This is a genomic window from Bacteroides sp. DH3716P (genome assembly GCF_025914115.1).
In the GTDB taxonomy this organism is placed as follows: domain Bacteria; phylum Bacteroidota; class Bacteroidia; order Bacteroidales; family Bacteroidaceae; genus Bacteroides; species Bacteroides ovatus.
Genome location: NZ_CP083673.1, coordinates 4,328,758 through 4,386,428 on the forward strand (window position 1 = coordinate 4,328,758; position 57,671 = coordinate 4,386,428).

The 57,671-nt window shown below is 41.7% G+C and carries 37 protein-coding genes, 3 pseudogenes and 1 riboswitch (1 of these 41 running past the window's edge); of the genes and pseudogenes, 14 read left to right on the forward strand and 26 right to left on the reverse strand.

Annotated features, from left to right (window positions below):
• Together KQP79_RS16215 and KQP79_RS16220 are read left to right on the forward strand one after the other, a co-directional pair.
• On the forward strand, positions 1 to 847 hold an 847-nt coding region (locus KQP79_RS16215; RefSeq protein ID WP_264386541.1), incomplete at its 5' end, for a tyrosine-type recombinase/integrase.
• Between the two features lie 19 nt (positions 848 to 866).
• Positions 867 to 2,078, forward strand: a complete 1,212-nt coding sequence (locus tag KQP79_RS16220) for a site-specific integrase (protein WP_004311260.1) — start codon at positions 867 to 869, stop codon at positions 2,076 to 2,078.
• A gap of 64 nt (positions 2,079 to 2,142) precedes the next feature.
• Here KQP79_RS16220 and KQP79_RS16225 read toward each other — a convergent pair whose 3' ends face one another.
• Both KQP79_RS16225 and KQP79_RS16230 read right to left on the reverse strand, forming a co-directional pair.
• Positions 2,143 to 2,436 (reverse strand): helix-turn-helix domain-containing protein, encoded by a 294-nt coding sequence (locus KQP79_RS16225; RefSeq protein WP_005811301.1) that lies wholly within the window; start codon positions 2,434 to 2,436, stop codon positions 2,143 to 2,145.
• Between the two features lie 12 nt (positions 2,437 to 2,448).
• A complete protein-coding gene (locus KQP79_RS16230) occupies positions 2,449 to 2,652 on the reverse strand; it encodes a helix-turn-helix domain-containing protein (RefSeq protein WP_032849094.1) in 204 nt (67 codons plus the stop codon).
• Between the two features lie 298 nt (positions 2,653 to 2,950).
• On the opposite strand from KQP79_RS16230, the gene KQP79_RS16235 reads away from it, so the two are divergent.
• Both KQP79_RS16235 and KQP79_RS16240 read left to right on the forward strand, forming a co-directional pair.
• A complete protein-coding gene (locus tag KQP79_RS16235) occupies positions 2,951 to 3,118 on the forward strand; it encodes a hypothetical protein (RefSeq protein WP_004311262.1) in 168 nt (55 codons plus the stop codon).
• A gap of 195 nt (positions 3,119 to 3,313) precedes the next feature.
• The gene (locus KQP79_RS16240; protein WP_004311263.1) at positions 3,314 to 6,862 is read left to right on the forward strand and encodes an Eco57I restriction-modification methylase domain-containing protein; all 3,549 of its coding nucleotides are present in this window, start codon (positions 3,314 to 3,316) and stop codon (positions 6,860 to 6,862) included.
• Here the strand turns inward: KQP79_RS16240 and KQP79_RS16245 are convergent.
• Positions 6,834 to 7,520 (reverse strand): annotated as a pseudogene (locus tag KQP79_RS16245) (transposase); the annotation flags it as partial. The gene KQP79_RS16240 and the pseudogene KQP79_RS16245 overlap by 29 nt on opposite strands.
• A 232-nt stretch (positions 7,521 to 7,752) precedes the next feature.
• On the opposite strand from KQP79_RS16245, the pseudogene KQP79_RS16250 reads away from it, so the two are divergent.
• Positions 7,753 to 7,926 (forward strand): annotated as a pseudogene (locus KQP79_RS16250) (transposase); the annotation flags it as partial.
• 3 nt (positions 7,927 to 7,929) lie between these two features.
• Here KQP79_RS16250 and KQP79_RS16255 read toward each other — a convergent pair.
• The 10 genes and pseudogenes from KQP79_RS16255 to KQP79_RS16300 form a co-directional block, all read right to left on the reverse strand.
• Positions 7,930 to 10,122, reverse strand: coding sequence for a HEAT repeat domain-containing protein (locus tag KQP79_RS16255; protein ID WP_234120845.1), 2,193 nt, complete (start codon positions 10,120 to 10,122; stop codon positions 7,930 to 7,932).
• Positions 10,123 to 10,124: 2 nt separating this feature from the next.
• The gene (locus KQP79_RS16260) at positions 10,125 to 12,326 is read right to left on the reverse strand and encodes a HEAT repeat domain-containing protein (RefSeq protein ID WP_004311266.1); all 2,202 of its coding nucleotides are present in this window, start codon (positions 12,324 to 12,326) and stop codon (positions 10,125 to 10,127) included.
• Between the two features lie 6 nt (positions 12,327 to 12,332).
• Positions 12,333 to 14,507: a hypothetical protein gene (locus tag KQP79_RS16265; RefSeq protein ID WP_061447498.1), complete on the reverse strand. Its 2,175-nt coding sequence runs from the start codon at positions 14,505 to 14,507 to the stop codon at positions 12,333 to 12,335.
• A 30-nt stretch (positions 14,508 to 14,537) separates the two neighbouring features.
• The gene (locus KQP79_RS16270; RefSeq protein ID WP_004327091.1) at positions 14,538 to 16,100 is read right to left on the reverse strand and encodes a DUF6850 family outer membrane beta-barrel protein; all 1,563 of its coding nucleotides are present in this window, start codon (positions 16,098 to 16,100) and stop codon (positions 14,538 to 14,540) included.
• Between the two features lie 23 nt (positions 16,101 to 16,123).
• Positions 16,124 to 17,395, reverse strand: coding sequence for a DUF4876 domain-containing protein (locus KQP79_RS16275; protein ID WP_004312956.1), 1,272 nt, complete (start codon positions 17,393 to 17,395; stop codon positions 16,124 to 16,126).
• Positions 17,396 to 17,408: 13 nt separating this feature from the next.
• On the reverse strand, positions 17,409 to 20,279 hold the full coding sequence (locus KQP79_RS16280) for a TonB-dependent receptor (RefSeq protein WP_234120854.1): 2,871 nt from the start codon (positions 20,277 to 20,279) through the stop codon (positions 17,409 to 17,411).
• A gap of 910 nt (positions 20,280 to 21,189) precedes the next feature.
• A pseudogene (locus tag KQP79_RS16285) lies at positions 21,190 to 23,069 on the reverse strand (carboxypeptidase-like regulatory domain-containing protein).
• A 1,257-nt stretch (positions 23,070 to 24,326) separates the two neighbouring features.
• Entirely contained in the window at positions 24,327 to 25,115 is a 789-nt protein-coding gene (locus tag KQP79_RS16290; RefSeq protein ID WP_004311277.1) for a ParA family protein, read from the reverse strand.
• 75 nt (positions 25,116 to 25,190) lie between these two features.
• The gene (locus tag KQP79_RS16295; RefSeq protein ID WP_004315818.1) at positions 25,191 to 25,595 is read right to left on the reverse strand and encodes a DUF3408 domain-containing protein; all 405 of its coding nucleotides are present in this window, start codon (positions 25,593 to 25,595) and stop codon (positions 25,191 to 25,193) included.
• Positions 25,596 to 25,624: 29 nt separating this feature from the next.
• Positions 25,625 to 26,041 (reverse strand): DUF3408 domain-containing protein, encoded by a 417-nt coding sequence (locus tag KQP79_RS16300; RefSeq protein WP_004327094.1) that lies wholly within the window; start codon positions 26,039 to 26,041, stop codon positions 25,625 to 25,627.
• 76 nt (positions 26,042 to 26,117) lie between these two features.
• Here KQP79_RS16300 and KQP79_RS16305 point away from each other — a divergent pair, with 76 nt between their 5' ends.
• Positions 26,118 to 26,372 (forward strand): hypothetical protein, encoded by a 255-nt coding sequence (locus KQP79_RS16305; protein ID WP_008650625.1) that lies wholly within the window; start codon positions 26,118 to 26,120, stop codon positions 26,370 to 26,372.
• A 583-nt stretch (positions 26,373 to 26,955) separates the two neighbouring features.
• Here the strand turns inward: KQP79_RS16305 and KQP79_RS16310 are convergent.
• The 13 genes from KQP79_RS16310 to guaA all read right to left on the reverse strand — a co-directional run bounded on the left by KQP79_RS16310 (position 26,956) and on the right by guaA (position 43,751).
• A complete protein-coding gene (locus tag KQP79_RS16310; RefSeq protein ID WP_004289236.1) occupies positions 26,956 to 27,522 on the reverse strand; it encodes a DUF2284 domain-containing protein in 567 nt (188 codons plus the stop codon).
• Positions 27,519 to 28,277, reverse strand: coding sequence for an ABC transporter ATP-binding protein (locus tag KQP79_RS16315; protein ID WP_004289235.1), 759 nt, complete (start codon positions 28,275 to 28,277; stop codon positions 27,519 to 27,521). Before KQP79_RS16315 ends, KQP79_RS16310 begins: the two co-directional genes overlap by 4 nt.
• Positions 28,274 to 29,254 (reverse strand): FecCD family ABC transporter permease, encoded by a 981-nt coding sequence (locus KQP79_RS16320; protein ID WP_004311292.1) that lies wholly within the window; start codon positions 29,252 to 29,254, stop codon positions 28,274 to 28,276. Before KQP79_RS16320 ends, KQP79_RS16315 begins: the two co-directional genes overlap by 4 nt.
• Positions 29,255 to 30,394, reverse strand: a complete 1,140-nt coding sequence (locus KQP79_RS16325; protein ID WP_004289233.1) for an ABC transporter substrate-binding protein — start codon at positions 30,392 to 30,394, stop codon at positions 29,255 to 29,257.
• A gap of 11 nt (positions 30,395 to 30,405) precedes the next feature.
• Positions 30,406 to 32,484 (reverse strand): TonB-dependent receptor plug domain-containing protein, encoded by a 2,079-nt coding sequence (locus KQP79_RS16330; protein WP_004311295.1) that lies wholly within the window; start codon positions 32,482 to 32,484, stop codon positions 30,406 to 30,408.
• Positions 32,485 to 32,502: 18 nt separating this feature from the next.
• Positions 32,503 to 33,603, reverse strand: coding sequence for a YncE family protein (locus KQP79_RS16335; RefSeq protein ID WP_004293828.1), 1,101 nt, complete (start codon positions 33,601 to 33,603; stop codon positions 32,503 to 32,505).
• A 28-nt stretch (positions 33,604 to 33,631) separates the two neighbouring features.
• Entirely contained in the window at positions 33,632 to 35,722 is a 2,091-nt protein-coding gene (locus KQP79_RS16340; RefSeq protein WP_004311297.1) for a lipoprotein, read from the reverse strand.
• A gap of 14 nt (positions 35,723 to 35,736) precedes the next feature.
• Complete coding sequence (locus KQP79_RS16345) at positions 35,737 to 37,518, reverse strand: PKD-like domain-containing protein (protein ID WP_004293827.1); 1,782 nt, start codon at positions 37,516 to 37,518, stop codon at positions 35,737 to 35,739.
• A gap of 64 nt (positions 37,519 to 37,582) precedes the next feature.
• The gene (locus KQP79_RS16350) at positions 37,583 to 38,500 is read right to left on the reverse strand and encodes a DUF4465 domain-containing protein (protein ID WP_004289228.1); all 918 of its coding nucleotides are present in this window, start codon (positions 38,498 to 38,500) and stop codon (positions 37,583 to 37,585) included.
• Between the two features lie 154 nt (positions 38,501 to 38,654).
• Positions 38,655 to 38,847, reverse strand: a riboswitch (cobalamin riboswitch).
• Between the two features lie 386 nt (positions 38,848 to 39,233).
• The gene (locus tag KQP79_RS25915) at positions 39,234 to 39,563 is read right to left on the reverse strand and encodes a hypothetical protein (RefSeq protein WP_004289226.1); all 330 of its coding nucleotides are present in this window, start codon (positions 39,561 to 39,563) and stop codon (positions 39,234 to 39,236) included.
• A 46-nt stretch (positions 39,564 to 39,609) separates the two neighbouring features.
• Positions 39,610 to 40,503 (reverse strand): phage integrase SAM-like domain-containing protein, encoded by an 894-nt coding sequence (locus KQP79_RS16355; protein ID WP_004289225.1) that lies wholly within the window; start codon positions 40,501 to 40,503, stop codon positions 39,610 to 39,612.
• 429 nt (positions 40,504 to 40,932) lie between these two features.
• Positions 40,933 to 42,033, reverse strand: a complete 1,101-nt coding sequence (locus KQP79_RS16360) for a site-specific integrase (protein ID WP_225483725.1) — start codon at positions 42,031 to 42,033, stop codon at positions 40,933 to 40,935.
• A 410-nt stretch (positions 42,034 to 42,443) separates the two neighbouring features.
• A complete protein-coding gene (guaA, locus tag KQP79_RS16365; RefSeq protein ID WP_117684970.1) occupies positions 42,444 to 43,751 on the reverse strand; it encodes a glutamine-hydrolyzing GMP synthase in 1,308 nt (435 codons plus the stop codon).
• A gap of 284 nt (positions 43,752 to 44,035) precedes the next feature.
• Between guaA and KQP79_RS16370 the strand changes: the two genes are divergently transcribed.
• The 8 genes from KQP79_RS16370 to KQP79_RS16405 form a co-directional block, all read left to right on the forward strand.
• Entirely contained in the window at positions 44,036 to 44,617 is a 582-nt protein-coding gene (locus KQP79_RS16370) for an RNA polymerase sigma-70 factor (protein WP_004314577.1), read from the forward strand.
• Positions 44,618 to 44,699: 82 nt separating this feature from the next.
• Complete coding sequence (locus tag KQP79_RS16375) at positions 44,700 to 45,890, forward strand: FecR family protein (protein WP_118220124.1); 1,191 nt, start codon at positions 44,700 to 44,702, stop codon at positions 45,888 to 45,890.
• Positions 45,891 to 45,914: 24 nt separating this feature from the next.
• Positions 45,915 to 49,244: a SusC/RagA family TonB-linked outer membrane protein gene (locus tag KQP79_RS16380; RefSeq protein WP_004314579.1), complete on the forward strand. Its 3,330-nt coding sequence runs from the start codon at positions 45,915 to 45,917 to the stop codon at positions 49,242 to 49,244.
• A gap of 11 nt (positions 49,245 to 49,255) precedes the next feature.
• The gene (locus tag KQP79_RS16385) at positions 49,256 to 50,758 is read left to right on the forward strand and encodes a RagB/SusD family nutrient uptake outer membrane protein (protein ID WP_008771507.1); all 1,503 of its coding nucleotides are present in this window, start codon (positions 49,256 to 49,258) and stop codon (positions 50,756 to 50,758) included.
• A gap of 11 nt (positions 50,759 to 50,769) precedes the next feature.
• A complete protein-coding gene (locus KQP79_RS16390) occupies positions 50,770 to 51,630 on the forward strand; it encodes a DUF4843 domain-containing protein (protein ID WP_004314581.1) in 861 nt (286 codons plus the stop codon).
• A 21-nt stretch (positions 51,631 to 51,651) separates the two neighbouring features.
• Positions 51,652 to 53,331 (forward strand): PKD-like family lipoprotein, encoded by a 1,680-nt coding sequence (locus tag KQP79_RS16395; protein WP_004314582.1) that lies wholly within the window; start codon positions 51,652 to 51,654, stop codon positions 53,329 to 53,331.
• A 33-nt stretch (positions 53,332 to 53,364) separates the two neighbouring features.
• Entirely contained in the window at positions 53,365 to 55,950 is a 2,586-nt protein-coding gene (locus KQP79_RS16400) for a zinc-dependent metalloprotease (RefSeq protein ID WP_009040618.1), read from the forward strand.
• Between the two features lie 14 nt (positions 55,951 to 55,964).
• A protein-coding gene (locus KQP79_RS16405; RefSeq protein ID WP_234120847.1) for a zinc-dependent metalloprotease crosses the window boundary here: on the forward strand, positions 55,965 to 57,671 show its 5' portion. The gene runs 837 nt beyond the window's last position; 1,707 of the gene's 2,544 nt are visible here — the first part of the coding sequence; the start codon lies at positions 55,965 to 55,967; the stop codon falls past the right edge of the window.

A 57,671-nucleotide genomic window follows, 5' to 3' on the forward strand; every position in this document is an offset into this window, starting at 1 on the left:
CCGTGCGCCCACCACACTCTCGACCTACCTCTTCACCTACCGCACGCTTTCCGAATTCATCAAGGCGAAATTCAAGGTTCCGGACCTTGTCTTCGGGCAGCTCAACGAGCAGTTCATCCGCGACTATCAGGATTTCATCCTTCTGGAAAAGGGATATGCCGTGGACACGCTTCGCGGCTACCTGGCCATCTTGAAAAAGATCTGCCGCATCGCCTACAAGGAGGGCCACTCGGAGAAATACCATTTCTGCCACTTCAAGCTGCCCAAGCAGAAGGAGACAACACCGAAAGCACTCAGCCGTGAGAATTTCGAGAAGCTGCGTGATCTGGAGATACCGGAAAAACGCAGGTCACATGTCATCACCCGGGACCTCTTCCTCTTCGCCTGTTACACCGGCACCGCCTATGCCGATGCGGTAAGCATCACCCGGAAGAACCTCTTCCGGGATGACGAGGGCAGCCTCTGGCTGAAATACCAGCGAAAGAAAACCGACTACCTCGGACGTGTCAAGCTGCTTCCGGAAGCCGTCGCGTTGATTGAGAAATACCGGGACGATACCCGCGAGACTCTTTTCCCGCCGCAGGACTACCACACGCTCAGGGCCAATATGAAATCCCTGCGCCTGATGGCAGGGCTGAGCCAGGACCTTGTCTACCACATGGGACGGCATTCTTTCGCCTCGCTGGTCACGCTCGAGGAGGGAGTGCCGATAGAGACCATCTGCAAAATGCTGGGACACTCCAACATAAAGACCACCCAGATATACGCGCGCGTAACCCCGAAGAAGCTGTTCGAGGACATGGACAGGTTCGTCGAGGCAACCCGCGATTTGAAACTTATCCTTTAATCCCTAAACAATCATTATCATGCGCAGTACATTCAAGCTCTTATTCTACATCAACCGTAACAAGGTGAAATCGGACGGCACGACCGCCGTCCTCTGCCGGATCAGCATCGACGGAAAGAAATCGGCAGTCACGACAGGCGTCTATTGCAAACCCGGGGACTGGGACAGCAAGAAGTGTGAAATCAAAACAGCTAGGGAGAACAACCGCCTTGCCGCCTTCCGCAGCCGGTTGGAAGAGGCGTACGGGAACCTGCTGAGGAACCAGGGAGTGGTCACGGCCGAACTGCTCAAGACCACCGTGTCAGGCGCCAATTCCGTACCGGAATACCTCCTGCAGGCCGGAGAGGTGGAACGCGAACGGCTCAGGGTCCGCTCCAAGGAGATCAACTCCACTTCCACCTACCGCCAGTCGAAGACCACCCAGCTCAACCTCAGGCAGTTCATCGAATCCCGCGGGATGAAGGACATCGCCTTTTCGGACATCACCGAGGAGTTCGCCGAATCGTTCAAGGTCTTTCTCAAGAAGGAGCTGGGACACAGGAACGGACACGTGAACCACTGCCTGTGCTGGCTCAACCGGCTCATCTACATCGCCGTGGACCGGGAAATACTAAGAGCCAATCCGATAGAGGACGTGGCATACGAGAGGAAAGAAACACCTAAACTAAGGCATATCAGCCGCAGTGAACTGAAGCGGATGATGGAAACCCCGCTGCCCGACCCGATGATGGAGCTGGCACGCAGGACGTTCATCTTCTCCTCGCTGACCGGTCTGGCCTACGCGGATACGAGGGCTCTCCATCCCCGTCACATCGGAACGACTTCGGAAGGAAGAAGGTATATCCGCATCCGCCGCGCCAAAACGGACGTGGAGGCGTTCATCCCGCTGCATCCCATAGCCGGACAGATACTGGAGCTTTACAACACCACGGATGACGACAGGCCGGTATTCCCGCTGCCGGTCCGCGACGTCCTCTGGTATGAGGTACATGGAATGGGCGTGGCATTAGGCATGAAAGAGAACCTGTCCTACCACATGGCCCGGCATTCGTTCGGGACCCTGACACTGACCGCAGGTATTCCGATAGAGAGCATCGCCAGGATGATGGGCCACACGAACATCGACAGCACGCAGGTCTACGCCCAGGTCACCGACCGGAAGATATCCTCGGACATGAACCGGCTGATGGAAAGAAGAAAGCCCGCGGCCGGCAAGGAAGCCGCAGGCTAAATAAAAACTGCCGCCGGAATCGTAAATGCAATTCCGGCGACAATCCTTAAACTTAAATACGATATTATACCAATGCAGGGTGATAGTTCTCCTCCAGCAGCCTCTCGATGTCCGACTGCCAGTACAGGATCTTCCCGCCAAGCTGGATATAGGGAATCCGTCCTTGGTCCCTGTAATCCTGCAGGCACCTGCGGCTGATCTTCAACATCCCGGAAAGCTCCCTGTCGGTCAGGAACCGTTCCCCGTTGAAGGGAGGACGGTTGTCACGGGCAAGACGTTCCACTTTTTTCTCCATGTCGTCCAGCAGGGCAAAGAACCTGCGGACACGTTCGTTCTCCTTGTCGATAATGCCTTCCATCTCTTCCGCTCTTTAAAGGTTTCCGTTCTTCCTTCTTTCTCTCACCTCCTTCTCCTTGCGTCTGATGCCGACGTAGACCATCAACTTCTCCACATCCCCGGGCTTGTAATAGAACTTGCGCTGGAGGCGGGTGAACGCCAGCCGTCCGGTATCGCGGAGAGTCTGCAGGGTACGCGGCGAGATGTCAAGGCGCAGGCAGACATCCTGGCCGTCCAGTCACTCTCCGGGTTCCTTACAGCGGTTTCTCTCATACAATCTGTCCACACGTGCGGACAGGTTCTCGGCGCGCGCCAGCATCCTCTCAAGGACACCGGCCTCGATGTAGCATATTTCCATATTTTCAACTCGTTTAAATATCAGTGCGAATATAAGGGAAGAAACCATGAGAGGCAAGCACGACCGGCACACTGGCAGGAATAGTCATGGATAGTCGGTTTTTGTCATATGGGAAGGAAAAAGAAAGCCGAAGCAGGTCTGGATCCACTACCCCCTTTGGGTATGTGAAAGGAACGTTGTGGTGAAAGAAAAAACTCCTTTTCACACATGGATGAGGCAATGCCGGAAGTCCGGCAATAAAAAATGTGGCTTCTCTATCCGGGTAAATGCCATGATTACAGACTTCTTCCTGTTCCTATACCATCAGGTCGGTTACCTTCAGGTTAACAACTTATCCAACCTGTGATAGATCCGGATGTGAAAAGATTACTTTGGCTGGCTATTACAATATAATAAGTAGAATCATGTCAAATCTACTGCTGCTATTGTTTGTTGATAATGGCTGGCAGTAGAACAAACTTTCGTTAAACCAATACGTTCATTCTTTATTATCAAGTTTTTAGACTACCTTTGTATTTTATTAACTCATTTACCAAACATTATGGGACTACTCAAACCGAATCAAGTTTTGAACAAAGCATATAGACAGGTTGCGATTGAAACAACAGATTTTGACTTATTCAAAAATGCCCTTCGCACATTGAGAGACAATATTGTGGATGGGCAAAGAGAACACACGCAAAAAGAACATTTACGTAATTTTCTGAGTGAAACGTTCTACAAGCCATACTACATGGCTCCCGAAGAAGATATTGATTTGGCTATCCGATTGGATAAAACTATCAAGTCCAATATAGGGTTATTGATTGAAGTAAAGAGTACCACCAACAAAGGTGAGATGATTTCTAATGACAATCTTAATCGTAAGGCTTTGCAGGAATTATTGCTATACTATCTTAAAGAACGTGTCAATAAGAAGAACAATGATATTAAATATCTCATCGCTACTAATATTCATGAATTCTTTATTTTTGATGCCCATGAGTTTGAACGCAAATTCTATCAGAACAAACAATTACGTCGTGAGTTTCAAGACTTTGTGGATGGACGCAAAACCAGTAACAAAACCGATTTCTTCTATACTGAAATTGCAACAACCTATATTGAGGAGGTGAAAGATAGCCTTGAATACACTTACTTCAACTTACAAGACTATCAACACCTGCTTGATAGAACAGACAGTAGCGCTTCACGCAAACTTATCGAACTTTATAAGATATTCAGCGATACACATCTTTTGAAGCTATCGTTCCAAAATGACAGCAATTCGCTCAACCGTGGATTCTACACTGAGCTGCTACACATTATTGGTATTGAGGAACGCAAAGAGAATAATAAAACCGTGATTGTACGCAAAGCTGTGGAACGGCGTGACGAGGCTTCATTACTAGAGAATACTATTAACCAACTGGATGCAGAAGATTGTTTGCGTCACATAAATGGTCGTTTGTATGGGAATGATTATGAGGAACGGTTATTCAATGTTGCAATGGAATTGTGTATTACTTGGATGAATCGTATCCTTTTCTTGAAACTGTTGGAGGCTCAGATGTTGAAATACCACAATGGAGATGCAATCTATAAATTTCTTTCAATAACTAAGATTCATGACTATGATGATCTCAACACACTCTTTTTCCAAGTGCTTGCACGTGACATGGGCAGCCGCACACACTCCATTATGCGTGATTTTGCTTACGTTCCCTATCTTAACAGTTCTCTTTTCGAGGTGACAGATTTGGAAAGTAAAACAATTAAGATAAACAGCCTTTCACAACGTACGGTACTTCCTGTCTTGGCGAGTAGCGTATTACGAAATAAAAAACGCAATCTACAAGTCAACGCATTACCCACCCTGCAATATTTGTTTGCTTTTCTCGACGCTTATAACTTTGCGAGCGAAGGCAGTGAAGAAGTGCAAGAAGAGGCTAAAACACTCATCAATGCTTCTGTTTTAGGGCTTATATTCGAGAAAATAAATGGTCACAAGGATGGTTCAGTATTCACTCCAGGCTTTATCACTATGTTCATGTGCCGTGAAGCAATCACCAAGACCGTGTTGCAAAAGTTTAATGGTTATTATGGCTGGAATTGTACCACCCGTATAGAACTATACAACCATATTGACAATATAGTCGAAGCTAATGAACTAATTAACAGTTTGCGACTGTGTGATCCAGCTGTTGGTTCGGGTCACTTTCTTGTGTCTGCTCTCAATGAACTGATACTCTTGAAATACGAATTAGGTATTTTGGTAGATGCTACCGGTAAGCGTATCCGCAAAGCGGACTATCAACTTGCCATTGAAAATGACGAGCTGATTGTTACCGATACCGAAGGTAATTTATTTGCTTACAACCCACTCAATGCGGAAAGTCGCCGCATGCAGGAAACTCTTTTCAAGGAGAAGCGTCAAATCATTGAGAACTGTTTATTTGGCGTTGATATTAACCCCAACTCTGTGAAGATTTGCCGCCTACGACTGTGGATTGAATTGTTGAAGAATGCTTACTATACGGCTGAAAGTAATTACACTTATTTAGAAACCTTACCAAATATCGACATTAACATCAAATGTGGAAATTCTTTGCTTCACCGATTCGCTTTGACAGACAGTATTCAGACCGTACTGCGAGAGTCTAGTATCAGCATCAGCCAATATAAGGAGGCTGTAGCTAAATATAAAAATGCCCAAAGTAAAAGCGAAAAGCAGGATTTGGAAACGTTTATAACAGAAATCAAGTCGAAACTGAAAACAGAGATCAACCGCCGGGATGCACGATTGGTTAGATTGAACAAACGCCGCTCTGAGTTGGCAAACTTACAAGCGCCTCAACTGTTTGAACCGACAAAAAAGGAAAAGAAAGCGTCGGACAAGCGCATTGCCGATTTAAAGAAAGAAATTGCGACTTTAGAAAATATATTTGAGGAAATACGCTCCAACAAAATTTATCTTGGTGCATTCGAATGGCGTATAGAGTTTCCAGAAGTACTCGATGCCGAAGGCAACTTCTTGGGATTTGACTGTATCATTGGCAATCCACCTTACATTCAGTTACAATCTATGGGTAAGAGTGCCGATGTATTAGAATGCATGGGTTACATAACTTATGCACGCACTGGTGATATTTACTGCCTCTTCTATGAGTTGGGTATGAACCTGCTTACTCCCAATGGTTTTCTTTGCTATATCACGTCTAATAAATGGATGCGTGCAGGGTATGGTGAAGCCTTGCGAGGTTATTTCGCAAGCAAGACCAATCCTATTATGTTGGTAGATTTTGCAGGTATAAAAATATTCGATGCAATAACGGTAGAAGCAAATATTCTTTTATCTCAAAAAGCAGCAAATATTTTTAACACACAAGCTTGTTTGGTACAAGATTCGAATGGCTTGAATAATTTGAGCGATTTCGTGCAGCAACAAGGCGTGAAGTGTAACTTTGCAGATTCTATCCCATGGGTGATATTGTCTCCCATTGAACAGAGCATCAAGCAGAAGATTGAGTCTGTGGGAATACCCTTGAAGGATTGGAACATCCAAATCAACTATGGGATAAAAACTGGTTTCAATGATGCTTTTATCATTTCTACCGAAAAGCGTGATGAGATACTAGCGAATTGTCAAACAGAAGATGAACGTGTTCGGACGGCTGAACTTATACGACCGATTCTTCGTGGCAGGGATATCAAGAGATATGAATATGAATGGGCGGACTTGTGGATTATAGCCACATTTCCTTCGCGGCATTATGATATAGAAAGTTATCCTGCGGTGAAAAATTATCTTCTGTCAATTGGCATAGAGCGTTTAGAACAAACAGGAGAAACTCATATTGTTAATGGCAAAAAAATAAAAGCCCGAAAGAAAACTAGTAACGAGTGGTTTGAAACACAAGATAGCATCAGTTATTGGGAGGATTTTTCTAAGCCAAAAATTGTATGGAAAATAATCGGAAACCAAATGGCTTTTGCATATGATGCCAACAATTATGTAATGAACAATGCCTGTTATATTATGACAGGCGATCATTTGGATTATCTGTTGGCAGTATTGAATTTTCCAATAACTGAAGTAACCTTCGTGTAATCATACGAGTCTGTGATTTCCTGCGTTTACGCAGTTTGCTATAAGCAAGATAGGCACGGCGTACATCAAGATACTTGTTACGGGGACGTTGTATGTGCAAGGTCTGGCAATGTTTGCACAGATGACGATGAAGCCATACAATACCTTCCCATAAGAGTTTGGTATCAGTAGGAAAACGCAGATGACTTTCATAACAGGTGGCATCGGTCATACAGACATGAAGGTTCTCAAGATAAGGTTTCCAATGCTCGGCAAGAATGAGCTGGAGGGGCTCAACGTCAAGGCGATGCGCTAGTTCCTGACGAATTGCACTAACGATTTTAGGATTGGTTAGTGGATGAAGCGGATCAATCTGAACACCACAAAACAACTGGTAATGAATATTACCGTTTAAATGCTCAATCAGTTGTGCATCGGAAAAGTTGGTATAGGACTTCAAGACCATCAAGGCTATTTTACCTTCGGGAGAAAAATAACTTTTACGACCCAAAGCAGAGGACTTCAAATGCATTTGTCGGGCCAGTTCCGAGAAAGGAAACAGAGCATGGAGGCGACCTAATTCACTCGTTGCAAAACTTTGACGATATTTTTTTAGCATATCGAACTCGGTAAAACCTAAACGAGGTTCGATTTCTGAGATTTTTTGTATCTTTACCATGTGTTTTTATTTTAGATTACCCCCGTTTTGGCCGTCAAACCGTTTTTTGGGGGGAATGCTTAAAGATACAAAAAAGGCAACTAACTCGCAATGAATTAGTTGCCTTAAATTTTATTATTTTAGGAATATCCCTGTTTTAATGATTGGTGTCTGGAACTGGTTGAGGAGTTATACTATAGACATTTACTGAATGTCCCTGTATAGTGTCGATAATATTAAAGAAAAACTTGTTATCTCCCTATATGCCAAAGGAATGAGCGTGTCAGACATAGAAGAGGAGATGCGTGAAATCTATGAGATAGAACTGTCCACATCAGCTATTTCCATCATCACGAACAAAGTCAACCAGGCTGCTCAGGAATGGCAGAACCGCCCTTTGGATCCGGTCTATCTCATCGTTTGGATGATTCTACCTATTTTGACTTTTCAGCCTATTAATTGTTTTGGTAACTTCGTTCATTAGCTTTTGATTGGAAGTTCTAAATGTGTTAAGTTCTTTGATTATATCTGCTTTATTATAGTATAAATTATACCAGCCTAATGTTTCAGCAGCCAATATGCGAAGTTCTTCTTCTTGGCTTTCATTTTTTATAATGTTCAGTAATGGCTCAATAGCTTTAGCAATAGGTTTATTTCGGAACCTACTTATTTCGCTTTGTATCTGTTTGGTAGTACTTTCCGGACTGTCAATAAGTGCAAAATCTCTTTCAAGTCCTTTCTTTTGGCGAGGAAGGTATTCTAACAATTCATTCACATAGGAAGAATCGTAGAAAGACCAATCGGCAGCCTGTTTCTTCAATTCATTCAAAGCCATATCATGGTCGAACGTGTTGATAGCACTAAAAATTCTGAAACGATGGCGGTTTTCATGTCCGCGTAATAAATAGCTTTCTATCCATGCCGGCAACAATTCCGGATTGCAATTCTTTTCAACGTATTCCACCGCATAACGACGGATCAGTTCATAACTGTCGTTCATGGCTGTCTGCAATACATCGGCAACCTCTGTCGGATAGTTCAAAGCTAATAGGCGTAATGCTTCCAACCGCACAACGAAATAGTTCGATTCGTGGTAACTTTTCTTCAGCAACTCAACGAGACCACTATAATTTGCCATTGACAATTGACGGAGCGCCATTGCCTGCATGTCAGCCATAGGGGAATTCAGCTGTTTTTTCCAGAATGTAACATTTCCTTCCTGCGCAACTAAAGCTTGGTTGATGTCCATATCCAGCCCGGCATTATTGGTGAAGTGAAAAGTCGGGTCACCGATCAGATGATTTTCCAAGAAGCAGGTAAAACGAGTGAACTGCCCGATGCGCATACCGGCAGCTAACAAGCCGAGAAATTCATCCGGCCATTTATCTTGAATGGTGTTAACCGTACATCCCATAGTAGCAATGGTCTTACCCTTATTGAATATATAAGAGCCTACAATGTTGTCATCCAAATGGAAAGAACCGTTGAAACAAGCATCGAACAATATAAAACGCGCATTAGGAGTCAAAAGACGAATATCTTCAGTATAGATATCCATATTACGGTTTACAATGGAATCCGATTTTATTTTCTCCTCATCGAAAGCTTCCGCACACCAACTTTCAGGCACCCCATACTGCTTGGCATATTCTTTGATAGCAGCTTCACGCCCATGTTTCTTGGCGTATGAAGGCACTTTGCTTCGCAAGAATATTTTGGCATTCTCAATACTCAAATTAATACCGGAACCATTTTCATAGCCATTGATATACTGCATGGTGGGGCCACCGTGGTGATGGAATAGCATGACATCTAATCCTTCGCGCTGAATCTCGTTCAAGTATAATGGTTTCATCGGATAGCGCATGTTAAAATCATAGAACTTCACTGTATTACCCGATTTGAATATTTGCGGCAATTGCTCACGTAAGGCTATTTGCTCACCGCTCCATGCCAAAGGATCTTCAGAATTGTAACCATGGCCACGGGCCATAGTCAGTTGGTCAAATGCATTTTGCTTTGCTTTTTCGGCAACTGCCTTTTTTAAGTAATCGCGTAGCATCTGATAACGGTTCTCACCTTCTAAATGTAATGGACGGATACGGGCCGAATAAATATCCGGTGAAATATACTGTTTAGAATCAGCACGCAATGTCATATAATGATAGTCAGGTATCAAACTGTCTTGTTTAATATAATCAAATTTTAATCCGAAGTCATCATAATAACGGTCGGAAGGAACGCTTGATTTCTGCCAATTGGCTTTGGGAGACCTTTTGAAAGCCGAAGATAGATGATGTGCATCACGAATCATTGGAATAGGGATGTCACCTATAAATACGCAACCCTCCAAAGGCGTTTTCTCATTCTCATGCAATTTGACAAGTTGCTCACGAATAGGTTCGGGCCTTTTCCAATCATCAATTAGCAAGTAAGTACCTAAACCTTCTTTTTCTATACTGGTACGATAAGCATCAATTTCACTTTTCGCTTCATCATAACTTTTCTGATCGACTACAATTGCAAAAGTAGTCTTTGTTTTTATACTAGGATGTACAACTGTTTGCGCCTGCATATCCTGTAAGCACAAAGCGATAATTGCCAAAAGGATGTATTTATTCATATTTATAAACTTAATCTTTTGATTGTCTGTTCAAGCTCTGCTTTTAAATCTTCCGGAAGATTGGCTGTTTGTTGCATCTTCTTTATTTCTTCAAGAATGTGTGGCCGTTGTACAGAATTAGTAAACCAACCTAATGCTTCGGCCATTACTACACGTACTTCCTGTGGATTACCGGCATCACGAATTACATTCAAATAATCATCCACGTGGAAATGGAATGTATAGTTACGCACATTGCGGATTGCACTGATACGTTTTGCTTCCGGTGCAGCTACATCCATCAAGGTCTGATGGACTTTTGCCTCTTGTACAAACATTCTTTCCAGGCTTCTTAGTAATCGTTTTTTCTCTTCGTTTTCATTCAAACGGTCAACTTTTGCATAAAAGTCTTCTATTGTCTTTTCTACTTTCTCTTTCGGATAAAGGCTTAAAGCCTTGTTGGCACTCATTTGTACGCGTAAGCGTTCATTATGTTCGACCAATGCTTCCACAATAGCGGGCAATAAGGAATCGTCACCTACAAATCCAGCATAAATGGCACTTTGGCGAGCTACCATTTCATAAGTATCGTTCAAACCTTCGCGTAATGCTTCGATGAAGTTGTCGTCCTGATAACGGCTCAACAACTTGATAGCTTCCATACGAACCGTATTGAAGCCACTTTCCCGGTACTTCTTCAGGAGCAACGGAGATAATTCCTTTTGGGTATCGGCGTCAGCCAGCATACGCATGGCCAAACTTTGTACATCAGCGTATGGGCTGTTTAACAAATTCTTCCAATAGGCTTTGTCATCTTTGTGTATTGTTATATCGGTACTTAAAGTATTGGCTTCGATAGGAGCAAAACGGAAAGTGGGATCACCAAACAAATGACCTTCAAGTGATACGATTAGCTTATTGTATTGCCCGGCTCGTACACCATGGGACAACAAACCAATCATTTCAATAGTCCAGCGGTCTTGCAATACGTTACGGGTATTTCCTTGTGCTACTAATGTCTGACCGTCATTAAAGATATATTGTCCTGCTATATAGTCGTTTTCGTGAAAAGAACCGTTGTAGCACGCATCAAACATTATCATCTTCGGATTAGTGGAAAGATTTCTCTTCATTAAATCTTCCGTTACGATACGTTCATCAGCGTAGTGAAGAGAGTCTGCTTCCCAGAACTTAGGATTGTCCAGGTCTTTAAAAAACACCTCATTCACTTGTCGTTTTTCCTGCATCTGAATACGTAAGGTGTCTTTGTCACGTTTTCCAACATGGGACATGACTGCATTATAAAGTGTACTCTTCAACATTTTATAACGATTATTGAAATCAGTGCATGCCAATTCATCATTAATAAGCTGCCCTGTTGGCATTCCATGTTCATGAAACATAAATAAGTCAAGGTCCTTTCGTTGCAATTCGCTGAATAACTTATATTTCATAGGGTGTTTCATTCGGAAGTTCCAATGTTTGAATCCCATTTGACGACCAAAAGCTAATGGAAAGTTCTCCATATAAGCTTTTTCGTCATCCATCCATACAATCAGGCAATCGGAATTGTAAGAAGCACCATTGAATGAGAATACCCGATCTAATTGATTATGCTTATCTGCCTTGGCAGCAGCAGCTTTCTTCAGATATGAGGCAATGGCCGCATATTTATCCCCTTCCTTTTTTTCCGGATACTTGATACGAGCTGAATAGAAAGTAGGATTTAGCCGCTGGGGACTGTCTTCTGTCAATTTGTAGTAGAAATGCTGATGATTTACTGAGTCTTGCCTGATGAACTCAAACTTTAAGTTCAGATCATCATAAAAGCGGTCGGTAGGTACGGAAGACTGATCCCAAGGAAAGGCTTTCTCATTCATTTTGAATGCAGTAGTCATGTGTTGCGCATTACGTACCAATGCGACAGGCACATCGCCGATTAAAACCAGACCTTCCAATGAAGGGCATTCTTGATATGTTTTGATGATTATCTGTTTGACTTGATCTGGATTTTGCCAGTCACCGCTGATCAGATAAGTTGCCAAACCATCATCTTCAACCGCAGTTTTGTACTGATGCATGGCATCTTTGGTATTTGCATAAGTTTGGTTATCTGTTATGATAGCAAAAGCGGTAGGTTGTTTGACCAATGGCTTTATGACTGTTGTTTGTGCATTTCCTGCCAATGGCAAAAGAAATGCCAGATATATTATTTTTTTAATCATGGCCAATTAATTTTTAAGTCTGTAATATGTACGGTCGGCTTCTTCACGAAGGTTCTCGGATAAGCTCTTATCTTTTCTCAGTTGATCGCATACCCGAAGGATGTCAGGCTTCCGATAAGAATGAGTGAACCAAGCAAAAGCCTCCAATAAACAGGTTTTTAGCTTTTCACTTTCACTGGAGTCGGTAAGTAAAGCCAAGAGGCCGTCTACACAGGCATGTGCCATATGATTTTTCAGAGAATTGCAATAAAGGATGCGCCAACGTTCGGAAGTCTCTTTGCTTAATAACTCTTTTTGCATGCTACGACTATTATTGGCATTCTCCAAAACCTTACGCATCTCCTCCTTGTCTTGCAACACATAGGTCTCAGCCATTACTTTATCAATTGCCGCCTGTACGGCTGCCTGATCAAAGACTTGAAGCCCCAAACTCACATTAAATGCCACACGCTCGGATAGGTTGTCTTCTACATAGGCTTTGATTTGCGGATAAACATACTCGTTCAGTCCCACATGTTGCATCATACGAACAGAGGTGCGACGAATAAATTCATAGGAATCCGTAATGGCCAAGTGTAAGACTTCCCGGAAGTTTTTGTCACTAATCTTCTCAAGCAATACCAAGCAGGTGAAACGTACCATCATGAACGAGGAAGTTTCAAAAGTTTTTCTTAATAAATCAGAAATACCCGGATAGTCATTGCGATAAAGGTTGTGCAAAGCAAAATTCTGTATGTCGGCATAGGGCGACTGTAATAACTCCAACATGCGGGACTCGCTATATGGTTCTTTGAACAAAGCATTGGCATCTACCTCATTGATAGATTGAAAACGTAGAGTAGGGTCACCGGTAATGTGCGATTCGAGAATATTCGTCAATTTAGCCCATTGCCCCACTCGTGCTCCCATACCTAACAGGCCGAGCATCTCGTTTGCCATTTTATCTTGCAGTACATTGACTGAATTGGCAAAAGTAGTTACGCATTTTCCTTCCGACATGATATAACGTCCGGCAATGTAATCTTTTTCCCGGAAATCACCATTATAGCATGCATCGAAAATTACCATACGGCTATTAGGCTTAAACTCTGTAACTTCCGACAGGATAATACCGGTGCGCAGGTCTAGTAAAGAATCTTCTGCAATTACTTTGGGATCATCATAGCCTGCAATCCAAGTAGTGTCCAAACCGTATGTGTTTTTCATCATATCCAGCATTTCGTCGAAAGACTTTTTGTTGTTTTGCTTTCTACGCGCTAAACCACGATAATAGTACTTCATTGCATCTACATGAGCATTCCACCTATTAGTAGCGGGACTACCGGAAAGATATTGACGTTCGGGCATACCATGCTCATGAAAAATAGACAAGTCCAGATCTGTGCGTTTCAGCATATTAATGACATCGTCCTTGGGATAATCGCTGAAATTATAACGGATGAAACGGGCCCGTCCCTCTTTATCGAATACGCCCGGCATTTGTTCGCGAATAGTAAAGGTTTCCGGTGTCCATGCAGTCAATGAGTTAGAGTAAGAGCCATCACCTGTATAGGAGAAGAATTGGTCTAATTTATTGTTTATCTGGTGCTCAGCCACCACTTTTTTAAAATAGCGGCTGATTTGCGCATGCGGTTCTTCGCCGTTATCAACAGCTTTGACACGTGCAGAATATATGTCACACCGAATTTGCTGTGGAGATTTTATAGCCAAATTATAATAGAAGAAATTATTTTCGACACTGTCCTGTTTCAAAAAATCGAATTGTAGGTCGAAATCATCGTAGAAACGGTCGCTGGGCACTGAAGAATCTCTCCAGTCATTGTTTTTCTCATCCATTTTAAAAGCGGAAGTCATATGCTGGGCTTTGCGGAGCATTGGAATAGGGATATCACCGACAAATACCACTCCTTCCAATTTATCCTTTTTGTAGAGCTTAACAATAACTTTCTTTACATCTTCCGGTTTATTCCATTCATTGTATACGATGAACGTAGGCAACCCTTCCATTCCTAGAATCTCCTGATAGGCTTTAAGCTCGGCTTCACAAGCCTGAAATGTCCCTTTATCTGTAATTACAGCAAAAGAGGTGTCCTTTACTTTCACAGCCGGTTTAACAAATGTCTGTGCCCGCAGAGATAATATGCTGCAGAGCATCAAACTTCCAGTTATTAATTTACGCATGTTTTGTAATATAGATTTCGTTATGTAGCATTAAAAATTACATCCTAAACTTATCGATAAATGAGTACGCCCATCATAATCATAGTCAGAGGTATTTACACGATCGAATACAACTTTTGCAAATAAGTTCATACGTCTGTTTTCTCTGACTTGTTGCGAATACGTTATCGACCCGCCAATACGATAGTAATCACAGGTATAATAATTAGTCAGCCCTTGTTGTAATTCGGTTACAGTTGGATAGTCTGCATGGCTGCCACCATATACATATTCACCTCCCAGATTATTGTTATACGCAACATGAACATCTATTAAAAGCCTGCGATTCAAACTATTGCCTAAAACAAAATTTTTTTTGCCACCTAAGCCTAAAGATAAATTTTCTGCATTCTGTACAGAATTAGGCATTAAATATTCATCGTCTTGCTTGGTATAATTCACATTTAATTCTGCTTTCCAACTATATTCATTCCCGCGGTTTCTGCTTAATGCATAATTAAGAGAAGCGGTTTGTGCCTTGTACGTAGAACGGATGTTATTATATAATTCCACCCAGCCACTTTGTGATTCAGAGTTATCGCGTTGAGAAATATACTGAATACCATCGATGTTACGATTTGTATATGTGGTTCTCATATAATTGGTATAGTCCTTTCCTTCCTGAATCATCGTTAAAGAAACATGAGCAGTTTTATCTTTTACACCGGCTATTTTTTTAGGAGTCGTATAGCTCTGCTGAACAGTTTCCGCTTTTACATCGTAACTGCCCTCAAGCAGTAAATTGAAAGAGGGCATACTGAAGTTGTACTGGAGAGCTCCACCGAAACGGTCTCCAATATAATTGCTGGTTACACCGCTGCCTATTCCTTTTATGGCTGTTCCCAAACCGTATAATATATAATAGTCCTGATCCACATAAGAGTTGACATTACTCATTCTTGAGTCTTCCTTGATAGAACTATACTTGAAACTTGCACCAAACTTGTGTGAATTATTCAACTTGTAAGTAATCCCCGGCGTCAGTCCCAGCGTATAAAAACGGGTATCCACACGCGGGTCGCGCTGTTTGGCAGCTAATGTAGCTACATAATTACCTTCCAACCCCAATGCCCAATGATTACCAAGTAAAGGAGTAGCTGCACGAAACTTCAGATCGTAATATTGATTTCTCCATTTGCTTAAGTGCTGGTCTGCGACATAGTAAGGCATTCCCCTGAATGGATCGGCAATGGAGGCGTTATATCCGGCATCTGTCAGATTTTTTTGTGCAAAATTAAATGCTCCCCACACATATGCATTTTTCAGATTGATAAAGCCTTCACTGGATACACCTACGATAGCCTCTTTCTGCCCCTCTTGCGGACGGCAATAGTTTCCGTCCTGTAAGTCATATCCCAATATAACATTCGAATAATTCTGAATATCATCGAATGGCATACCGGCAGCATTCTGTGAATGAGACCATAGTCGTCTTGTTTTCAATTGTTCCATAGCGGCGGGAGAGAAGCCCTGTGCCGCTCCCACCATACTTACAAGGCAGGCTATCATTACCAGCAGGCAGCTTTTCATATAGTTCATATATTGTTTTTTCATTGTTCTGTCTTTTTAGTTAATTATTACAATGTGTGATTCCATGAAGGCATTTTTGCTCCATTACGACGCATTACAGGAACAACGCCACGTTCAAAGTCATCCGTACTGTTGTTTGTATCCTGATATATATATGTACCTGTTTCTTCGCGAATAATAGGATTACCTTCTTCGTCTGTGGACAATTTGCGAGCAATACCTAAACCGCAATAAGTAGCTCCTACCCAAGTAATACCTGCATCAAGTACACCGGGGACACGTTTTGCATTCATCTTTGACTCATTGTTTACTGCTTCAACAGCATCCAATACATATTTAATAGGTATTTTTGCATAATAAACATTGCTGTTCGGTTTGCTAAGATCTGTTGTCTTCATATTTTCATCGTTGACCGGATCCCAAGCTTCTCCTTCAGGAACACGAAAAATCACATAAGCACCTCCGAATACGGATGTCAAATATTGTGGTATACTTCCCATCTCTGCTTTTCCTTGGTAGAAAACATGTTGCATATCATAAGCTGCCTGGTCAGGGAAGTTTGGATTATTCATATTAAACTCAAACTCAGAACTACTGCCGTCTATAGGACTTTGAGGGTTATAGATGTCCAACTGATGGTTAGCGGCAAATTGAGAAATGATGCAAGATTCACCTGGCGCTAACGGATATTCGGTTCCATTTCCTGGAAATTTCCACACACGTTCTCCATATGCATAATTATTACCGTCCGCTTCCGGCCAAATAGGTAATTTAGTGGTAGCTGTACCCGGAGTTAAATTTGCGAAATAAATACCGTCCAAATACAAAATGTCAGCAGAGTTATTGTATATCTCATAGAACTGGTCTCGGAAATAGACTCCTCCTTTTTCCGGACGGCTACCGCAATAATAAATCTCCTTGAATATTAATGGGCTCACTTTAAGCCCTTGTACTTCAATATTCAATGCGCTACCATGCTTAAATAATGCCGCATTTACAGAATTGCCATTGATGTAGTATTCATTGTTTTCTGTATCGATCGCTGTACCGGATACTGTTACCGAATAAATTCCGGGGATAATTCCGTCAACTTTCACACTATTATCAGTTACTTCTTTTACATAATGTAAATCTTCATCGTAATTGTCGAACTTTACAGTCAGATCTTTCAGTGTGGATATATTTTCAACGGTAATATCCAAATATACATCCACTGTGATAGGATTCACTTCTGCTGTGCCAGACATGTCCCTGAACGAATCGCATCCTATCAAAAGGGTACTTGCCAATGTAAACAAATATATTAAATATTTTTTCATAACTTCCTAAACATTATAAAGTGAGTGATAATTCCAGCCCAAAGAAAAATCGGTTATTCAATTGAATATATGAACCCGGATTACGTTTGGATTCTCTGCGCGGATAACTTCTGAACATATTGTTGGCAAAGAAAGAAACACGTAGCATATTGCTAATTTCTTTAGTTACATTCAAGTTAAAACAAAAATAAGGACTGTATGATTCTTTTATAGCATTATTATGACTTACATTATTCAACATATATCCATATCCTGCATCCTTTACTTGCTGGGTAGTGGTATATTTCCCCTTGGGAAACATATTTACAGACGCATCTTCCAATGCTAAATAGCCCACAGGTATAGAATCGTTTCCAAATGTATTCCAATTAGACTGCTGCCAAATAGCTTGTGCTGTCATCGTAACAACAAAACCGATACGCGGGATATTGTGAGTGGCACGTAAAGTCGTTACAAATTGTTGTTTGTAACTTGCATTGCCTTCTTGAGAATAAATGGCCATCGGTTTACGGGCTGAAGCAGCATCTTCGCTATTGTCATAGAAGCTATAACCCTGACGCCAACTCTTAGTACGCATCCATGAGCCATTTATTTGGAAGGCCGTACGGATAGCATCAATACGTCCGATATTCAAATCAAATTCTAAACCTTTAGTTTCTATATTTAAATTATTAGTTGGTTTTGCATAAGTAGACAATACCGGTAGGCTACTACTAAGCTCTATCCCGTTTTCTGTGCGCTGGTATTCATTGTAGATAAATGTATTGAAGGTGTTGAAGGTTTGGCTCATTACATAACCATCCTTCAGACGCTCCTTATAAGCTATTACATTCAGATTGGTTTTACCCACTCGTAAATTAAAACCGACTTCTGCTTTATGATTTTGGGCAATCTTCAAATCTGAGTTATCTACTTGCCGAACTTCTGTGGTAGTCATAAACAAGCGCTGGCTTTCCGGAATATTTTCATTGGTAAGCTCATTTATATTGATATATTCAAAATATGCATTTTCTGGATATAAATAGAGAAGAGAAGGCATCTTTGCAGCAATACCGTAACCTCCCTGAAGACTTAATAGATTCGGAATCAAATCAATGGATGCATTTACACGTGGCGAGAAAATGCCTCCTACTACTGAGGTATGATCATAACGCACACCAGCCTGAATGTTCAAATCATGCGTACCGCTTATGGACCATTTGAAATTATCTTCCACATATGCACCAAATTGGTTAATGAAAGGAATATCCTTATAGTTACGTGGACGGAAAGATGAATTATGACCGTATTGACTACGATAAGGAGGAGTACTTGGGTCATAAGTTTTTCCTTTACCAACGTTACCGTCACTCCGGAAATCCGCACCAATCAAGATGCGGTTGTTTACATGACCGCTCGCCTTGAATAGAGAACTCGTCACTTTAGCAAACAAATTAACTTCACGACTATCGATCTCATAGTGTCCCAAATAGCTGCTTGGTAGATAAACAGCATAATGATTTATGTCTTCCGGTCCAAAATTAGTAATTTGATTACCATTGGCATCATAGATATGCTGACCTGCAAAGTTACTAAGTACCGCACCGTTTGTAGTGGTCATGGAATAAGGAGATGTAGCAGAACTGTATACGGTTTCATAATAACTGTCTTTATCCATATACGTACCTGACAATACATAGCGTAGTGTTTTTAACCAGCCCTTATTTATATTCCATGTACCATTGGTATTCAAAGTAAAACCTATATCGCGGCCTTCCGAAGCTGTTTTAGTTTGTTCATCATCAGGATTACGTTCACGTTGATCCTTACCATAAATAAAATCAAAGCTGGAATTGGTACGTAACTTATTATTAAAGAAAGTATTTGAATAGAGCAACTTTGTTGTGGCACGCTGATAGTGCTGGTAACTGGATATTGGATTATTCGTATTATAAGCATAATCTGCACTTACATTTAAAGCGCCTTTCTTTTTTCCAAGTTCAAAACCGGTTCCCATAGACACCTGATAGATATTGGGATTGGCTTTTGCTTTGACACGTAGCGGCTCACGACCAGCTTTTGTATTAATAATTACTGCTCCTGAGGTCAGATCACCATATTCAACAGAAGGGATACCACGAACGATTTGTATAGACTCTATATTTTCAGTAGAAATACTACGAACATCGGTTCCACCAGCCGGCGAGGCACCTCCGGCCAATGAAGCGGGTGTTTCCGTACCACTTAATACCGTAGGGCTCATCGCAGATAGATTAGCATTATTTGAGATGGGGGCACCATCACGAATTATTGCGGTGCCCATAGCATTCATCGGAGCTTCCGGACCACTGGAACTGGAAACTTGACGGATGTTAATCTGTTGTGCCGAACTCATATCTTGATTCTGTGAAATTCCACCTGGCATCAATGACATTACATCATATAAACTGGTCGCTTGCATATGGTCCATAGCAGAGCGGGAAATGTGAGAAGATGTGGATTTGCCTGAACGGCTGTTGGTTGCAGTTACTGTAACTTCTTTCAACTTAAAATCCTCATTCCTCATTGTAAAATTAAGAACCAAATCCTTATTTACATTTATTAAGGTGTCAATGGAGACTTTGCCCAAATATTGAATTTGCATACGAATTTTACCAGTAGGTACGTTTTCCAGTATGTATCTACCATTTTCATCAGAGGTTGTCCCTAGTGCAATTTCAGGAATAGACACAGCTGCAAATTCTAAAGGCAAACGCTTGTTGTTGTGGTCGTACTCATAAACAGTGCCTGTAAGTTTTACTTTGTAATTGTTTTGCGATTTGATAGGGAGGGCAATTCCTATGCAAATAAGTATAAACAAGTATATAATATTACACCCCAAAATACCTTTTTTCATAAGTAACATCATATTTATTAATAATGCAAAATTATATGTAAATTTTAAATTAAAACAAACCATTGTGTGTAACAAAACTAAAATTATTAAAAATACATGTTGTTTTTGTTGGTGCCGTTGCATAATCTCACAGACCTCAACCGTCTGTTGTCTAACAATATAGCAACTGCATTATATTTAGGAAAATCCAATATATATTAGTACTTTATTTAAGTTCCATACATAGTAATACGGATCTTGAGTGATTAAAAGCAAACTGCAAATCTAAATAAAAAACGGGATGGTTGTAGTTCTGATATGCTATATCTTAATACAACGCAGATAAATACTTATATTTTCATTGATAGATCTAACTAAGTTAAAAAACGGATTTTCTCCAAAATTCTTCTGATAGCTCCGTTCCAGCCTCATATTTATCGCACTTTACAGAAGCCCCAGTTCAAATATAAGGAAACTGTATCTCTCTTCGATAAAAGATCTATTTTAGGACGCAAAATTAGATATTACAAAAGATTATAAAAATACCATTTTTTGGGTATAAAAACGCATCTAATACCTATATATAGGTATTAAATATCATTGGCAATGTATGTTCCATTTCATTAAGCAAACAATTTTTTGTATAAAATACAAATAGTACTTTTTTACCCACTTAAAAAGTGCAAGAATGTATAAAAGTCCATGTGTCAGCTATAATAGGGGCATGAATAGGCATCCGTTCCATACCTGTCCCTATTTGAATCGGTCACCCCACAGTGACCGGACATTACTCACCCAATTCGGATTCTCATTACAGTAGGCAACGAAAATCTGTATCAAGTTCCAAAGCCCGAGAATCATTCCATTAAACCTGGCAGGAATTGTGACAACATGTCTGCTTGAAACAGCTACTATTATGGTATCATGCTGTATTGTTATGCTATATACCATGTTCTAAGTCAAAACTCTTTTTTTTTAGAATTGAAGGTTTAAGGCTCCATCCGAAAGTCAATATCACTTTCTCAAAATTCTTTTCTACAGCACCCTTTGTATAAGTTAGGATGTCTTTCTCTAGAAAATTTTTGAAATCAGATGAACTCATGTCTCTAAAAATGTTTATATATTCTTTTTTAAGAAATTCATTTATGGCATGTGCCGATATCTTTTTTTGCGTGCACTTTTCTATAACATATAAGTTGCTTGGTACCGGTACCATCGTGTCCAGCCCCATGAAGATATACAGTCTACCATAAGAGTATAAGCGCCGCTCTCGGCAAGAGGTGCGGAAATGCAGTAATTGGCTTGCTCAAGCAGAGAATCCACCAGTTCTTTTGTGGAAGAACTGATACTATTGGCCAATTGTTCATATCCTCTTAGATTCAGTTGGGATATGGTCTTTTCGATAGCCGGGATGAATTTCATTCCTGGACCCAGGTTCAAATCAAATCTTTTGTAATAGACAAGAAGCTCATTCCAATCTTTGTACCGTGAAGGTTTGATGATATTTACATTGTCTATACCATGTTGTTTAAGATACTCGCCGGAGGAAAATGCATCTTCTTTGAAGGTCTGTGTGTTTCCATCCGGGAAACTTAAATAGATGGTCTTATATGTGTCTCCAGTGTTGGTCCTTGCAAAAGCTTTACATTCCTCACCTTTGAGATAATATGCTGTGGTGATGTCAAAACCATTACCGCTGGCATCATTGTCATAGCAACAATTCCACTTTACCTTATCAGATGGGAATATACGGCTTATATTCTCTATTTGGGATTTGGTGACATATCCCCCCGTGCTTATGAATGCGCATGTGGTTTCTTTAGTATAATGGTTTATTTCGTAGAAACTCATTGCGTCAATAGCGGATTCAAAGAGATATATGTCTGTAACCTTGTCAAAAGGAACAAAATTGGCCATCCAACAGCTTTGTGCCTTGTCACCACCCGTGGCAAAGGCTTTATAATTGGTATTGGTCTCTGCAAAATAGTTCCTCATTTCAAAGTTAAGGATTTCCATCTGGGAGGGTTTGCGGAATGGAAAGCCGATATGATTGTTTTTTCCTACCTGGTAGATGAACAGTCTATTGGCGAAATCCTCCACAGTCTGTGGAGAGAGCTTCCTTTGGACGGTCAAATATGGATTATCCTTTTTGATAGGACGAGGATTCCAATAATTCAAATTGGATTCAATATCATTTGGATTCAGTCCCAGCAGAGGATTGTTTACCGTTTCGGTATCTTCATTGGTGATCTGTTGAGTAGGCATTGGTACACCATCAATGACGAAGAGAGGCTGGGTTCCTCCTGTGACGGAGTTGACACCTCTGATTCTGAAAGTCATTCCGCTTGACAATGAACCGTCTGTGGGGATAATCTGTACTCCGCTGATTTTGCCTTGTAGTGCTTGCAACGTCTGCGTAGAACTACTGTTTACAATATCTTTTATATTCACAGAAGCAACGGCGGTTGCAATATCACTTTTTCGCTGGCTACCATAGCCTACAACAACCACCTCATCCATCTCTGTGACTGAAGGGTCTAGAATGATATCAAATCTTCGGTTCTTTCCGATAGTGATAGTTTTGGGCTTATATCCCAGATAACTGATGACCAGTTTTTCAGAAGGAAGTACTTTTATCGTGAACTTTCCTTCTAAATCGGTGATTACTGCATTGGTGGTACCTTCGATATTTATCGTGGCACCGATAAGAGGTTCACTCTTCTCATCCAACACTTGCCCTGAAATAGTTACTTGCTGTGCTAATGCTACAGTGAAATGTAGTATTAGAAACAATGTGCTTAATAGTACTTTTCTCTTCATAGTGCAGATATTAAAGTTTATAATAAGGATTAATACAATTAGATTTAAAATGGTAGTGCAAATAAAGCGAATTATAATATCCATGTTTTGACCTATTGTACTTTTCTCTTGACCAAATTACAGACTTTTTCTTCAAAGGTAATCGCTTTCTATTAATTTCATTTATCACCGCGTAAAATTATTCGATTGGACTTTTTATAGTGAGTATTATCATGGGGAGTATTAAAAAAGATTGGATATGAAAAATAGTATGTTAAATCATTCTGTTTTCTCAAATATGCAGTGGGGTGTGAGCGCAAGGAAAAATATCTGTAGAAATTGATAATAATGTATTTTATTCAAACTTTCCATTTATCCAAACTCTATCAGTTATCTGCACTTAAATCAGGCTTTGATATTTCAAGAGTTTGGATAAATGATTAAGGATTCAGTCTGCATTAATACCGAACATAGCAGTCAGTGAACGATTGATACCTTACGTTCGCATCGTGCGAAGTCTATTCCTTTCCACACGGTTTTGCGTCCGGCTGAAGATGCACACTCGGCTTGCGCCTTGTTCCTTTGCTGTTTCTTTATACTTGAAGTTCTACAATTCGTTTCACAAAGAATTACCCTGTGGAAGTCTGCCCGCTTTCGCGTAGGGTGACGTTGAAACCTTTATCCAGGGCATTACACCATGGCATTCGCTTTCTCCACAATCCTTTACCCGCACCTCATTCGGCCGCTCTTACAATTGGCCACCCATCGGTTATTGGCTGACGGGAGAGATACGGGCTTACCAAGTTTCGCACAAATAACTGACGACCGACTTAGACTCCGCCTATCCACCAGCAGTGCGACATCCGTGTAGCACGATGTAACAGCGTACTATCCTGACTGCTTGCCTTTTGGAATGGCCCATAAATATCCGTGAGCTAATTCATAGTCACGATGGTACGGCGATTCACTTAGGTTACTCATATCAGTCAGCTTTGACATTCTTCGCCTATGATGCTTAGGTTGGAACGTCGTTGTCAAGAGGGCTTCGCACCCGACCGTTGCCAGTCACGTACGCCTCTTCAGGCTACTATTGATGGAACAATAGGTTCAGACACGATGCTGAACAATTACTTGTGTGACCTCTTGGCGCACATTACACTACTAAGGTAATGCTTTTATAGGAGAAGTCACATCTGTAAAAAACTTATTATCATGCAATTATCTTACTTTATCTTAGGCTAAAAGCCCTTATTCAAGGTGTCTGTATCCTATCATCCGCTACCGCTCGGTATCGGATTCCTCCAGACCGATGGCATGGCATATCTCCTCCACCAGTTCAGGAAGGCCGGAGTCTTTCTCCTGACGGGGATCGGGTGGAAACAGCGTGGAACGAAAGACACCCTTACAGACAGGGTCCGCCTCCTTGTTGTAGCGGAGGGTGTTCGGAATGTGTGAGGACAGCAGCCGCAGCCCCATCCTGTGGATGACCCGGTTCCAGGCATCATACAAATTCTTCCGTCCCCTTCTATCCACCATGTTCCAGAACAGCCGGATTCCTTTCAAGTTGCAGTTCCCCTTGGCGATCAGCTCCTCTTCCAGCACCTTGGTAAACTGCAGGGAACTCTGCATGACGATATTGTCCGCCTTGAGCGGGACAAAGATATAGTCCATCGCGGCAACGGTATGAACCACCCCCTCGCTGCGGAGCGTTCCGGGAAGGTCGAAGAGCACGATATCGAAAGTCTCCCCTTTTTCGTCCATATAACGCCGCAGGTCTTCCACCCCCTTTTCCGGGTCGCTTTTGATGACCGGATAGGCAGGCTTACGGATTCTTTCGTACTGCCGGTACAGGTTCACCTTCAGGTCGTCATTTTTCATGACATTCTCCATGTCCCTCTCACGCATCAGGGCGATGCTGTGCTGCGGGGAGTCACAGTCCACAACCGCCACACGCACGTCTTTGCGGTAATGCAGGACACTGGCCAGCAGTACCGTAAAGACGGATTTTCCGACGCCACCCTTCTGGCTGGCGATGGCAACCAACAACTCTTTTTCTTTTTTCATCATACTTCTTTTTCATTAAAAGTTAAACACTATTGTTTCAGAAACAAAAATAATGCTCCCATCGGGGGAGATCCCCTGTCATGGGGGACGAGCCTTTATGACCGGGCCGGGCAGGGACTCCTCCAGAATCATGTCCGTCGTTTCCCTGTATTCTTCCAGATGCCGCGAGACAAGGTGGTTGATGAACCCCTCCAGAGTGACCTTTCCGTTTCTCGAGGCTCCCGCCAGGATGGACAGTTTCCGGTGCAGGGCGGCGGGAATATGCAGCGACCGACGCTGCACGCCCGCAATGCCATGCAGGTATTCCTCCCCGTAGACGGACGGTTGCATGGGGCCATTTTTCCTTGCGGGACGTATAATGTCGTTACCGGACGTTCCACGTCTCTTCCGGGGACAGGCAGGCGCTTCCCCCATGATCTCACGGATGCGGTCCGCGTCCATCCCGCCAAGACCAATCCGCTCTTTTACGTTCTTTCCTGTCATGATATGCCTTCTTGGACAATGACAACGTTTTATCGGCGAGGTGTTCCTCCCGGCTGTCCGTCCTCATCCCAGGGACGGTAGACCTCACCGAGCAGGGAGGCGATGTCCTCCCTGTGTTCCTCCATATGGAGTTCCAACAACCGGATGATAAAACCGGAGATGCTGCCGCAGCCGGCGGCCCTGACCAGCATGGCGATCCGGCGGTGCAGTCTCCCATCAATGTAGGCGGTCTTCCACTCAGCGGCTCTGGGAGCGGGAACCAGAAACCTCCTCTTGTATTCCTCCGGACCTGTCACTTTCCCTGCCCGGACCTGACTTCCATGACTTGGTATCTCCACCACTGGTTCCAGGGATGGGGAAACGGGAGCTGACAGAAGGTTCCCCGTGAGTCCGACCCTCTCGAGAACGATATCGGAAAGCCGGTTCTTTTCCTTTTCTGAATCCATATTTTAAAATCTTAAATTATTAAATTACACAACTGGTATTGTCTCGGAATACAAAATAAAGGAAGAAGAGAACAGGATGAAACCACCTGTCACTTATAGTCATCCAAAGTCAGTTATTGTCATGATACACATGACGGGGGGGACGGAGATGCCGTTCCGTTCGGACGGTTCTTCCTATGCGGAGGCGACATCAGAGGCCCGTAGTGGTGTGGAAAAGCGAGCGGGATTCCGTTTCCTTGTCCACCGTTCCTTTTTAATCCTTATGGGCAGGCGTGAGAGCGCGCATCCGTCCGGATACGGATTCTTAAATTATCGGTCTATGGGAGTGTAAAAGTATTAATCCGTTAATGGAGAATTATGAAGGAAGACCATAAGGTGTACACGGCTACATTCTCCATTTGCAGAAGTGTAGAAGTAGTAATCCATTAATGAAGATAATGCAGAAAAACCATAAACCATATACGGCTCACTGCCGCTCTCCATTTGTAGATGTGTAGAAGTAACAATCCATTAATGGACAATAGGGCATGTAAAGGGCAGATTTCCCGTATATTCGCCTCCTTATTCCCGAATTATGGACGTAAGTCATATGATTATGGAGAGATATCCACCCTTTTATGGGGAGAGCAGCCGGCAAACACCTGATGGAAATGCCTCGTAAATCACAGGAGAATAGCCATACAATGGGCTAATACACAATAATTATTGGATAAATGTGGTCCGCTCCTGCGGACAGCAAGTTGTGTTTTCGTTTAACGAAAACAGGACGGTTTAACGGAGAATACACCGATAAACCGTTACTTATTTCAAGCTCCAGCGTCGCTTTTTACATATCTAATTATAATTCATTTGAAATCACAAAACAGATTGAACCGAATGTGGTTAGTTTGTCTGTTTATTTCATGTCCGAATCATTAGTATGCTATGTTGCAAAGTTCGTATTCATTATGAAAAAATCCGCTTACGAGAACAAGATATTCAGGTAATTTGCCATCCTTTCCCCAAAGAAGTTCGATGTTAAAAAGTTCAGAAAGCGTTTTGGCTATGTCAAATCCGAAGGCTTCGAGTGACGGACGCACTTTTTCCGGGTGTCGGCATGGTGTGCCGCAGTTACGCGTACACTCGTTATCTGAGCAGTGAAGACATTTACCTATATAGGCAAATGAACGCCCTCCATATTTCCGTTCCATATCCAATAATTCGCTCTCGATTCGTATCCGTTCCGGTAAAATGAGTTTTTGTGTATATTCAATCGGAATATCTTTGTCTTCAGGGATTATCTTCGTTGCCATAAGATGTGCATACTTGTATTGTCGGAGAAACGATTCCGTATCAAAATCAAATGGAGGACACCCCCAACTTTTACCGTAATTGGTACATTGTTTGCAAAGTTCAAGAAAATGTGGTTCGTCACGGAATTCGGCGATGTATCCTTCAACAGTGATGTCTGAAGTAAAATTTTCTACAGTGTATATACTCATTGTTTCAAAATCATTGTACCGCATAAGGAGTCGAAACGGATGTTTTCATTTTGGAAAAGTCTGTCAATGTATCCGCTTTTCTGCATTTCAGACGCGGTCAAGCAACTTAAATTCGGGGTATCTAACAATGCTATCGAATCGCACATGGACAACGCGATGTCAAGTTCATGTGTCGAGAACATGATACATTTTTTCTCGTCGTGGACAAGCCTACGAAGCAACGCCACAAGTTCGTAGCGATTAGGCATGTCAAGAAAGGAAGTCGGTTCATCAAGGAGAATGATAGGAGTATCCTGTGCCAATGCACGAGCAATCATCACACGCTGGCATTCGCCATCCGACATTTTATCCATCGTGCGGTTTGCATAAGCCTCCATTCCCACCGAAATGAGCGATTGCATGACTATCTCCTTATCTGTTTCTTGCATCCTACCTATCCAGTTGGTATAAGGAGCACGGCCTATGGCTACGACATCCTTGCACCGCAGGTTGGCGATGCGCGTGCGCTCGGTCGTGACGACAGCCAGCGTTTTTGCCATATCTTCGGTTTTCATGCAGGCGATGTCGTGCCCGTCGAGAATGATTTTTCCGGAATAACACCGGTTCAGACCGGCTATGGCGCGGAGCAACGTCGATTTTCCTGTCCCGTTTCTTCCGATAAGGGCTGTCAGTTGACCTTTTTTTATCGTGGCATTTACCTCGTGGAGCAACGAGTTTTCTTTGTAACCTATGGAAAAATGCTGTAATTCTATCATGCGGTGATGGATTTGTTGCGTAAAACCACCCATACGACGATTGGGATTCCCAATAGAGCTGTAATGGCGTTGATCGGCAAGGTGAATATTTTAGAAATGATGTCGCAAAGAAGCAATATCGATGCTCCCGAAAGAATTGTTCCGGGCAGAAGGACATGATGATCGCTATTTTGGAAAAGCATTCTTGTGACATGAGGCATAGCGAGACCTATGAAACCTATCGGACCGCAAAAAGCGGTTATCGTTCCGGCGAGCAGCGTTGTCGAGAGAAACAACAGGCTGCGTGAACGCCGAATATTCAGTCCCATTGTTACGGCATATTCCTCTCCGAACAGCAGGAGGTTAAGCGGTTTGATGGTCAGTACAGCCAACAGCAGTCCGGCAAACACCGATGGAACAAGAATCAGAAGTTGTCCGGAGGTGACGTCACCCAAAGCCCCCATCGTCCAAATGACAAAGGCTTTCAGCGATTCCTCTTTGCTGAGGTACTGCAATATCTGCACGACAGCACCTACGCCCGATGAGAACATCATGCCCAGAATCAGGATTACCATGATGTCTTTTATTCGCTGTCCGACGGCAGTTATCACGAGCAACACGACAGCCGCACCCACCCACGCTGCTCCGGCAATGCCTATTGATGAACCGATCCCGGCAAGTACCACAAGTGCCACACCGAGACTTGCACCGGAACTGATGCCAAGGACATAGGGACCGGCAAGAGGATTACGGAAGAGGGTCTGCATCTGAAGACCGCTGACCGATAAGGCAGCCCCGGCCAACAGTGCCACTATAGCTTTTATGAGGCGTATGTTGAGTACGATTTTTTCCGTGGCACGGGAACAATTTCCCCCGGTCAGTGCTGCCCATACATCGCGGATCGGAATGTTGACAGCTCCCACGGCCAAGTCCAGTAAAAAAAGACCGACCGTGAGCGTAATCAATATGGAGAATAATATAGTCGAACGGGAACGCATCTATTTCAGTTGCTTGTAATACACACACTCTTCCTGCACCAGTTCAGGATGGAATATCTTCACGAGGTCGCGGAGCACGATGTCAGGATTCACGACGGCAGACTCGTAATAGTCGTTACCCCCGGCTGTGTTGGTACGGGCGTTGTTGTTATACACCTCTCCATTTTTGAAACATCGGGTATCGGTGAATTTCGGACATGATGCCTTCAAGTCGTCAAGGGAGTTCGCCATTCCCACGTTCAACCACATGTCCGCATCCGACGCGAGCAGATATGCTTCTTCTAAGTCAATGGGGATAGAAGCGTTTCCCGTGTTCTTCTGGTAGATATAGCGGCCTCCCGCATCAGTAATCAAGCGGGCTACATAACTTTGGGTTGAAGGCATGAACCACGAGTCGCCATAGGGAACATTAAGCATAACCGAAGGAGTGCCGAGGGTACTGTCGGCCACTTTCTTTTTCAAGGCGTTGTATCTGACCGGGATTGCGGCAAAGGCTTTTTCACCCTTCTCACGTTTTCCTGTGACTTCTGAAAGCACTACCATCCATTCGGCCTTGCCGAGAGGCGACTCTTCAAGATAATCGCCGACATACATGAACGGTATGTCGAGTTCTTCGAGTTTGCTTTCCATTGCGCTTGCGCCGTTCACCCCATAGAGCAGAACGAGGTCGGGATCGAGCGAGAGCAGCAACTCGTAGTTGATGTTCCCTTCATAGCCGACATCGCCAATACTGTCGCGGCGGGCTTGGATGTCTGGGTTGGAAATGTAGTCGATTCCCGAAACGCCGGTTATACACCGGACTTCACCGATTGCGTCAAGCATGGCGATATGAGTGGAAGACATCGCCACGATACGTTTGGCGTCTCCTTTGAGTACCTGTCCTGCAAACCCTTCGGGAACCTCTTCACCGTTGCGGACGATAAACAGCCATGTGGTTACACTGTCCGCTCCCTGCCAGGGATTCCTGACGGTTATCAGTACGCTTTCCTTCCCGCCCGCCCCTTTGATGTCGAAGCCGGAGGCATATTCGGGAGCATAAAGCAGCAGGTTGAAATCATTGATTTTTGAGCTTTTGTTGTGGCAGCCTGTAAATGCCAGAGAAAGCAACAAAATCAGGCTTAAATTCTTTAATGCGTTCATATTGATGCAGATTATCGTTTACTATTTTTGTTTTTTCCGAACTTGGGTGTTATGCCGATGAATATCTCGAAATTGATGCCCGGCATGGGACGGGACAATACGGAAAGGTATTCTTCATCGAACAGGTTGTTGATGCTGCCCTTTAGCGACAGATCGGCCCATCGGAAAGAGAGCTGTTTTTCCAGTGTCACGTTATTCATGAAGTAAGGGGGCAGATAGCCCGTCAGGGTATAGTCATTACTCGACATGGTATAACGCTGGCTGTAATAACACCATTTGTAAAGCAGGCTCCATGTCCGCCATGACAGACGTCCGGTCACCGTTGCGGAAAACTCCGGCACGTATGGCAACTGTTTGCCGACGGATTGGTCTGCCGGACTCATCGGTTCGCTCTCGTTGATCGAGGGAGTCCACGAGAAAGTTCCGTTCATATCCAGTTTCCAGTCCTTTCCGAGCATTATATCAAGGTGGGCGTTGGTCTCTGCCCCGTAAGCATGTACCTTTTTGAGGTTTCTGGGGGAGAAGAATCCCTTGGTTGTGGGTAGCCAGATGATCCAGTCGTCGATGTGCGAATCGAACCAGTTGATACCACCGCTCAAAGCATATACATTTTCTTTCCCCACCGAGAACGACAACCCCACGTCGTATGTGAAGCCGTGCTCGCTTTTCAGGTCGGGATTACCGCCCGGCAGAAAATAGAGGTCGTTCAGCGTGGGAAAACGGTAGTTCCGGGAGATGGATGCTTTCGCCACGATATTGCCTTTTTTCGACAGTACCCCGTCGATGAAGAAAGCCGGGATAACCGGGGCCCATTCCGTACCGAACATATCCTCGCGAAGGACAAGCGAGGCGGCAAAACGATCGACAGGCCGCCATTTCGCAGAAACGGAACCGGAAAACTCGACACGTCCCTTGTCATACCCGACAACAGCCTTGTTACCTTCCTGCGAGATGATATTTTTGTCCGCGCTTTCCACCAAATGCTGGTGTACGGAAACACCGGCCGTGAACAGCCATTTCTCTGAAGGAGCATAATCCCCGTCCGCACTTCCGTAGAACGTGTTAATCTTACTGCGTGAGCGGGTCATCGAAGCCATTTCGCCGTTTCCCTTGTCCCGCTTGTAATCATAGGCCATCCATGTGTGTATATAGCCGCCTTTTACACCGACCTTCCATTTCTCCCGCACGCGATCCCACGAGAGGACGCCGCGAAACGTCTGCTCCCTTTGGCGGTTCTCGAAGTCCATGTCGTTCCCGTAATCCGTGCTGAGCATCGCCAGTTCCCGGTTGGAATTGATATACCAGGCGTTTAGCCCGAACTTGTCGCCTTCGCCCGTGTTATAATAAATTTCCTGCAAGACGTGCAGATCCTTATAAGCCCCGCTGCGGTTGCGTTCCGTCGGGTAATAGGAACCGATGATGTTCTTGTCCTCGTCATAGATGTTTTCCTTCTTGTCCCGGTTTCGGTATTTGTAGTCGTTGGGGGAAGAGGAATACACCACACGGGTGGAGGACTGCCAGTGTTTGTCACCGTAGGTCAGGCGGAGAAACTCGTCGAACGTGCTGAACGACCCCACTCCCTGCACGTACTGCAACCCGAACCCTTCATGGTTGGCCGGAGAAGTGGAGAGCCTGACCAGACCACCCAAGCCGCCGCCCGTTTCGTTTACCGATGACGTTCCGTGCAGCAGCGAGGCATCATCGATAAAGTAAGAAGGGATGGTGGAAAAATCCGTCATGCCCAGCATCGGGTTGTTAATGCGCATACCATTCCACGTCACTTGAGTATGCGAGGGAGAGGTACCCCGGAAAGCCACGGTGGATAACGTGGCGCGTCCGTAGTTCTTGACAAAAACGGATGAGTTGAATGTCAGCACATCGGCCATAGACAAGGCGATGTTCTCTTTCATGGCGATGGAATCGAAACGGGTTCGTTGCACGCCTATATCCTTCATAGGTCGTTTGCCCACCACCGTAACCTCCGGAATACGTAGTACCCTTTTGGTAATGCTGACGGAATTTTTCTGCTGGGCGGCAAGCAGAAAGGGCAGGCTTACCCCCACGAACAATAGAATAAGATGTCTTTTCATTTTTGTCCTCCTTCCTCGTTATTTCCAGCAGAAAGCTCCCGGAATGATTCCCACGTAAAATTCATCGATCAGCTTGCCTTGCGGCGAATAGCGATACACGATACCTTGTTGCTGGTAATCAATAGCGTCGGCCACATATACCTCCCCGTTGTTGGGATTGACCGTAAGGCCGTAGTATTTGGTGTCCCGAAACTCCAGAAAAGGCCGGACGGGAACACGGTCGGCTTCCACCGGCATTCGCCAAATATCGTTGTTGATCCAGTAAAGTGTATCCCGTGTACCGTTGAGCTGGACTTCCGAAGGCCAGTCGCCCAGCTTAAACTTGAACTGTTTCTCTACGGTGAAAGTCTCGGCGTCTATACGATAGAGAGACGGTGCCTCGTAACCGTATGGGCTGCCCTCGTAACCGCCATCCGTGATGGTCCACATCTTGTTGTATTTGTCCATGACCAGCGAAGTAGGTTGTATGCCGATGGTCAGTTCGTCCACGACCTTGTCCGTCTCCGTGTCGATTTTCAGGATGCGGTTCTGGTACGACCAGCAGTTCACATAGACGTACTTGCCGTATTGTACCATTTGTTCGGTGGAACCCGATTCCATGTCCATGTCTGGACATTCGATATAGCCGGTAATCTCGTATGTCTTGGGGTTGATGATGAAGATACGGTAGTCCCATATCTGCGTCACATAGGCTTTCTCATCCGACAGAAAATGGATATACCGGGGTGAGGTGAAACCTGTGATACGGCCCACTTCCTTGAAAGTATTGATGTCGATGGCGAAAATCACATGCGAGTTGTTCACCACGATCCAGCCTATACCGTCCCGGATAACCATAGACTGAGCCACATCGCCCAACTTGAACCCGTTGGCACGGTAAAACACTTCATTCTCCACTTCGCACGTGGCGGGATCGTAGTAGGAAAGCGTGGCATTGCTGTACTGGAAATTCCCCTCGTTGGTAATGAAAAGACCAGAGGCCGATACAGAGAAATCTTCCATCTCTCCGTAATCCCATTTCATGCAACTGCCGAAAACTGGCAGGCAGAAAAGAAAAAGGCAAATCCGTTGTATTGTTCTGCTCATTGTCATTCGGATAAAAAAGAGTACCCGAATCATTACGGGTACTCTGGTTAAGGTATAAGGTTTAATCCTGCTGCGTATATTGTTTGTCCTTCATATTTTGGAAGGTTGGGTTATACCCACATTTCGTCACGCTCCAACTTTCCCCCGTAATCATTCCGTTTTCTATAAACTTGCCGAAGAAAGTGTAGTCGGTAAATTTCGTCAAACCGTCAAAAACAACCCCATGCAAGGTCTCCAACTTCTCCATGGAAAGTGTTTCCTGAGAAAGAGAAGTCGCACTTTTTATCTGTAGCGTACCATCTATAGTCTGTAATTTATCACAAGTAATGCCTGTTGCTTTATTAACGAACAACCCTTCACCTCCTACGTGAAGCAATTCCGGAATATCCAGCGATTTACTTTGTAAAGATATTGCTAACGAACCCTCTCCCTCTTTATAATATACAGGAGAAGCTGAACAACAAACTTTGGATAGTAAGGGCAAGTTACAACTGGTAAAATTTCCAGATAAATAGAACTGTCCTCCCACTTCTTTCAAGACTGGCATTGTGATTGAAGCAAACATGGGTATTTGGATATATCCATATCCATCTATGATTTCCAAGTCGGGAAATTTGGCATTGCTTCGCATTTGGCCTGTCACATTTAGATTTCCATATACATGTTGAATTGTCGATATGGTATAATCGGTATTGTTGGTGGTTGGCTTACAAGTGAAGTCTTTGATATTCTTGAACGTGATTTCAGGGAACTTATTATTCGTGAGACTGGTGATGACAAAATTTACATTTGACAAATCTTCGGCTGTTTCAATTTTGGAGAGCTGCACCTTGTTTATAATTTCAATCTGGGGCGCTGTTTCTCCGAAGGTTTCAAATCGGGCGTTCGGCAACAGCAGTGTTCCGCTCACATCTTCAAGATAATCCAGCGTGATGCTTCCAAGTGTGGTGATCTTGCTCCAGTCGGGAAGTTGTTTGAGTGCCGTGAAATTCTTTATCTTTATCTGTCCCTTTATCGTTGTCAGTTTGTCCATTCCACCGAAAGCCTGAAGCACGTCATTTCGTTGGGGAACAAAACTACCGGTAGGAGGAGCTTCCATATTGGCTTCCATAATAATACTTCCGTTTACTGTTTCGATTTCCGGAAGGTTGATGGTTTCCAACATCACGGGGACGGTATGGAAATCAAGGCCACCGGTCTCTTTCAGCTTAAGGAAGCTCATGGAAGTCAGCTTGGCAAGATTGTTTACGGACAAGACCCCTCCGACACTTGTCAGTTCCGGTATTTCCAAAGACGCAATCGAACCGGCTGCTGTGTTCTCTTCATTGAGTCCTTGAAGATTCAGATCCTGACCTACAGTAGTCAGAACCGGAAACTCAAAACTCTGTAACGACGACGCATTGAACATCACGCTTCCTTCAATAGTTGCCAGTTTCTCGAATAGGACATACGTCACTTGGTCGTTATATACCGATATGTCTCCGGAGAGCGTTTCCAATGCTTTCATGGAAATCATGTGAAGTTCCGTAGCTTTCGAGGCGACATCGGTCGAACCTACCTGTAAACCTCCGGCAGAAACGATATTATCCAACCCTGTCAAGTCTGCACCGTTGTAACTGTTACGAATGACAATGTTGCCAGTAACCTCTTTCAAAGATGCCAATGCAGATATGTCAGTGATTTTTTCTGCCTCTTCCGCATCAGAGCCGATAATCAGGTTCCCTTTGACAACGGTTGTTTTGGTTGCGGCAAAAGAAGCTACCTCCTCGGTGGTCTTCAACTCCACATCTCCGTCAGATTCTATCTCGCTTTTCACGACCTTATAGGTATATTCGCGGGCATCTCCGTTATAGGATGTCACCCGGAAGGTTCGTTCGTTATCCCAGTCCGTTACCGTTTCAGGATCAGGTATGATTGTTGCAGAAGTTGTGTACTTGAATTCCACTTCGGCGTTGTTCAGCGATACCGTATAGGGAACGGTTATTGTTACTGTATTGTCCGTAATGTCGGCCGTGTACGATTTCCCGTCCACGGTCATCACGACCGATGTGATGAAATTTTCATCTGCATCTTCAGGTATAATTTCATCGTTTTTGTCACACGCTCCCAAAAAGAACAAGGATAGGAGCATGGGAAGAAAATAAATTTTCATACTTGTAATTTTTATTATTTGGTTAGATCCTCAAAAGAAAATACCTCCGTAGAAACTTCGCCCAGCCAGCCGCTTTTGGCCAGAACACCGCATTGTATTTTGATAAAGTCAATATATTGCAGATTGGCTTCCGTTCCATCGGCATGGATGGCATTGGAAATTTTGAAACCGTTCCTTTGTCCGCTTCCATCCACCGTACTGCCGCCTTCTATCTGGTCGTTTCCGAAATTATCCACGTACCCCCAGTCATAACTCTGATTATCCCAATAACCGGTTTGAGAATCTTGGGTGTTGCGGGCGGCCAGACAAGTGCCTGTCAGGGTATAACTGTTTTCCGAAATCCAAGCCGGATAATAATAGTCTTGTGTATGATAAGCGGACAGATAGTCTACCCAGCCGTTTCTACCGTCGGAACTGATCCATTGGACATCCATTTTTTTGCCTTCCGGACGGTAATAGGTCACTTCAAAATTCTGTATTGTTTCTTCCTTGCCTGCTTCAGATCCTTTCAGTTCGTACCACTCGTCATCCGGCAATCCGTTTCCGTTTATATCTTGCATGACCCATACGATACCCGGTTCGGAACTGCCGTCAAAGGCGTTCCCCTGAACACAGAAATCATATTGGTTACCCGAATTGGGAATACTGTGGTCGAAGCCGACGATGATATAACCTCCGAAAGAACCTAAAGAGACGTGCAGTTTGTCTTTCAAACGCTGTGTTGCCCATGCGACAGCCGCTTCAGGGGATGTTTCGTTGCCGGTCATACCGCCTATCGTGCTCGTCTCGTTGATAAATTGGCCGGGAGCTGGGGTATATTCATAGACTTTATTCCAGAGCTTGGAACTTCCCGAAGCCCGGAAGCCGTCTTGTTCCTTTTTGTCCACACAAACGACTTTTACGGTGGCAGTGACAGCCGTTTTCCCTTTGTCGATATTCCTGCTTATTTTTTCCGTCGGTGTGTCTTCCGACACAGTACAGGAGACGGTGTATTCTCCGGGTGCGGACGGCGTGAACTTGAACATGCGTTCCACTTCTCCTTCCATGACCTGACCGTCCACACTCCACTCAAAACGGGGATTGTCGAAATACTCCAACAACGGACGCAGGAAAACAGGACGGTCGGCAAAAGTGTACCTGTCCGTGGATGTTTGCAGGTAAGACGGGGTCGGGAATTTGACAACGTAGGGCATCGTTTCCACGACCTCTACGCTTACGTCTTTCGTTGTTGTCCCATCTATATTGGAAGCGTTGATTGTCACCGTATAAACACCGAGTTCTTTTTCATTGAAAGTATAAGTATTCTCGGTGGAAACGATTTTTCCTTCCCGTACCCATTCGATTTTGAACCCTTCGACATCCGAATGCTGAATATCGGGAGTAAATGTGTAATCGGTATTCCGGACGACTTTTAGCCCCTGCGAAGGTAGTGCCAGTGAGATGACCGGAGGGGTGAGTTCTTTCACTTCTACTTTCAGTTCCTCTTCGGCATAGCCTTCCGCATTGTCTACTCTTAGTTTGACATAAAAATCCCCGCATTCATTCCATGTACGTTGAAGAGACGGACCCGAAGAAACCAGCGTACCGTCTATCGTCCAAGCAAAAAGAGCATCTTCAACATTCTGGTATGTCGGGGCGATAGTCAATTCGTGATCGACCTTGACCGTGTAAATACCGGTCTCGCTGTCAAGTTCTATTATAGGTTGTCCTCCTACTTCTTCGGTAATGACTTCATCCTTGTTGCAGGAGGTGAACAGCATACAGGCAGAAATAATAAAATAGTGAAAACGATGCATGATGTGTGGATTTTAGAAAAATAACAGGGATACCCCCGACAGAAGGGATATCCTTGTATTCTTTTTATTGTATGGTGATATCATCAATACAGATATAAGCCGGAGTATTCAAACCGTATGCTCCCGAATCCGAACCCTCGAAGTTGAATTTCACACTTTGCACCCCTTCGGCATTGATTTCCCAATAATCCCATGTCGTGATAGGATCAACCTGTTGTTGGCCGTTACGATAATCGGCTAAAAGACGTTTGTAAGTGCGGATCAGACCGCCATTCGCATCATAACATTCCAGATTCACTTGGAAATACCCTTTCATCTCTTTCAGAGGAGTCGCTACCCCCGTAGAACCGAACTGATTACCATAAGTAATGACACCATAAGTGTATGAGGTGTTGCAGATCCACAGGCCGACCAATTTCCGGGGAACATTGAAATAAAATTCTGGTTTAGCCATCCATGCCTGATTGTAAGCATCCACATATCCGTAAACGACACCGAAATTGGAACCGCTGTGCCCGGCTTCCTTATTCTGTCCTTCCGCTTCCACCGCAGTGTTATAGACAGAACATTGGTTTAGATAAGAATACCACCAGTCTCCGGTATTTCCCGACTGATTGGAGCGGATGTTCCAGTTGGAAAGTGCGATGCCGCCGCTGGAATACTCTGTGCTTCCACCTACAGTATTAAACATTGAAAGGAAGAGATATTCTTCCGGAGTATTGTCGTAAATGGTGGTTACTTGAGGATACCCTTGGTACGAATAAAGATTTTCTCCGGCCGAGGTAGGTCCTGCTAACATGCCGGGATCGAAATCATCGAAAGTGATAGTTAAAGTACCGTCCGAATTTGTCACAGCACGGGTTTGCGAAGTTCCGGAATCAACCGGGTCCATCAAAAAGTCATCGTCCGAGCTACAGCCAGAGAACAAGGCGGTTGCGGTAAATAGACAGGCACCTGCCAGAAAGCGTAATTTTCTTTTCATAGGTCACTCATTTTAATGTAAAACATATTATTAACAAACACAAAAAATTCCCGTTCGTGCGGACTTACACGAACGGGAATATGTCTGTCTTCAAATATTGAATGGCCGATGAGCTATTCCTTATTTGATTACGACCCGTATATCCCGCAGGTGTAAATCTCATTCCGGTCATGGCAGGTCTTCTGACTCGTCCCGGTCATCGTGCCTTCCCGGTATTACACCAGTGGCAAAAGTTCGATGTCCGTTTTTGTGGACTCACAGCAGCGGGTACTGTCCCGGATTTTCACCGGGTTCCCTTTTCATTCGGAAGGCGTAAACCTCCCGAAACCATTTCCCGACTGCAAAATTATCTATATTACATATCAATTCCAAATAATTCATAATATTTATAATAAAACACACAAAGCATGACAACCGTACTGTTTTAATTAGAGCATTCAAGTTTACGACAAACGAAGACGGTAATTATCATACACAATATCCATAAACCAACAAAACAGCTTGCCATTTTCCATAACAATGCGTTCTGGAATAGATAACTGTTAGCTGCAATTATGCAAGCAAAAAAAGCAGACAGAATAATGACTATTAATATCATGCACCAGAAATTAATCCTATAAATTTATGGAAAACAAGTAAGGGAATGGAAGTTCCGTTGCCGCATGGATGCAGGTGAAGGACCTTCTCTTTTAACGTTGGATACGCCAATGCACGCCAACGGAAGACTCTGATATTATCTGTTTGGAAAGGATATAGGATGTGCGTTACTTTGTCGCATATTCAGAATCTTAAAAAGAATTTTAGTATGGAACTGACAATTATTGAAACAAGCGCGTATTAGGAGTTGAGAAAGCTGGTCAGCACGCTGGTCGTACAGATGGGCGACTTCCAGAAAAAGATTGCCCCGCCTGCGCCGGACAAGTGAATGGATGCGCAGGACGTATGTGATGGACTTATGCCCAAACACTTTCTGAAGAGTTTCCAGCAGCATCCCCTTGAGTATGGCCAGAACGGCAAATGCGTGGCGTCCGATGTGCGGGGTGACCTCGCCCCGGAGTTGCATTTCCTGCCTATGATTCCAAGACTGAGCCGCATGGCATTGTATTCACCTACCGGAAAGACACATTCGGGGAGTCTTTCTTTTCATCCGTACCCCTATATTTTTCAATCAGTTCGATAGCAATGGGCAATAATTTTACGACATACGCCACTCCCGTTTTTATACGGTTGCCCATCAGCCATGTACCGCCGTCGGAGTCGGTATGGATATTATCGTATGTTATGGCTTTCAAGTCCACATAGGAAAGACCGGTGAAGCACATGAACAGGAACATGTCGCGCATGGCACGCTGGCGTTTGTATCTCGGTTCTATATGGATTATCCTTTGCAGTTCCTCTTCGGAAAGGAAAGAACGCCTCTTGTATTCGGGCATACACTCGAATGATGCGAACGGATGAACCCGTATCCAGCCTTTTTCCTGCGCGATATACATCAGCCACTTCAAGGTATTGACACGCCCGAAGACAGTGGAGTTTGCCAAAGCGCATGTACCGAGCATCCAGTTGTAGTAATCCTCGATGAATGATTTCTCAAGTTCTTCGATGACAATATCCTCTGCATTCTTCTTGCTTTTCATGAAAAGCAGGAGACTCTTGTAATCGGCAACCAGACCGCAGTAGGTGCTTTCGGCTTTCTCTATGCCGATTTTCTTTTTATACGGTTCCAGCTGTTCCCTGAAAAGGTTCATAAGGGTGTGGCATTCCTCTGAGAAGCCGACATAGCGGTTATAGACTTTCTTGGCTGTAACAAAACTGTCGTGGTCGCAGATGTACTGGTAGTGCCTGGTGATTTGCGCCTTGATATTGTCAAGCTCCTGATTGAGTGTACGGGCCTCCTCGGACTTGCCTTTGGCCCGGTTGGTTTTGACGTCCCACAAAGCGAGGGACACTTCTTTCTTACAACTGAAACCGGCTTGGGTTCCATTGATGGTGATACGGCCCATAATCGGTGTCTTTCCGTTTTTTACAGACTGTTTATTCTCAAAACACTTAGCTATACATGGTCTGCGATAAGCTAAGAGAGATTCCCCTTACACAAAAGCATGGCATCTCCTTGTCGTATCTCGCCTTTATACTTTTATGTATAGTAGTCTACCGGATCGAATGAACAAGACCTATCCCATACATAAACCAATTTAGACTGCTATGTTATTTTTGAGGAAGAAGATGGAATGAGACCAGATACCCTCTTTAAGGCTGACTGTAAGTCGATTAAATGTAGAAAAAGATTGCTTTTGTCACAAGTAAAGTGTATATTTGCATTGAAAGAATCGTTCTTTGACAGAGGCAAAAGAAAACAGAATATTGTAATTCGCTCGTTTCTAAATCGTTACCTGATATTAATTAAACAGAAATAACTGTTTAATTTTCAATTAGATAGAGATTGTATGATGTTTCGCTGTATAGGTCGTCAATGGAATATTTAACCCTAAAAAGCTACCAATCTTCTTAAGATTCCTATTAACTCCTTTAGTAACCTTACGGATTCTATCATATTGTTGTATCTCCGTTATATGAAATTTCTTATCTAATATTGGGAATATATAATCACTAAGAGAATAACCTTCATTCTTATACTTATTAATTATTTCAATAGTCTGAGGCAATAATCTAAATGTAATACCTTGCCCAGTCTTATGGCGTTTAAAACATATTCTATCATCTATAATATTAGAATAGGTTAAATACGCCATATCTATCATATTAATTCCACACCCAAGATAACTAAACACAAACAAATCTTTACTCAAATATAGTAATGGGCTATAGTAAGTAGTAATATTACTTAAATCCAGTGCCAAGACTTTAGCCATTTCCGACTTGCTGATAGCACGTTTAGTCGTCTTCTTATTAAAATGCGAAACCTTAAACTTCTTAAACGGATAATATTTCTCATCTACAATATCATCCTCTATCGCTTTATTATAGACAGCTCTTAGCGTCCTAAACCGAATCCCCATAGTATTATCAGAATTACCTCGTTCTCTTAAGAATCGTTCATACCGTTTCAACCAAGCAACATCAATATCAGTAAAAGGAATACACAGATTTACAGCGAAGGTCTTCAATGAATTATAGCAATGCGTATAAGATTTAGCATTTCCTAAACGCTTCTCATTAATCATTAATTCTATAATATTCCGTATATATGTATCAACATCTGATTTATTCTCTTTCTTCTCAACTTTACTTATCAAAGTTTGAGGAGTGAAACTCTTACCTAAAGCTCTTAATTCAAATATCAAGTTTAAATATTTCTGCTTCTCTTGAGATACAATCTTTAAAAGCCATTCGTAGTTAGGGTGGCTTCTCTTAGGTTCCTCTTTATTATAATTCCATAAACTATCCAGAACAGACAAACCCAAAGATTTATAAGCCCTCTCCTTCCCTTGAGTTATTCGTATCATTAATGGATATTCACCATTAGATAACTTCTTAGATTTAAAACAAACAATACTTACAGTAGCATCCATATAAGATAATTATTTATTATCAAGATATGGTTTACACTATGGTTTACACCAACAGTAAATTATCCTCATAAATTATTAGTCCAAACTAACAATGCGCAAGACATACCAAACGCTAAGCCATTAATTATAAATAAGTTATATAGCGAAGCTGGTAGCTTTCAAAGGCGTCAGCCTTTGGAAGACGCAGATTCATAATCATGAGGTCCCCGGTTCAATCCCGGGTCCCGCTACTTGATAAGAATAAGGCATTTGGGAGGCTTCCACTTCTGGGTGCCTTTTTCTTTTTATCTCTTCGCGAAATCATTGTGAAATCTTCAATTACATTTCTACCAGAAGCCAACGTTGAACAATAAAAATAGCCTCAACTTACAAAAAATTGAGGCTATCGAAATATCACTTAAAAAGTCTCTCTATTCCCATTCTATAGTCGCATTAGGTTTCGGAGACATATCATAACAAACGCGATTTACATTCTTCACTTCTTTCAGGATACGGTCTGTTATCTTCATCAGGATAGGCCATTCTATCGGTTCGATAGTAGCCGTCATAGCATCTACCGTGTTGACAGCGCGAATAATCACCGGCCAATCAAAAGAACGGGCATTATCACGTACACCAACAGATTTAAAATCGGGTACTACTGTAAAGTATTGCCATACCTTTTTATCCAATCCGGCAATCTGAAACTCTTCACGCAAAATAGCATCGGACTCACGTACAGCCTCCAAACGGTCACGCGTTATAGCACCTAAACAACGTACGCCCAAACCTGGACCAGGGAAAGGTTGACGGTAAACCATCTCATAAGGCAATCCCAACTCCAAGCCACAAGCACGAACTTCATCTTTAAATAATTGGCGCAACGGCTCCACAAGCTCGAACTTAAGGTCTTCAGGCAGCCCACCTACATTATGGTGAGACTTCACCATTTTAGCAGTTTTCGTTCCACTTTCCACAATATCCGGATAAATAGTCCCTTGCCCCAAGAAGTCAATACCATTCAGCTTACGTGCTTCTTCTTCGAACACACGAATAAACTCACCACCAATAATTTTACGTTTCTGTTCCGGATCTTCCACACCTGCCAGTTTATTCAAGAAACGATCGGTTACATCTACATAAATAAGATTTGCTTTCAACTGGTTGCTGAATACCTCAACCACATCTTCAGACTCTCCCTTACGCATCAAACCATGATTAACATGTACGCAAACCAGATTGTTACCAATTGCCTTCAGAAGTAAAGCTGCTACCACAGAGCTATCAACTCCACCCGACAGAGCCAACAATACTTTCTTATCGCCCACCTGACGCTTAATCAACTCTATCTGATCATTGACAAAGTTCTTCATGTTCCAGTTAGCTTCAGCTTTACAGACATCGAAAACAAATGATTTCACTGCCGCCTTTATAGCCTCAATATCATCCGCAAATTCTGCCAACTTCACTTCACAAGTTGCTTTATCGTGACCTGCAGCCATGACAGGAATCCCCAAAGTATAGATAGCCGGATTTACATCAATGGCAACGCCATCAATTACATTATTCGGTCCACCATTAATTATAATACCCTTTACATTGGGCAATGTTTTCAGTTCTTCCACTGTGATATCGTGAGGATAAATCTCACTATAAACTCCTAATGCACGGATGGCGCGAGCCAACACCGTATTCTCATGACTACCCAAGTCAAGGATAACAATCATATCCTGCTTCATCTGATTTTGGTTGTTTTTAAGTTATTGTATTGTTTATTATTCACTATCGTTTCCAAACGGTCTGCAAATATAAAGATTTTTAGAGAGACTATAATACATTGATTCTCTAAAGTTTCAGAACAGAGTCGCGTTTTTTTGCTGTTATATTATTCCAAAGAAAAAAATGAAGTTATACAGACAAGCAAAAATAAAAAAAGAAGCATTCACAAACACTATAGAGTTTGAAAGGCTTCTTTTATCCTAGATATTTTATACATTTGCTGCATAAAACATAATATTTCACCATGAACGAAGAGAAAAGTTCCTTTATAAAAGGTATAAATGAGCAACACCCAGCCGCTTATCATCAGCTTTATAATGAATATTATAAAGCATTGGTGTTGTATGCCATCAACTTTCTCTCTTCCCAACAAGCTGCCGAAGATATTGTACAGGATCTTTTTGCAACTATGTGGGAAAAGAAAATGAGATTCTTATCATTGCCTTCTTTCCGAACTTATCTTTATAATTCTATACGAAATGCCTCTCTTAATTATTTAAAACATCAGAATGTAGAATCTCTCTATCTTGAACGCTTGGCAAGCACTTATCGAGAAATCACAGAAGAAGAAGATACCAATGAAGAAGAAGTATACCGACTACTATTTCGTGCTATCGATAAATTGCCAACACGCTGCCGGGAAATATTCTTATTACATATGGATGGAAAAAAGAATGAAGAAATAGCTACTGCACTAGGAATTTCGATTGAAACAGTAAAAACACAAAAGAAAAGAGCTATACAATCTATCAAAGAACAGATGGGCACATGCTATTTTTTGCTCCCCTTATGTGACATTTTGTATAGTTCCAAGTTTTTTTCGTAACCAAAATAATCTTTTTTAGAAAGTTTGTACCTCTTTTTAATCTTCATGTTGTCTTATTAACAAATGATAAGACAATAAATATATGAAAATAAAATCTGGTACAGAAGAATTAATAGCCAAATATCTCTTCGGTGATATTACAGAGCACGAGAAAAAACAACTTGACAATTGGATCAAGACCTCTCCACAACACGAAGAGTTTTTCAATCGTTTACGAACAAGCGCATCATTTCGTAAGCGCTACGAGGCATATACACAGATTAACTCACATCAGGCATGGAAACATTTCAAAAAGAAATATTGCCAAGTATCAGTCACATCAATTCTCCTGAAATATGCAGCTATTTTAATATTACCTATAATAATAGCAGCAGGAGGATGGTACTTTTATATTGCTTCCGAAAAACAAATATCTGACAATCTAGCCTTAGGAGATGCCATACAGCCAGGAATTCCTAAAGCTACATTAATTTTAGCCGGGAATGACAAGCAATCGCTTACCCCAACATATCCAACACCAGTTAAAGTTAATCATTCCACAACTGCTATAGCTCAAAATGGTGCGCTCATCTATCCATCAACACCCAATATAAATATAGATATACCTCAAAAACAGCAGCCTGAAACAGTAGAAAAAAACACATTAACAACTGAACAAGGAAACGAATTCAGAGTAACCTTTGAAGATGGAACAACCGTACACCTCAATTATAATACAGAAATACGGTATCCTGTAAGGTTTAGTAAGTCTAAACGCATGGTTTATCTAAAAGGGGAAGCCTATTTTAAAATAGCCAAAGATGCTCGTCCTTTCTATGTTATCACTGACCAAGGAACAATCAAACAGTATGGTACAGAGTTTAATGTTAATACATTCAGCCCTGAACGAACAGAAGTCGCATTAGTGAAAGGGAGCATTAGTATTATTCCTCAAGGAAGTACACAAGAACAACTCATAGAGCCGGGCCAATTGGCACACATTGAACAGAAAGGTAACAATATATCTATATACAATGTAGACCTCACTCCCTACATAGCATGGAATGAAGGACGACTTATTTTCGAAAATCGTACTTTAGAAAATATTGTCGAAATTCTAGAACATTGGTATAATGTTAATATTTCCTTTGGCACTTCCGAGCTTAAACAACTGCGATTTACTGGTAATATGGATCGTTATGCCACAATCAGCCCGATATTAAAAGCAATAGCACGTACTACGAATTTACAAATAAAAATAGAAGGAAGAGAAATTTTAATCACAGACAATTAATTACTAATTAAACAAGAAGAAAGAATGAGAAAGACAAAAAGTAGAGAAAGAATCCGAATACTTTCTCTGGTAGTAGTATTATTACTATTACCCACAATGATGCTTGCCATTCCAGAAAGTGGCAAAAAAGTAACTTTAAATCTGGAATCTGTCACTGTCAAAGATTTTTTCGATGCTTTAAGACAACAAACCGGATTAAGCTTTGTCTACAATACAGAACAGACAAAGTCACTGAAACCCATCACTATCCATGTAAAAGATGAAACTGTGGATAACGTACTACGTACCGTACTCAATGGCACGGGTCTCACTTACAGCATGGAAAGAGATATTGTCACTATCTCTAAAGTGGAACAACAAGGAAGCAAACGTATCGCAACAGGTATCGTTTCGGATGAAGAAGGATATCCTTTGCCCGGTGTTAATGTTGTGATTAGTGATCTTCAACGCTTTGCCATAACAGATAATAATGGTAAATATAATATAGAGATTCCAGCTAATACCGCATGTACTATCACCTTTTCATATATCGGAATGTCTACTCAGCAAGTAATGATTAATAGTGGTCGGAATGATGTACGAAAAAATATTACTCTAAAAAGTGATACTAAATTAGATGAAGTTATCGTTACTGGAATTTATACTCGTAAAGCAGAAAGTTTTACTGGAGCAGCAACTACTATTTCGAGCAAAGATCTGATGCGTGTCGGAAATCAGAATGTGTTCCAGAGTTTGAAAAATCTGGATCCTACAATATACATTGCAGATAATTTTGATATGGGCTCCAATCCCAATAGTGTTCCGGATATGTCAATGCGTGGAACTTCCAGTTTTCCAACGACAGAAAGCAGTTCTTTGCGCAGCAACTATCAAAATCAACCCAATCAACCTTTATTCATTCTTGATGGTTTTGAAACAACTGCTGAGACAATAATGGACATGGACATGAACCGAATTGAAAGCATTACAATTTTAAAAGACGCCTCAGCAAAAGCTCTCTACGGTTCTAAAGCAGCCAATGGTGTAATTGTTATTGAAACAAAACGTTTAACCGGAAATCAACAGCGTATTACGTATAATGGTAGTATTTCTTTGGAAATGCCGGATTTAACCAGTTATGACCTTTGTAATGCATTTGAAAAATTGGAAGCAGAACGTTTAGACGGAGTATATACAAGTAGTAGCGCCAATACACAAATCCAATTAGATCAATTATATAATGGACGACGAAAACTTGCATTAGAAGGATTAGATACCTACTGGTTATCCAAGCCACTTCACACTGGCATAGGACATAAACATAACCTAAATATAGAATTAGGCGATTCCCAAAATTTACGTGCAATCTTAGACCTTACTTATAATCAGATTACTGGGGTTATGAAGGGATCTGACCGCCGCAATATATCGGGTGATATAAATTTATCATACAGACATAACAAACTATTACTAAAGAATATCCTATCAATCATATCTAACAAAAGTAATGAGTCCCCTTATGGAGAATTTAGCGAATATTCCAGAATGAATCCATATTGGCAAGCAACTGATGAAAATGGGAATATAGTTCAATGGGTAGAACAAATTGGCTCAACATCAAGCAAAGTAGCTAACCCTATGTATAATTCTATTATCGGAACCAGCTTTACTTCCAGTTATTTACAATTCACCAATAATTTTTATGCAGAATGGCAAGTTGATAAAAACTGGAAAGCAACAGCACGTATAGGAGTCTCTGAAAAACGAAATGATATGGATGATTTCTATCCCGCCTCACATTCCATTTTTGCAAATGTTAATGATATACTTAAGCGTGGTAAGTATATTATGGAAAATGGTAAATCCAGTTCTATTTCCGGAGACTTGAATATAAACTATAATAATCAATTTGGTAAACATACTATCTTTGGAAATGCCGGTGCCTTTATCTCCGGAGAAAAATCATCAGCATATCGACACACGGCAGAAGGTTTCCCCAATAATCAGAAGGCAGATATTTCATTCGCAAAACAATATGCAGAAAACAGTACCCCTACTGGTTATTCCACAATTAACCGTGAAGCCAGCTTCCTATTAGCCGCTTCGTATGATTATGACAATCGTTATTTAGCCGATGCAACTGTTCGGGAAAGCGCATCTTCCTTATACGGTTCAGATAACCGTTGGGCCAATAGCTGGTCTTTTGGTATTGGATGGAACCTGCACAATGAAGCCATCTTGAAAGGTGTTGGATGGATTAAACAGTTAAAACTTCGGGCCTCGATTGGTTTGACTGGAAATCAAAACTTTGATACCAACGCAGCAATTGCTACATATAATTATTACACAGGCGTCGTATATGGAGGCTTAGCTGGCAAATTTACAGGAGCTTATTTAGCATCTATGCCTAACTCCAAATTAAAATGGGAACAGAAAAAGGATCATAATATAGGAATTGATATGAGAGTTGCCGGATTATCCCTTTCTGTTGACTATTACTCAGCAGATACCAAGAATATGTTAACCGATGTAACAATCCCAACTTCTACAGGGTTCGCAATAGTAAAAGATAATTTAGGATTGGTACGTAATTCTGGAGTTGAAGCTAAAGCTAATTATACAATATGGCAAGGAAAAGAAGGTTTTGTAAATGTATATGGAACATTTGCCTATAACCGAAATAAAATAATTCGTTTGTCAGAGAGTATGCGGGCTTACAATGAAAAAATGATGAAACAAGCAGAAGATAATAATACCTCTGCACCTGTATTAATGTATCAAGACGGATTATCTATGAAAACAATATGGGCAGTTCCTTCAGCCGGTATTGATCCGCAAACCGGACAAGAAATATACATTAAAAAAGATGGTACCTACACCTATACTTATTCAGCCAATGATATGGTCGCTGCTGGTAACTCCGATCCTAAGTATCGTGGTACAGGCGGTTTCACAGCCGAGTATAAAGGTATCGGATTAAGCGCTACTATAAGTTATCTTGCTGGTTGTCAAATGTATAATTCAACCCTCGTCAGTCGGGTAGAAAATGCAAATATTGCTTACAATGTGGATCGCCGATTGCTAATTGGTCGTTGGACTACTCCCGGACAAGTAACACCATACAAGAAATTTAATTCTGAAACAACTACACGTGCTACCACTCGCTTTGTACAGGATCGGCGTGAATTATCACTCTCTTCCATCAGTGCATATTATGAGTTTCCCAGTTCCATTTATAGGAAATTAAGTATGCAACGTCTGCGTTTATCATTCTATTTAAATGATATTGCAACGTTCTCTTCTATAAAAATAGAACGAGGTTTAAATTATCCTTTCGCAAGAAATATGTCGTTCTCATTAACAGCCACTCTCTAAATTTTATAAAGATGAAAAAATACATATTAATCCTATTAACGTCCGTAGTAACATTATCCTCTTGCAGCGACTGGTTCGATGTTACTTCAGGGTCTGAAATTCGAGAAAAAGATCATTATAGCACTCTAGCCGGATTCCAACAATCTTTAATAGGTTGTTATATTAGCATGACAGACAATGCCCTTTATGGTAAAGAATTATCCTGGTATGCAATTGAAATATTAGGTCATCAATTTAATCCTGTGACTTCCAATTCAAGTAATAGTAGAGAAATGCAAGAATATGAAAAATTCAATTACGACCACACACAAATATTCTCGGACATCGAAAATATCTGGGCTAAAGCATATTCTGTAATAGCCAATGCCAATGAAGCATTAACTAATATGGAAGGACAGGAGTCAAGTCTGAACGAAGTCTATTATCATGTTATCAAAGGAGAACTTCTTGCCATTCGTGCATATATACATTTTGATCTGTTGCGCCTATATGGATATGGTGATTGGAAAAACCGTTCCGCAGAACTAAACTCTAAAAAAACGATTCCATATGTAACAACTTTATCATCGATCCCAACTCCTCAACGCACAGGAAAAGAGACACTTCAAATGATTATCAACGATTTGGAAGCCGCAGAAAAATTATTAAAGGAATACGACCCGATCACAAAAAAACATCCGGCTTCTTATTACACAAGTATAGATGCAGATGGTTTCTTCAAAGATAGAACTTTACGACTCAATTATTATGCAGTCAAAGCATTGGAAGCACGTGTATATTTATGGGAAGGCAGTAAAGAAAGCATAGACAAAGCTTTAAATGCTACTGAAGAGATAATCACAGCTATCGGTGATAATGGAATTGTTATGGACGATATGTACACTTACTCCTACCTGTTACCAGAAATTTCTCAATCTAACCGTTCTCTAGCATCCGAAGCTTTATTTAGCCTAAATGTTTCAGACGTTACGTCCAAAATTACCTCATATATAATACCCAACTTCGTCAACACAGACTATACAGCTATGTATATATCTCCAACAGATGTTGAAAATATATATGAAGGCATAAATTCAGATGTTCGTTTCACACGAATGTTAGATCAAACCCAAAGTGATTCCAGAGGATATGTCCCTATGAAAATTCATCAAGCAAGTTTAGACGAATTCAATAAGAACCGCTTGTCTCTAATACGCTTGCCTGAAATATTCTATATTGCTGCAGAATGCTATGCAACAAGTGCAACCCCAAATCTTGACATGGCATTACAAAGGCTAAATAAGATTCGCGAAAACAGAGGTATCAGCACCCCTCTTGAAAATCTAAATGCAGATCAAATCATAAAAGAAATACAAAAAGAATATCACAAAGAATTCATTTCCGAAGGTGTCATGTTCTATTACTATAAGCGAACAGGGTGTAAATCTATTCCTAATTATAGTGAAGAGATGACAGATACGCAATATTTATTGCCTTATCCTACCTTCGAAATACAATCCGGTCGTGTACAATAAACAATATTAATATGAAAAAAATAATTATAAAATCAGTCTTAGCGATAAGCTGTTTCTCTTTATGCCTCATTAGTTGCGGCAAGGAAGAAATACCATATTTTGACAGTCAATATAATGCTGTCAGATTCAATTCTACGAATGAGTACGATGCAGAAACCGACATATTTAAAGGGAATTATTCTTTTCTGGAGAATCCCTTTGATGAATATGGTGAATATGAATTGCCTTTAGTTTTGGTCGGAAATGTATCGACAGAAGACCGTACTGTGAATTATGTAATCAATGCGGAGGAAACCACTGCCCCCGAAAACAGTTATGAAATAACTGCTGCAGTGATTCCCGCAAATAGTTTAAAAGGAACAATAAAAATAAGGCTGTTTAATACTGATGAAATACAAAATGGAGCATCATATAAACTTTATATCCAGCTAAAGGAGTCATCAACTCTAGGGTTAGGCCCTAAAGAATATATCACAGCAACAGTAAGTTGGAACAACAATATCATTGCCCCTCCAGCGACTGAACGATATGTATGGATGACATATAATTCACTAATAAAATCATCCCTAGCTCCAACCTCTTATTCTACAACAGCTTATAGTTCCAATGCTTTAAAAACAATTGTAACAGCTTTAGACTGGGATGATTGGGACGATATGACTGCGCATCCTGACCAACCACAGAGACCAACATATTTTACATATAAATATCTCGCCAATTATAGATTATTCGTAACAGACAAATCATATGAAGCTTATGCTGCAAAATTAGCGGATTATCTAAAAAAGTATCAGAAAGAACATCCCGATACCCCCCTAGTTCATAACGAAGGTAATTTGAAAGGACAAATTATAGAAGCCAGAACATATTAATTTATATAATTCTATAAAATTATGAAGAAAAATAATATAACTCAATTAATAATATTACTGCTGCCTAATATTCTCTGGTTTACTTCTTGTTATGAGGATAAAAGTTCATTTGTAACAAACCTTATTCCAGAAGTACAAATTAGTATAAACGATAAAAATCAAGAAAATTCAATATACGTAGGTTATCAATCTCCTGTCGATATTGTACCATCTATTACCCAAGATGGTTTTGATGGTTCTAATTTGCGCTATGAATGGGCTGTAACCGAGGAACCCTCAACTAATAATCCTGTTTATGAAATTATTGGTACAGAAAAAGACTTTCATGGTATTATAAATCGTCCTATATCAAATGGAGCCTATACGTTAAAATTGACTGTAACAGATGTAGCAAATGATAACTTACAATATATTTATTCTTGGGAATTATATGTACAAAGTAGCTTCCTAGACGGATTGTTGATCGCAGATAGTGAAAACGGAACAACAACAGATTTTACTTTGATTAACAATTCTCAAATAACAAATCAATATACAAAAGAAGAAAGAATATTCCGTCACATACTAGAAACTGCTAATGGAGCAGCATATGATGAATTATTGACTTCATTAACCTATGAGGTGATGGGGAACACAGCAATACTTGGTAGTTCTCACTTAAATCAGATTTGGGCTATTTCTTCCACAGGAAAAAGCATTCGTTTCAACTGTAAGGACTATTCAATAAACGGGACATGGGAAGATGAAAAAATATTTTTATATTGCCCCACCGATTTTCAAGTAAAATCTTATATTCGTTCTTCACAACTTTTCATCGCTTATACAAATAATGGACTATATTCATTCTTAAACGTAGCAGGTAACAAATTCTCTATGCCTAATTCTGTTTTTAATGGATTTGAAATCAATAACAATGTATATGCAGCAAATTCTTCATATAGTATTGGAGACAACCATTTAGTATGGTTAGATAAACCCAAAGGTGCCTTTTATTCCTTAAATGGCACGAGTTATAACACATGTACTCCGTATATCTCAAATCCGGATTTCGATCCTAATGACATGGGGAGTCAAACAGCTATTGCCGCAACAAGTTCTCAAGATGGCTCATTGGCCACTTTCTTACTTAAAGACGATAATAGTGGAAATTATGCTATTTACACTTTAAGCCAATATAAAGCAGAAGAAGGCTACTATGAAGATCCTGATAATTGGGAGGGATGGATTGTGACTTCACCAGAACAACCAGCAGCAGCAAAAAACAAATATATTATTCCAACGACAGGAAAAACCTTACTAGACAAAGCTGTATCTATTTTCTTCGGACATACAAATAATGTATTATATGTAGTAACAGATGCAGCTATATACTCATTTACTTACGGTATGGGAAATGAAGTATCTGTCTCCACCACCTCACAGTTTACCCCCAGTAACGGAGAAAAAATTACAAAGGCCAAGTTATATCAACAAGGGCAATATACCAATCAAATTAATGTAATGACTGGTAATCCACCAACTATTGCCCCAAATGCATGGAATAACAAAGCCCTCATTATTGTGACCCAATCCGCAGAATTTAACGGAAAAGTCTCAATTGTTCCGATGAAACAGGCCGGTGCAGGAACCTTGGATATTTCTAAAGCCCTAATCTATGATGGTTTTGGTAAAATCCTAGATGTAACAACAACCGGATATTAATCTAATTTCATAAAAATACATTAAAGAACTGATATGAAAAAGAAAATCCTCTTACTTGCAGCAATGGTGGTAGCTTCGTCTACCACCATTGACGCACAGCGTAAATTTCCATTCTTCTGGAAAAAAAAGAAGGCAAAAACAGAACAAACAACTCCTGCTAAAAAAGAAAGTGAATATGACAAACTATTCAAGAAAAAGCATGAAATAGCCAAAGGACTGATTACTCTCCATCTGCTGGATGGAAAAGTATATTTTGAACTTCCTGTGAATTTAATCAATAAAGATATGCTTATTGGTTCCACTGTCACCAGTATCTCTGATAATGGCAATGCAGTAGTCGGTTCTAAACCGACCGATCTTCTTCACGTAGTATTCACACGCAATAAAACACATGTACAGTTACGTCAGGTAAACACTGACTATATTACTGGTAACACACAAATTGATGAAGCTTTACGCAAAAGTACACTGGGAGCAATTTTAAGCAACCAAAAGATTCAAGCATACAATAATGACTCTACTGCTATCGTTTTTGATATGAGCAGCGTCTTCCTGGGCGACAACAAAAAAATGAGTCCATTCGATCGTAATTCAATCTATGGAATGTACAATCGTACAGAGAATTATCAATCCGACTGCTCTTACATTTCACAAATCAAGGCTTTCAAAGATAATGTTTCTATTAAAAGCTGTCTGTCATATACATTCTCTGTCAGCAATTCACAAGGGGCGTCACTCATAAAAGACCGTCCATTCACCGCAGAAATGACACGTTCTATCATGCTGTTGAAAGAAAAGCCTTACCGTCCACGTATGGCAGATTACCGGATCGGTGTATTCTTTACCGGACGCGAACAACTAGGCGAAGGAGCTAAAACAACCGCACCTGTTTACTATGCCAATCGATGGGATATACAACCGTCTGACACTGCTGCCTACCTACGTGGTGAGAAAGTGAAACCCACTAAACAGATTGTTTTCTACATCGATAACACTTTTCCGGAAAAATGGAAACCATATCTGCGGGAAGGAGTCACCCAATGGAATGAATTATTCGAGCAGATTGGATTCAAAGATGTTGTAGCAGCCAAAGATTTCCCGACTGATGATCCGGAATTCGATCCGGACAATATCAAATATTCATGTGTTCGCTATGCTCCATCAAGCATTGAGAATGCTATGGGACCATCATGGGTAGACCCACGAAGCGGAGAAATCTTGAATGCCTCCGTATATTTATATCATAATGTTATCAAGCTTATCAGTAACTGGTTGTTCGTGCAAACAGCACAAGCCGATAAGGATGTACGCACTGTCAATATTCCGGATGAAATGGTTGGAGACGCATTACGCTATGTACTTTCACACGAAATCGGTCACTGTTTAGGGTTTATGCATAATATGGGAGCTTCTTCCACTTTCCCGGTAGATTCTTTACGTTCACCGGAATTCACGCAGAAGTATGGCACTACTCCTTCCATTATGGATTATGCCCGCTTCAACTATGTAGCACAACCTGGCGATAAAGAACGTGGCGTTAAATTGACTCCACCCCGCTTTGGTGAATACGACAAATACCTCATAAAATGGACGTATACTCCGGTATTCAATGTTAATTCTGCAGAGGAAGAAGCAATTATAACAGGCAAATGGATCACTGATGCCATTAAAGAAAATCCAGTGTACCGATATGGAAAACAACAAGTATATGGAGTTGTTGATCCCCGTTCACAAACGGAAGATATTGGTGACAACTCTATGAAAGCAACTCGATATGGCATCAAGAACCTTAAGTATATCATGAATAATTTGGAAAGTTGGATTTCCGAAGGTGACGATACATACGAATACCGTGAAGATTTATTTATTGGTATCGTAGAACAACTTGCAATGTATGTTACCCATGTAGCAGGCAATGTAGGTGGCTATTTTGTCAACGAAGTTAAAGAAGGGGACACAATGCCACGTTTTGCACAAATTCCGAAGGCACAACAAAAAGAAGCCCTGAATTACCTATTCGAAATTTATAATGATCTGGATTGGCTTGACAACAAAAACTTATTAACTAAATTTCCGGTTTCCGGTTCCCCTAAACAAACTATTCAAAACTTCATGTTGAGATATATACTGCCTGTACCTTTTCAGGTATCACAATACGAAGGATTAGAGAAAGATTCATTTACTGCTGCCGAGGCTTTCAACATGATATACAATTTTGTATGGAAACCGACCATTTCCGGACGTACATTAACAGAATCCCAAATGAATCTCCAGAAACAATATATATACATGATGATGCAAACTGCCGGTTTCACAATTAAAGGAGCCGGGAAAGCATTGACCGGAGAAAAACCACTTGACATCAATCACCGCCAGTTCGGATATACTTGTTGCCAGGGACATGCTATCAAAGAGGATGTTATACACAACCCTGTAGCAGGTTTTGAATGGAGACCGTTGAATCGTTTTTCTATGACAGCCAAAGTTACCCAGGCAGATGTATACGCATATATAGCTAAAGCCAAACAACTGATGAAACAAAAGGCAGCCAGTGCATCAGGGAAGACGAAAGCTCACTATGAATTATTATTAAAGATGCTCGACATCAACTTAAAATAAGGGAGGGACAAAAGATGAAAATACTATTTTTATGGTTGATGGCAATTTTGTTGATTATCGGATCAACAAATGAAGCCAATGCCCGCTCCAAAAAGAAAAAAGGAAAAGCAAAAACCGAACAACAGACTGACAGTGTTCAAAAGAAAAAAAAGAGTGTCTACGACAAGCTTTTCAAAGATAAGAAGAAACATACAGTCAATAAAGGGACAATCACAGTTCATCAGTACGAGGATAAGATTTATCTGGAACTACCGGTTGAATTAATGGGACGGGATTTTTTAGTAAACTCTGCCATCACTACTGCAAGTGACATTTCACTGGCAGGCACAAAAGCTGCTCAAAGTAGGTATCTGATTATTGATAAAACCGATTCATTAATATTATTCCGAGATCCGAAATACAATGTTCGCCTCAACGAACAGGACGATAATCAAGAAGCGGCTTTTGCATTATCTCGTAGTAATGCTATTTACAAAGCATTTCCAATTGAAGGATACACCAGCGATTCAACGGCTGTTGTATTTAATGCCACTTCCTATTTCTCTTGTTCCAATAAAGATGTACTCAATCTTAGCGGACGCAGTTATGGAGGTATGCTCACAATTGTAAGTGCTTCCCCTCAAAGTAAAACATCTTTTGTGGACTCTGCAGATGCATTCGACAATTGTATCAGTATCACTCAAAACTGTACTGCAAAGTTGAGCATCAGCATCATGGGATTCGTCTCCAAAGAACAACCGGAATTAACCATGTCGGTACAAACGACACTAGCCCTACTGTCAAAAGAAAAGATGAATACCCGCGAAGCCAACCCACGTGTAGGAACAGGTTATATCGCATACACGGACTATCGTAATGAAAAACGTTTCAAGAAAGGATATTATGTAACACGGCGTAATATAACGACGCAACAACCTGTTGTTTTCTACATCGACACTCTGATTCAAGATAGCTGGGTAAAAGCCATCCAAAAAAGTGCAGATGAATGGAATATAATATTTGAAGACTTAGGAATAGGAAAACCAATCATAATAAAACCGTATGAGAAAGGTTCAACTTTCCGTGCTAATAACCCAATGATAAATACGATTGCTTTCCTGAATAACAACAACTCGGAAGTTACTGCGTACAATGTCACTGATTTACGCACTGGAGAAATCTTAAGTACCAAGATAGGAGTACCACGCGACCTTGCCGTCAGCGTACGTCGCAATGGAGTATACCAAATGGCAGAGATTGATCCGCGCTTCCGGACTTATTACATTGCCGATGAGGTGATCTGTGAGAATCTGACAGCACGTATGCTAAAAGCATTTGGTCTTAGTTTGGGATTGGCAACTAATTTGGCTGGTTCTGCAGCATACTCCCCAGAGGAACTGCGTTCTCCTGAATTTACTCAAAAATATGGTATCACAGCTTCAGTCATGGACAACGTATTATACAATTATCTGGCACAGCCCGGTGATAAAGAAAAAGGAGTGGTATTGATTGTCGACAAACCGGGTGTATGTGATGCATTTACGCTCAAATATCTGTATGCCGCCACCAGTGAAAATGAATCAGACATGTTGAAGAAATGGGCTATGGAACACGATGGAGATCCACGCTATTTCTATGGAAAGCGTTCACCAGCTTATGCTACAGACCCGCGTTGCCAAAACTATGATTTAGGTAATGATCCGATAGCCTCTTTAGATGCACAAATCGCTCATGTGAAATAT

Bases quoted from the DNA above. Each gene is read 5' to 3' on its own strand.
- KQP79_RS16220 (WP_004311260.1), top strand. From the start codon at position 867: ATGCGCAGTACATTCAAGCTCTTATTCTACATCAACCGTAACAAGGTG.
- KQP79_RS16225 (WP_005811301.1), bottom strand. From the start codon at position 2,436: ATGGAAGGCATTATCGACAAGGAGAACGAACGTGTCCGCAGGTTCTTT.
- KQP79_RS16240 (WP_004311263.1), top strand. From the start codon at position 3,314: ATGGGACTACTCAAACCGAATCAAGTTTTGAACAAAGCATATAGACAG.
- KQP79_RS16255 (WP_234120845.1), bottom strand. From the start codon at position 10,122: ATGAATAAATACATCCTTTTGGCAATTATCGCTTTGTGCTTACAGGAT.
- KQP79_RS16260 (WP_004311266.1), bottom strand. From the start codon at position 12,326: ATGATTAAAAAAATAATATATCTGGCATTTCTTTTGCCATTGGCAGGA.
- KQP79_RS16265 (WP_061447498.1), bottom strand. From the start codon at position 14,507: ATGCGTAAATTAATAACTGGAAGTTTGATGCTCTGCAGCATATTATCT.
- KQP79_RS16270 (WP_004327091.1), bottom strand. From the start codon at position 16,100: ATGAAAAAACAATATATGAACTATATGAAAAGCTGCCTGCTGGTAATG.
- KQP79_RS16275 (WP_004312956.1), bottom strand. From the start codon at position 17,395: ATGAAAAAATATTTAATATATTTGTTTACATTGGCAAGTACCCTTTTG.
- KQP79_RS16280 (WP_234120854.1), bottom strand. From the start codon at position 20,279: ATGTTACTTATGAAAAAAGGTATTTTGGGGTGTAATATTATATACTTG.
- KQP79_RS16290 (WP_004311277.1), bottom strand. From the start codon at position 25,115: ATGATGAAAAAAGAAAAAGAGTTGTTGGTTGCCATCGCCAGCCAGAAG.
- KQP79_RS16295 (WP_004315818.1), bottom strand. From the start codon at position 25,595: ATGACAGGAAAGAACGTAAAAGAGCGGATTGGTCTTGGCGGGATGGAC.
- KQP79_RS16300 (WP_004327094.1), bottom strand. From the start codon at position 26,041: ATGGATTCAGAAAAGGAAAAGAACCGGCTTTCCGATATCGTTCTCGAG.
- KQP79_RS16305 (WP_008650625.1), top strand. From the start codon at position 26,118: ATGAAACCACCTGTCACTTATAGTCATCCAAAGTCAGTTATTGTCATG.
- KQP79_RS16310 (WP_004289236.1), bottom strand. From the start codon at position 27,522: ATGAGTATATACACTGTAGAAAATTTTACTTCAGACATCACTGTTGAA.
- KQP79_RS16315 (WP_004289235.1), bottom strand. From the start codon at position 28,277: ATGATAGAATTACAGCATTTTTCCATAGGTTACAAAGAAAACTCGTTG.
- KQP79_RS16320 (WP_004311292.1), bottom strand. From the start codon at position 29,254: ATGCGTTCCCGTTCGACTATATTATTCTCCATATTGATTACGCTCACG.
- KQP79_RS16325 (WP_004289233.1), bottom strand. From the start codon at position 30,394: ATGAACGCATTAAAGAATTTAAGCCTGATTTTGTTGCTTTCTCTGGCA.
- KQP79_RS16330 (WP_004311295.1), bottom strand. From the start codon at position 32,484: ATGAAAAGACATCTTATTCTATTGTTCGTGGGGGTAAGCCTGCCCTTT.
- KQP79_RS16335 (WP_004293828.1), bottom strand. From the start codon at position 33,603: ATGATTCGGGTACTCTTTTTTATCCGAATGACAATGAGCAGAACAATA.
- KQP79_RS16340 (WP_004311297.1), bottom strand. From the start codon at position 35,722: ATGAAAATTTATTTTCTTCCCATGCTCCTATCCTTGTTCTTTTTGGGA.
- KQP79_RS16345 (WP_004293827.1), bottom strand. From the start codon at position 37,518: ATGCATCGTTTTCACTATTTTATTATTTCTGCCTGTATGCTGTTCACC.
- KQP79_RS16350 (WP_004289228.1), bottom strand. From the start codon at position 38,500: ATGAAAAGAAAATTACGCTTTCTGGCAGGTGCCTGTCTATTTACCGCA.
- KQP79_RS25915 (WP_004289226.1), bottom strand. From the start codon at position 39,563: ATGCAACTCCGGGGCGAGGTCACCCCGCACATCGGACGCCACGCATTT.
- KQP79_RS16355 (WP_004289225.1), bottom strand. From the start codon at position 40,503: ATGGGCCGTATCACCATCAATGGAACCCAAGCCGGTTTCAGTTGTAAG.
- KQP79_RS16360 (WP_225483725.1), bottom strand. From the start codon at position 42,033: ATGGATGCTACTGTAAGTATTGTTTGTTTTAAATCTAAGAAGTTATCT.
- guaA (WP_117684970.1), bottom strand. From the start codon at position 43,751: ATGAAGCAGGATATGATTGTTATCCTTGACTTGGGTAGTCATGAGAAT.
- KQP79_RS16370 (WP_004314577.1), top strand. From the start codon at position 44,036: ATGAACGAAGAGAAAAGTTCCTTTATAAAAGGTATAAATGAGCAACAC.
- KQP79_RS16375 (WP_118220124.1), top strand. From the start codon at position 44,700: ATGAAAATAAAATCTGGTACAGAAGAATTAATAGCCAAATATCTCTTC.
- KQP79_RS16380 (WP_004314579.1), top strand. From the start codon at position 45,915: ATGAGAAAGACAAAAAGTAGAGAAAGAATCCGAATACTTTCTCTGGTA.
- KQP79_RS16385 (WP_008771507.1), top strand. From the start codon at position 49,256: ATGAAAAAATACATATTAATCCTATTAACGTCCGTAGTAACATTATCC.
- KQP79_RS16390 (WP_004314581.1), top strand. From the start codon at position 50,770: ATGAAAAAAATAATTATAAAATCAGTCTTAGCGATAAGCTGTTTCTCT.
- KQP79_RS16395 (WP_004314582.1), top strand. From the start codon at position 51,652: ATGAAGAAAAATAATATAACTCAATTAATAATATTACTGCTGCCTAAT.
- KQP79_RS16400 (WP_009040618.1), top strand. From the start codon at position 53,365: ATGAAAAAGAAAATCCTCTTACTTGCAGCAATGGTGGTAGCTTCGTCT.